General features: G+C 33.9%; 51 protein-coding genes (2 of these 51 only partly in view). 32 read left to right on the top strand and 19 right to left on the bottom strand.

Annotation, left to right across the window (positions count from 1 at the left end; translation table 11 throughout):
- The 3 genes from GQR94_RS18265 to GQR94_RS18255 all read right to left on the bottom strand — a co-directional run.
- Window positions 1–1,497: the 5' portion of an ATP-binding protein gene (locus tag GQR94_RS18265; protein WP_158977938.1), read on the bottom strand. It extends 999 nt beyond the left edge of the window; 1,497 of the gene's 2,496 nt are visible here — the first part of the coding sequence; its start codon is at window positions 1,495–1,497; its stop codon lies off the left edge, out of view.
- A gap of 559 nt (window positions 1,498–2,056) precedes the next feature.
- Window positions 2,057–3,238, bottom strand: a complete 1,182-nt coding sequence (locus GQR94_RS18260) for an ATP-binding protein (RefSeq protein WP_158977936.1) — start codon at window positions 3,236–3,238, stop codon at window positions 2,057–2,059.
- 18 nt (window positions 3,239–3,256) lie between these two features.
- Window positions 3,257–4,051 (bottom strand): alpha/beta fold hydrolase, encoded by a 795-nt coding sequence (locus GQR94_RS18255; protein ID WP_158977934.1) that lies wholly within the window; start codon window positions 4,049–4,051, stop codon window positions 3,257–3,259.
- A 554-nt stretch (window positions 4,052–4,605) separates the two neighbouring features.
- Here GQR94_RS18255 and GQR94_RS18250 point away from each other — a divergent pair.
- The 7 genes from GQR94_RS18250 (at window position 4,606) to GQR94_RS18220 (ending at window position 11,186) form a co-directional block, all read left to right on the top strand.
- A complete protein-coding gene (locus tag GQR94_RS18250; RefSeq protein WP_233268425.1) occupies window positions 4,606–5,133 on the top strand; it encodes a TlpA disulfide reductase family protein in 528 nt (175 codons plus the stop codon).
- A 1-nt stretch (window position 5,134) separates the two neighbouring features.
- On the top strand, window positions 5,135–5,836 hold the full coding sequence (locus GQR94_RS18245) for a thioredoxin family protein (RefSeq protein ID WP_233268423.1): 702 nt from the start codon (window positions 5,135–5,137) through the stop codon (window positions 5,834–5,836).
- A gap of 148 nt (window positions 5,837–5,984) precedes the next feature.
- Complete coding sequence (locus GQR94_RS18240) at window positions 5,985–7,001, top strand: hypothetical protein (protein WP_158977932.1); 1,017 nt, start codon at window positions 5,985–5,987, stop codon at window positions 6,999–7,001.
- 1 nt (window position 7,002) lies between these two features.
- The gene (locus tag GQR94_RS18235) at window positions 7,003–7,623 is read left to right on the top strand and encodes a YbhB/YbcL family Raf kinase inhibitor-like protein (protein ID WP_158977930.1); all 621 of its coding nucleotides are present in this window, start codon (window positions 7,003–7,005) and stop codon (window positions 7,621–7,623) included.
- A gap of 7 nt (window positions 7,624–7,630) precedes the next feature.
- Window positions 7,631–8,935 carry a YHYH protein gene (locus GQR94_RS18230; RefSeq protein WP_158977928.1) on the top strand — a complete coding sequence of 435 codons (1,305 nt, stop codon included), beginning with the start codon at window positions 7,631–7,633 and terminating at the stop codon, window positions 8,933–8,935.
- Window positions 8,936–9,308: 373 nt separating this feature from the next.
- On the top strand, window positions 9,309–9,758 hold the full coding sequence (locus GQR94_RS18225) for a hypothetical protein (protein WP_158977926.1): 450 nt from the start codon (window positions 9,309–9,311) through the stop codon (window positions 9,756–9,758).
- Window positions 9,759–9,896: 138 nt separating this feature from the next.
- Window positions 9,897–11,186 (top strand): alginate export family protein, encoded by a 1,290-nt coding sequence (locus GQR94_RS18220; RefSeq protein WP_158977924.1) that lies wholly within the window; start codon window positions 9,897–9,899, stop codon window positions 11,184–11,186.
- A gap of 96 nt (window positions 11,187–11,282) precedes the next feature.
- Here GQR94_RS18220 and GQR94_RS18215 read toward each other — a convergent pair whose 3' ends face one another.
- From GQR94_RS18215 to glp, 3 genes are read right to left on the bottom strand one after another with little or no spacing between them, the layout of a single operon-like run.
- Window positions 11,283–11,723, bottom strand: coding sequence for a molybdenum cofactor biosynthesis protein MoaE (locus GQR94_RS18215; protein WP_158977922.1), 441 nt, complete (start codon window positions 11,721–11,723; stop codon window positions 11,283–11,285).
- A 3-nt stretch (window positions 11,724–11,726) separates the two neighbouring features.
- On the bottom strand, window positions 11,727–12,068 hold the full coding sequence (locus GQR94_RS18210; protein WP_158977920.1) for a winged helix-turn-helix domain-containing protein: 342 nt from the start codon (window positions 12,066–12,068) through the stop codon (window positions 11,727–11,729).
- A 10-nt stretch (window positions 12,069–12,078) separates the two neighbouring features.
- Entirely contained in the window at window positions 12,079–13,278 is a 1,200-nt protein-coding gene (gene glp / locus GQR94_RS18205) for a gephyrin-like molybdotransferase Glp (protein WP_158977918.1), read from the bottom strand.
- A gap of 177 nt (window positions 13,279–13,455) precedes the next feature.
- Here glp and GQR94_RS18200 point away from each other — a divergent pair, with 177 nt between their 5' ends.
- From GQR94_RS18200 to GQR94_RS18160, 9 genes are all read left to right on the top strand, one after another.
- Complete coding sequence (locus GQR94_RS18200; protein WP_158977916.1) at window positions 13,456–13,689, top strand: hypothetical protein; 234 nt, start codon at window positions 13,456–13,458, stop codon at window positions 13,687–13,689.
- A gap of 11 nt (window positions 13,690–13,700) precedes the next feature.
- Window positions 13,701–16,028, top strand: coding sequence for a molybdopterin-dependent oxidoreductase (locus GQR94_RS18195; RefSeq protein WP_158977914.1), 2,328 nt, complete (start codon window positions 13,701–13,703; stop codon window positions 16,026–16,028).
- Window positions 16,029–16,030: 2 nt separating this feature from the next.
- A complete protein-coding gene (locus GQR94_RS18190) occupies window positions 16,031–16,747 on the top strand; it encodes a cytochrome C (RefSeq protein ID WP_158977912.1) in 717 nt (238 codons plus the stop codon).
- The gene (locus GQR94_RS18185) at window positions 16,737–17,375 is read left to right on the top strand and encodes a cytochrome c3 family protein (RefSeq protein ID WP_158977910.1); all 639 of its coding nucleotides are present in this window, start codon (window positions 16,737–16,739) and stop codon (window positions 17,373–17,375) included. The genes GQR94_RS18190 and GQR94_RS18185 overlap by 11 nt, the downstream gene beginning before the upstream one ends.
- Before the next feature lie 10 nt (window positions 17,376–17,385).
- Window positions 17,386–18,513 carry a 4Fe-4S dicluster domain-containing protein gene (locus GQR94_RS18180; RefSeq protein WP_158977908.1) on the top strand — a complete coding sequence of 376 codons (1,128 nt, stop codon included), beginning with the start codon at window positions 17,386–17,388 and terminating at the stop codon, window positions 18,511–18,513.
- Between the two features lie 93 nt (window positions 18,514–18,606).
- Window positions 18,607–19,842 (top strand): sulfate reduction electron transfer complex DsrMKJOP subunit DsrP, encoded by a 1,236-nt coding sequence (dsrP, locus tag GQR94_RS18175; RefSeq protein ID WP_158977906.1) that lies wholly within the window; start codon window positions 18,607–18,609, stop codon window positions 19,840–19,842.
- 174 nt (window positions 19,843–20,016) lie between these two features.
- Entirely contained in the window at window positions 20,017–25,008 is a 4,992-nt protein-coding gene (locus GQR94_RS18170) for a translocation/assembly module TamB (protein ID WP_158977904.1), read from the top strand.
- 40 nt (window positions 25,009–25,048) lie between these two features.
- Window positions 25,049–27,358, top strand: coding sequence for a BamA/TamA family outer membrane protein (locus tag GQR94_RS18165; protein WP_158977902.1), 2,310 nt, complete (start codon window positions 25,049–25,051; stop codon window positions 27,356–27,358).
- A 62-nt stretch (window positions 27,359–27,420) separates the two neighbouring features.
- Window positions 27,421–27,912 carry a CIA30 family protein gene (locus GQR94_RS18160; RefSeq protein ID WP_158977900.1) on the top strand — a complete coding sequence of 164 codons (492 nt, stop codon included), beginning with the start codon at window positions 27,421–27,423 and terminating at the stop codon, window positions 27,910–27,912.
- Window positions 27,913–27,918: 6 nt separating this feature from the next.
- Here GQR94_RS18160 and GQR94_RS18155 read toward each other — a convergent pair whose 3' ends face one another.
- Window positions 27,919–28,344 (bottom strand): hypothetical protein, encoded by a 426-nt coding sequence (locus tag GQR94_RS18155; protein WP_158977898.1) that lies wholly within the window; start codon window positions 28,342–28,344, stop codon window positions 27,919–27,921.
- Complete coding sequence (locus GQR94_RS18150) at window positions 28,344–28,868, bottom strand: glutathione peroxidase (protein ID WP_158977896.1); 525 nt, start codon at window positions 28,866–28,868, stop codon at window positions 28,344–28,346. Before GQR94_RS18150 ends, GQR94_RS18155 begins: the two co-directional genes overlap by 1 nt.
- Window positions 28,869–29,142: 274 nt before the next feature.
- Here GQR94_RS18150 and GQR94_RS18145 point away from each other — a divergent pair, with 274 nt between their 5' ends.
- Entirely contained in the window at window positions 29,143–30,399 is a 1,257-nt protein-coding gene (locus GQR94_RS18145) for an NAD(P)/FAD-dependent oxidoreductase (protein ID WP_158977894.1), read from the top strand.
- A 62-nt stretch (window positions 30,400–30,461) separates the two neighbouring features.
- On the opposite strand, the gene GQR94_RS22980 is transcribed toward GQR94_RS18145, so the two are convergent.
- The 3 genes from GQR94_RS22980 to GQR94_RS18130 all read right to left on the bottom strand — a co-directional run bounded on the left by GQR94_RS22980 (window position 30,462) and on the right by GQR94_RS18130 (window position 32,906).
- Complete coding sequence (locus tag GQR94_RS22980; RefSeq protein ID WP_370458300.1) at window positions 30,462–30,572, bottom strand: DUF2237 family protein; 111 nt, start codon at window positions 30,570–30,572, stop codon at window positions 30,462–30,464.
- A gap of 210 nt (window positions 30,573–30,782) precedes the next feature.
- Window positions 30,783–31,010, bottom strand: a complete 228-nt coding sequence (locus GQR94_RS18135) for a hypothetical protein (protein ID WP_158977892.1) — start codon at window positions 31,008–31,010, stop codon at window positions 30,783–30,785.
- Between the two features lie 102 nt (window positions 31,011–31,112).
- A complete protein-coding gene (locus GQR94_RS18130) occupies window positions 31,113–32,906 on the bottom strand; it encodes a hypothetical protein (protein WP_158977890.1) in 1,794 nt (597 codons plus the stop codon).
- Between the two features lie 385 nt (window positions 32,907–33,291).
- Between GQR94_RS18130 and GQR94_RS18125 the strand changes: the two genes are divergently transcribed.
- The 8 genes from GQR94_RS18125 (at window position 33,292) to GQR94_RS18090 (ending at window position 43,140) form a co-directional block, all read left to right on the top strand.
- Window positions 33,292–36,150, top strand: coding sequence for a VIT domain-containing protein (locus GQR94_RS18125; protein WP_158977889.1), 2,859 nt, complete (start codon window positions 33,292–33,294; stop codon window positions 36,148–36,150).
- Between the two features lie 77 nt (window positions 36,151–36,227).
- Window positions 36,228–36,761: a hypothetical protein gene (locus GQR94_RS18120; protein WP_158977887.1), complete on the top strand. Its 534-nt coding sequence runs from the start codon at window positions 36,228–36,230 to the stop codon at window positions 36,759–36,761.
- A gap of 15 nt (window positions 36,762–36,776) precedes the next feature.
- Entirely contained in the window at window positions 36,777–37,154 is a 378-nt protein-coding gene (locus tag GQR94_RS18115) for a hypothetical protein (RefSeq protein ID WP_158977885.1), read from the top strand.
- A gap of 555 nt (window positions 37,155–37,709) precedes the next feature.
- The gene (locus GQR94_RS18110) at window positions 37,710–38,267 is read left to right on the top strand and encodes an AraC family transcriptional regulator (RefSeq protein ID WP_158977883.1); all 558 of its coding nucleotides are present in this window, start codon (window positions 37,710–37,712) and stop codon (window positions 38,265–38,267) included.
- Window positions 38,268–38,336: 69 nt separating this feature from the next.
- Window positions 38,337–40,838 carry a heavy metal translocating P-type ATPase gene (locus GQR94_RS18105; protein ID WP_158977881.1) on the top strand — a complete coding sequence of 834 codons (2,502 nt, stop codon included), beginning with the start codon at window positions 38,337–38,339 and terminating at the stop codon, window positions 40,836–40,838.
- 638 nt (window positions 40,839–41,476) lie between these two features.
- A complete protein-coding gene (locus tag GQR94_RS18100) occupies window positions 41,477–41,953 on the top strand; it encodes a DUF305 domain-containing protein (protein WP_158977879.1) in 477 nt (158 codons plus the stop codon).
- 30 nt (window positions 41,954–41,983) lie between these two features.
- Window positions 41,984–42,685, top strand: a complete 702-nt coding sequence (gene rpiA / locus GQR94_RS18095; protein WP_158977877.1) for a ribose-5-phosphate isomerase RpiA — start codon at window positions 41,984–41,986, stop codon at window positions 42,683–42,685.
- A 101-nt stretch (window positions 42,686–42,786) separates the two neighbouring features.
- Entirely contained in the window at window positions 42,787–43,140 is a 354-nt protein-coding gene (locus tag GQR94_RS18090) for a pyruvate kinase (protein ID WP_158977875.1), read from the top strand.
- Window positions 43,141–43,194: 54 nt separating this feature from the next.
- Here the strand turns inward: GQR94_RS18090 and GQR94_RS18085 are convergent, their stop codons facing one another.
- The 4 genes from GQR94_RS18085 to GQR94_RS18070 are packed head-to-tail and all read right to left on the bottom strand — an operon-like array spanning window position 43,195 to window position 46,139.
- On the bottom strand, window positions 43,195–43,563 hold the full coding sequence (locus tag GQR94_RS18085; RefSeq protein ID WP_158977873.1) for a hypothetical protein: 369 nt from the start codon (window positions 43,561–43,563) through the stop codon (window positions 43,195–43,197).
- A complete protein-coding gene (locus tag GQR94_RS18080) occupies window positions 43,544–44,104 on the bottom strand; it encodes a LemA family protein (protein ID WP_158977871.1) in 561 nt (186 codons plus the stop codon). Before GQR94_RS18080 ends, GQR94_RS18085 begins: the two co-directional genes overlap by 20 nt.
- A 9-nt stretch (window positions 44,105–44,113) precedes the next feature.
- A complete protein-coding gene (locus GQR94_RS18075; protein ID WP_158977869.1) occupies window positions 44,114–45,343 on the bottom strand; it encodes a hypothetical protein in 1,230 nt (409 codons plus the stop codon).
- Complete coding sequence (locus tag GQR94_RS18070; RefSeq protein WP_158977867.1) at window positions 45,336–46,139, bottom strand: hypothetical protein; 804 nt, start codon at window positions 46,137–46,139, stop codon at window positions 45,336–45,338. Before GQR94_RS18070 ends, GQR94_RS18075 begins: the two co-directional genes overlap by 8 nt.
- A gap of 231 nt (window positions 46,140–46,370) precedes the next feature.
- Here GQR94_RS18070 and GQR94_RS18065 point away from each other — a divergent pair, with 231 nt between their 5' ends.
- Entirely contained in the window at window positions 46,371–46,784 is a 414-nt protein-coding gene (locus GQR94_RS18065) for a DoxX family protein (protein ID WP_158977865.1), read from the top strand.
- Between the two features lie 52 nt (window positions 46,785–46,836).
- Here GQR94_RS18065 and msrA (GQR94_RS18060) read toward each other — a convergent pair whose 3' ends face one another.
- From msrA (GQR94_RS18060) to msrB, 3 genes are read right to left on the bottom strand one after another with little or no spacing between them, the layout of a single operon-like run.
- Window positions 46,837–47,328 (bottom strand): peptide-methionine (S)-S-oxide reductase MsrA, encoded by a 492-nt coding sequence (gene msrA, locus GQR94_RS18060; protein ID WP_158977863.1) that lies wholly within the window; start codon window positions 47,326–47,328, stop codon window positions 46,837–46,839.
- A gap of 12 nt (window positions 47,329–47,340) precedes the next feature.
- Entirely contained in the window at window positions 47,341–47,868 is a 528-nt protein-coding gene (gene msrA, locus GQR94_RS18055; RefSeq protein ID WP_158977861.1) for a peptide-methionine (S)-S-oxide reductase MsrA, read from the bottom strand.
- A gap of 12 nt (window positions 47,869–47,880) precedes the next feature.
- Complete coding sequence (msrB, locus tag GQR94_RS18050) at window positions 47,881–48,336, bottom strand: peptide-methionine (R)-S-oxide reductase MsrB (RefSeq protein WP_158977859.1); 456 nt, start codon at window positions 48,334–48,336, stop codon at window positions 47,881–47,883.
- Window positions 48,337–48,565: 229 nt separating this feature from the next.
- On the opposite strand from msrB, the gene GQR94_RS18045 reads away from it, so the two are divergent.
- The 6 genes from GQR94_RS18045 (at window position 48,566) to GQR94_RS18020 (ending at window position 57,171) form a co-directional block, all read left to right on the top strand.
- Complete coding sequence (locus tag GQR94_RS18045) at window positions 48,566–50,023, top strand: NAD(P)/FAD-dependent oxidoreductase (protein WP_158977857.1); 1,458 nt, start codon at window positions 48,566–48,568, stop codon at window positions 50,021–50,023.
- A 714-nt stretch (window positions 50,024–50,737) separates the two neighbouring features.
- Complete coding sequence (locus GQR94_RS18040; protein ID WP_158977855.1) at window positions 50,738–52,045, top strand: TolC family protein; 1,308 nt, start codon at window positions 50,738–50,740, stop codon at window positions 52,043–52,045.
- 106 nt (window positions 52,046–52,151) lie between these two features.
- Complete coding sequence (locus GQR94_RS18035; RefSeq protein ID WP_158977853.1) at window positions 52,152–53,270, top strand: efflux RND transporter periplasmic adaptor subunit; 1,119 nt, start codon at window positions 52,152–52,154, stop codon at window positions 53,268–53,270.
- Between the two features lie 127 nt (window positions 53,271–53,397).
- A complete protein-coding gene (locus GQR94_RS18030; RefSeq protein WP_158977851.1) occupies window positions 53,398–56,592 on the top strand; it encodes an efflux RND transporter permease subunit in 3,195 nt (1,064 codons plus the stop codon).
- Between the two features lie 69 nt (window positions 56,593–56,661).
- Window positions 56,662–56,967, top strand: a complete 306-nt coding sequence (locus GQR94_RS18025) for a hypothetical protein (protein ID WP_158977849.1) — start codon at window positions 56,662–56,664, stop codon at window positions 56,965–56,967.
- Window positions 56,968–56,985: 18 nt separating this feature from the next.
- Window positions 56,986–57,171, top strand: a complete 186-nt coding sequence (locus GQR94_RS18020) for a DUF2892 domain-containing protein (RefSeq protein ID WP_013552222.1) — start codon at window positions 56,986–56,988, stop codon at window positions 57,169–57,171.
- A gap of 297 nt (window positions 57,172–57,468) precedes the next feature.
- Here the strand turns inward: GQR94_RS18020 and GQR94_RS18015 are convergent, their stop codons facing one another.
- Window positions 57,469–57,671, bottom strand: partial view of a DUF3570 domain-containing protein gene (locus GQR94_RS18015; protein ID WP_158979677.1) — the final stretch only. The gene runs 1,090 nt beyond the window's last position; the window shows 203 of its 1,293 coding nt (coding positions 1,091–1,293); its start codon lies off the right edge, out of view; it ends in the stop codon at window positions 57,469–57,471.

The raw sequence follows: 57,671 nt of genomic DNA, 5'->3' as shown, positions 1-57,671 counted from the left end.
ACCATGAATAATCTCTGGATATTTAGATGCTATAAGATTAGGAAACACATCTAGCATCCCTTTTCCTTCTACCTCATGCCTTTGCTTGCGCCATATTAGTTGAAGTAAACTATCATTTGCCATTTCAATTTTCATATCAGCTCCCCTGAGGATACCCATGGGTATAGGAGATTGCATCACAAAATTTTTAAACTGTCGTTCCGATTCTTCCAACTCAAATCTAGCTTTCACCGCAACGGTAACTTCAAAAGCTACCAACATAATTTCCGTAACTTCTCCTTTATTTAGTATAGGTTCAAAAATAAAATTGAAATATCCAGTTTCTTTCGCGCCATTACGCTCCAGAATAAACGGATATTCGTTACCATACTGAGGTTTTTTTGTTGCTATAAGTTCTTCAAAAATCGGAATTATACCTTCCTTAATTTCAGTTAACACACTAAACAACGGCTTGTTATGAGATTCGGCTAAGCTTTTTTGCCAGATTAGTAAAGCCATGTCGTTCACCACATTTATGATGTAATTATCTACACTTAAAATACAGATCCCTACAGGAATTTCTTTTACGAGACGCCTAAAACGACTTTCATTAATTCTTAATTGCTCTAAGCTTTTTTGTTGATCTGTAATATCTTGTAAAGTACCATTAAAGCGGTACGCCACTTTGTCTTCATTAAACCATGCTCTCCCTAGCGCTCTAACATATCTTTCTTGTCCATTTTGTTTGTTCCTAATAGAATAACTTATATCATATTTACCTCCTGAATTAAAGTCAAAAACTTCGAGAATAGCATCATTAACTCTTTGACGGTCTTCTTCTAGGATAGCATTTGTAGCTTGGTAAAGCTCAATTTCTTCTTTAGTATCTAAGCCAAACCAAGCTTTTATTCGTTCATTAGTTTTCAATTTATCGGTTAGAGGATTATAATCCCATGTCCCTAAATCTGTAGCATCGATAGCAAATTTAAGATCATCTTCGCTTTTTTCTAACTTCTTAAGAGCTTGAACATTATCTGTAGTTTCCGTACATATGGTTAGCACTCCTGAGATTATATTAGCTTCATTTTTAATAGCACTATACCCAAAGGTCCAATAAGCATCTTCTAGTGTTCCGTTTCTATCAATAGGTAAAAACATATTTTCACGCCAAGTTGGCTTTCCATCAGCTAAAACACCTTTTAATAAAGGTCCCAAAGTATTCCACATTTCACTCCAAGCCTCCTGCCCATTCATACCCAAGATTCGAGGATGTTTTCCTTTACTACCCAAGCTAATTTTAAAGGCATCATTATAAAAACAATAAAAGTTTGGTCCCCAATATAATAGCATGGGATATTGCGAATTTAAGAGCAATGACAAAGTGCTTTTTAAACTTTGAGGCCAGGTATGAGCAGCCCCTAAAACGGTATCACTCCAAGGATAATCACGCATGATTTTTCCCATTTGACCTCCTTCATCTAAGAAAGCTATTTTTTCGTGGTGTATTTTGTCATTCATACGTAAGGGGCTACAAAACTGTTAGGGTATTTTAAAAATTATATTTATAATGCGTTGTATGGTGTTCTCATTAATTTAAACATGCTTTCTATAAATAAGTCACTTTAGGACACTTCTTCTATATGGAAAAAGGGCCAATAGAATAATTTTTAAAGGAACCAAAACCCATAGGTACCTATAAACGTTTCATTCATGAATGACCTATTCAAATCTAAAAATAAAATCGAATATTTTTCTAAAAAAAATACAAAAACACTTTTATAATTTTACCTCGAAATTCACTTTATTAAAATCAATAACCACCTGAAATTCTTTAGAATTCGCTTACAAAAACTACGTTTAAACAACTAAAAAACAGCAACCTAAACCTTATCATGTAACCTTTTAAAAGCGTAACAAAACACAACAAGCAAAGATACTTAGCAATCCTTTTATTTTTTACTTCAATCCATGTAATTATTTGACTTAAAAAATAAAAAAGAGCTAATTTATAAAATCAATTTTATAGGGAAGAATGCGTATGATTATATCTAATTTGGGTAATACTAAGTTTATGCTATTATGCTTCTAAAGGAAAAAGCATTGTTAATGTTGTTCCTTCATTTTCTATAGATTTTAGTGTAACTGTGCCTCTGTGTAAGCTCATAATCCTTTTTACAAGTGTAAGGCCAAACCCTAAGCCCTTATCCAAATGTAATTTTGAAAACAACTCAAAAACAGTTTCCGCATATGTATTTTCAAAACCAGAACCATTATCGGAGTATATAACACGTACATATTTTCCATATTGAAATTTATCCTCTGTCTCAATAAATGTATTTTGCATAAAATGATCCGTAGTAACCTTTATAACTAAAGGGGTTTCTTTTCTTTTATACTTTAGGGAGTTATCTAACAGTTCTGAAAACAAATTAACCAATTGGTTATGATCTGCAGGAAATATAAGAGAATCTATATGTGTAATTTGCAGTAAGCTATCATTAATTTCAAGCTTCTTTTTTACTTTTTCAATAATGTCTTTTAGATTAACATTGCTAAGGTTTAGACTTGCATTTTCAATAGCGTGCAAGCGCTGCATACGGTTCAAAAGTTTACGTATACGTTCTGATGATGTGAGAATTTTTGAAATATTTTTATCTATTTCAGGATCTATATTTTCTATAAGGCTTGCAAAAACACTTATTTTTCTAATAGGTTCTTGAAGATCATGAGAAAGTACTTTATCTATTTGTTTATGCTGCTCTGAATAGTTAGCAATTTTCTGCAGCTGTTCTTCTATTAGATGCTGACTGTACTCTAGTTCTTTTTTTAAACGAATATGCTCTGAGTTTTCTAAAAGTGCTTTTTCTGCAACATCTCGAGCATGAAGTATTTCTTTTTCATAGTTGTTGCGTTGGGAAATATTAATACCTGTAAAATGAATCATAGAGGTTTCTCCTTCTAATAGCCGAATAGCATTTAAAAGTACCGGTACCGTATTCCCTGTTTTAGTTTTAAAGGACAAGAAAACTTCATCTGCCTTATGTTGCAAATCTATCATTGGTTGAAGATGAACTTGAAAAAAAATGACACTTCCTGGGGTAAGTATATCGTTTATTTTTAAAGGCTCCGCTAGATCATAGTCTAGGCATTCTCTGAATTTTTGATTGATAAACAGCACATCACCAGATTCTGATAACGTGAAATTAAATCCAGGGGAAGTATGATAAAACTCTTTATGATTTTCCACATTAATACTCATACATTAAGCTTTTAGTAGTTACTGTTCTAAAAATTCTTTAATGCAACCAATTGTTTCTTCCGGATGACTCATATGTGGACAATGACCTTTAGCTTTCATTTTTACTAACCTACTCCCTGTAATTTGTTGGTGTATATATGCACCCACATTGCTAGGAGCAATAGCATCATCCGTACATTGAAGAATTAACGTAGGTATCTTTATTTTTTTTAAATCCTCACGATTGTCCGAGAAAAAAGTAACCTTAGCGAACTGTCTTGTAATGAATGGATCTGAAGTACAAAAACTATTTTCAAGTTCTTTGGTTAAACTAGGTCTTTCTGGATTTTGCATTACCATAGGTGCCAACAGGTTGGCCCAACCTGTATAATTATTAGACATGACTTCTAGCAGTCCCTCTAAATCTTCTTTTGAAAAACCACCGTTATAATTCATATCATTAATATACCGTGGCGATGGTGACACAAAGATTAATCGTTCAAAGATATCTGGAGATTGCAAAGAGGCTAATGTACCAATGATTGAACTAACAGAATGCCCAACAAACACAACATTATGAAGGTTTAACTCATGACAAATATCTATTACATCCTGCGCATAACCATATAAAGAATCATATTTTTGAATGTTATACGCACTTAAATCTGAATTTCCAGAGCCTACATAATCAAATAGAATTATTTTATAGTTGTCCGTAAAAGAAGGGGTTATAAAATGCCACATATTTTGATCACAGCCAAAACCATGTGCAAACATGATAACCTTAGAGCCGTTCCCGAGGACTTTAACGTTGTTTCTTTTGACTATATCCATGGATGAAACTTAAAAGTTTCAAAGATAATAAAACATGACTAATTGCAAAACGGATCTTGGTAGGGTAATCCTTTCGTAGTTCAAGCACTTCATCTTACTAAAAGTAAGGTTGACATTACGGTAATTAGAAGTAAAGGCAAGTTGAAATATTCATAATTTCAAAATGTAAAAGTAATTCCTCGTTAAATTATTCCACATCTAGAGTGCAGTAAATGTTTGGCATTATCAGCCACCTTTAACCCACCTGAGTTTGGTAACAACAACTACATGAAAAATAAATTTCTACTAAATATTTTATTCATCTTTTTTATGTTTTAGGTTTTCCCCAAAAGCAAGAGGCAACTTACGCCCTTTTTAGAGCCACTTTTTAAACTATTAGAACATTAAAAAAACAGAAAAAAAAAGGCGTAATTACATTAAAAAATAATGAGTTTAAAAAATAAAAAAATCTCGTCGATAAAATCCCCTTTTTTATATAGGTAATGCATCTAAACATCTATTTGCTTTCTTTAGTACGATATACAAGTGCATCTTTAAATTTCAAAAGAGGAATTATGAAACTACGAATTTTGATTGGCTGTTTAATGCTAGCTTTATTTTCTAATGCGCAGTCAACTGCTAACAAAACTGCTGCGAAAAAGAAAACTTCAGAGCGTAGCAAAACTATTGCCATCCTTAACTTTAATTCCTTAGAACCCTTATTACATACCAAATCTGACAAAACCTATATTGTCAATTTTTGGGCAATGTGGTGCGCTCCTTGTATTAAAGAGCTACCCGTATTTGAAGAATATGAAAAAAACAATCCAAATGTTGAAGTGCTGTTGGTTAGTCTTGATTTTCCAGAAGATATAGCGACCAAACTAAAGCCTTTTTTGAAAAAAAGAGGAATTACCTCTAAGGTTATTCTATTAGATGATCCAGATGCTAATTCATGGATAGATAAAGTGTATCCAAAATGGTCTGGCGCTATACCCTTTACCATTATTTTCAATGCTAAAAACCGTTCCTATCATGAACGCCCTTTCAACAATATTCAAGACCTAGAAAACGAAGTTAATAACACCCTAAAAAACAAATAACATGAAAAAAAGTAATCTATTTTTAATGGCCGCACTTCTAATAGTTAGCCTAATGATAAGTGTTGGTCTAAATGCACAAGATAGGAAAGGTCCTCCAGAAAATGGGGAACGCAAAGGACCTCCGGGTGGCGGACACAGCCCCGAACAAGCGGAGACATTGAGTGAAATGAAAGGATACAAAATTGGTGACAAAGCCACTGATTTTGAACTTAAGAATGTTGATGGCACCCTATTTTCTCTTTCTGATATTAAAAATGCAAAAGGATATATTGTTGTTTTTACCTGTAACGAATGTCCGTTTGCCAAAATGTATGAAGACCGTTTAATTTCATTACATAAAAAATATGCTCCTAAAGGATATGCTGTAGTAGCCATTAACCCTAATGTTAGCGCCACTAATGAACGAGAAAGCTTTGAAGCCATGCAAAAAAGAGCTAAAGAAAAAAACTTCCCATTTGTCTATTTAGCAGATACGGATCAAAAAATAGTTCCACAATATGGAGCCTTAAGAACACCTCATGTGTTTTTATTGGATGCAGAACTAAAAGTACAATATATTGGTACTATTGATGATAATGCTAGAAGTGCTAAGGATGTTAAAGTAACCTATGTTGAAAATGCTATTCACGCATTAGAACATGGAGAAAAACCTAATCCAAATTTCACTAAATCTATTGGTTGTCCTGTAAAGACTAGTAAATAGTATAGACCTACCATCTTAGTGATTAATTGCTTATCTTAAACGTTGAATTATAGCTACTATAAATCAAGGTTTTGATTTAAGGCTGAGCGAAATATAACAAATGCTTAGTACGCTAGGTAGCTATTATGAGTAATAAAAAAAATAAACAATGAAACATACATTTCCTTTATTGATGAGTATTGCATTAATCATGAGTTGTGCAGACAGTAAAACGAAATCAAAATCCGCCGAAAATACCGTAAATTCAAAAGCTATTGAATATACAGGAACAGCGAGTATTACCCAAGGAATCGCCAAAACAACCCATGAAGATTTATACAGTTGTAAGCGAGGTAGAAAAACAGATATCGGTGAAATTACTTCTACAGACGGGAAAAAATGGGTAGTACCTTCTGCAACAAATTATACTGATGCAAATTTTCCGTTTGCACCTGATTTATTTAATTCATGCGAGGGAAAAGAATATTCTACTGCACAAGAAGCCCTGTCTAATACTAGCGATGCTAACATCATTGAAATTGACAAGGACGGTGCACTCTATACTGCCTATATTTTTGCTGATAATTATTTTGAAATGTATGTGAATGGTGTGCCTGTAGGAAAAGATAAGGTTCCTTTTACAGAATTTAATTCTAGCGTAGTTACTTTTAGAGCTCAGAAACCATTTACAATAGCCATGAAGTTGGTAGATTGGGAAGAACATCTTGGTGTAGGTTGTGAAGCGAATAGAGGGAAAGATTTTCATGCTGGAGATGGAGGAATGGTTGCTGTCATTAAAGATTCAGAAAATAACATTATCGCTACAACCAACGAAAATTGGAAAGCACAGACGTATTATACAGCACCTATTGTAGATTTAAGCTGTGTATCTGAAGATGGCGCCTACAGGTATTCTGAGAATTGTGATACAAGTGGTGGCCAAGATGGATCAGAATTTTATGCGTTACATTGGGAGTTACCAAATGATTGGATGAAAGCTGATTTTGATGATGCTAGTTGGCCCAATGCATCTACCTATACTAATAATACCATTGGCGTAGATAATAAACCTGCATACACTAATTTTACAGCTATTTTTGATGATGCCAATGATGATGCACAATTTATTTGGTCTACCAATGTGGTATTAGACAATGAAGTCTTAGTGCGCTATACTATTGATTAATATGAAAAAAACAAGCGCTAAAAGGAGTGTTCTTCTATTGATTACCACTGTTGTAATTTTATTGAATTCTTGTAAGAATCCTGCTAAGGTTTCCACTTTTGAAAACTATGATGATTTTGAAACCATACACCCTGATTTTAAAGTATATAGCCAAGCTGTCGAAAATGGTAGGTTGTTGGAGGGCTATAAATGTGAAGAAAAAATAAATGATATAGAAAACTCCATCCCATTATCTTGGTCTAATGTTCCTGAAGGCACAAATTCTCTAGCCATTATCATGTATCATTATCCTAAAAAAGATAACAAAACAGAAGTAAATTCCTATTTGCTGCTATGGGGCATAGATCCTTCTGTTACTAATATTCCATATAAAATGGCCAATAATCCAAATTGGTATATGGGCGCTAATAAAGATGGTACCGCTGTTTCTTATACTTCGCCATGTTCTAAAGGGCCAGGGGAACATAGCTATACCATTGCACTATTTGCATTAAAAGACGTACCCAAATCGCTTCCTAAAGCGAACGCCATAAGTGTAGACTACACTACATTTATGGAAGCTATTTCTGAAGTTACTGTCCTCGATAGAACAAGCTTAACATTTGTAGATTCTCATGAATAATATAACAATGAAAAAACTTATTTTCTTACTACTGCTACAACTCGTAGGTCTTCAAGGTTTCGCCCATGAGGGTGGGCATGGTGCGCCAACTAAGGTTTGGGAATTAGCAAATGGAAATACGACTATTACTGCCGATTTTATAAAAAAAGTAGGTGAAATAGTCTATTTAACTAACGAAAACCATGAAATATTGGTGTATGACATCACAGATTTCAAAGCCGAAGAGCAGCACTATATCCTAGACAAATCCAAGTGGATTAATCAAAAGAATTCTGTTCAAGAAAAACAATCATTTTTTAGATTAAATACTACTGCTTTATTTATTTTTTTAGGGATACTAGTATTGTTATTTTCAGCTTATCGTTTTAAGAAAAAAGCTAAGGGTTTCTTCTGGGCGTATAGTTTACTAGCACTACTATTAATAACTATTGGTTGCAAAACCAAAACAGCTACAAATAGTTTTAAAATGGCTGCAAATAATGTTTCATTTTTAGAGTCTATTTTTGGAGTTTTTGATAAAGTAAATACGAGACATGATGCTGAGTATTTTTATATAGAATCAGATGGCATACCTGAGCATGAAATGATGACGGGCATTACCAGTTGGCAGCAACAAGTTCCTATTAATCATGACTATACAGGAGCTAATGCTTGGGCTATTCCTTTACAACCAGAATTGGCCGAAAATCCGCTATCTACAAAAGATAATTTCATGAAAGGTGCCATTGCTATAGCTGCAAATGGTATTCCAATTTTTAATCCTTTAAACAACCGTGGAGAAGACGCAAATGTTATTGGAGAATTAGATAAATGGGGTGGACATTGTGGAAGGGCTGATGATTATCATTATCATTTACCTCCCATACACTTGCAATCTAAAGTTGGTGCCACTCAACCTATTGCATATGCCTTAGATGGCTTCCCTGTTTACGGTGAAACCAAGCAACAATTGGATGAAAATTTAGGTCGTTTTACTTCAGATAGCACCTATCAATACCATGCTGTACAAGAATATCCCTATTTAATAGCGGCTATGAAAGGTAAGGTGACTCTAAACCCACGTACACAAGCACCGGAAAACGAAATAATGCCACAAGCCAAAACAAAAGGTGTTCGACCAGATTTAAGGCCCCTACGTGGGGCAGAAATTATCGGTTTTAAAAATACCGCACCCAATAAATACCGTTTAACCTATAAAATAGATACGCTAACCCATATTATAAATTATGGCTGGGATGCTAACGGCTATTACGATTATGAGTTTGTAAATCCCGACGGTACATCAACAAAATCAAGGTATGAAAGAAAGTGATTTTTTGCATCACATATTTAATCAAACCTTTTTTAGAACGAACATAAAACCTAATATAAAAACCGTAATATTCATCCCTTAAAAAAGATGGTTAATAATTCTAAGTATTGCATCAAATAAAAATTCATAATTACAAAATAGTATCCTTATGATAATGTGGTTGCTTCATAATAAAATAGAGCATTAGGTGTATTTATAATGCAAAAGAAACGCTAAAAAATAAACTCCGTCAAAACATACCAGAAAATAAACTCTGAAAAGGATGTGAATTAAAAGCAGCATCTCTTTCAAAATAGGTCACAAATTAGCTTTAATCCTAGAAGAAATGATTCTGACCCCTTACTATTCTTAAAAAAATAATACCTTGCAACCTATGGGATTATTTGATTTTAGAGATATCAGTAAAAGAAAGCGTGACCATGGTAGTGTTACTATTGTATGTACACCAGATCAAATTAAGATAAACGAGGTTCACATTACTTTCCCGACCAACTATACAACTCTAAAAAAAATATTAGGAGAAGCCAGCCGTATTGAACCCATAAAGCAGACCAAAAACAACGTGTACCTCTGGGATGATCTTGGCATTTATTGCTCTAGTGCCGATCCAGAAAAAATGCTTATGTTATTATTAGTAGAAGATAATAGATATGGTCTTGGTCATCAGCCCTTAACTAACTTTACAGGAAATGTTCTGATAGACGGAGAAACTATTGAGAAAAGTATTGGAAATGTAGACATGGACAGACCTTATATGATCCGTTCTATTATAAAAGAAGATAAACAAGTTGCCATTGCCCTTGGCTGGAACCCTGGTGCTTAAACACTTTCCTTCTGCCGCTTCATTGTACTTAAAAAGCACTTTACAATAAGACTTAATATTTTTATTTAGATGATAAAAGTCATCTTTGTTTGCAACTAAATACACAATCTTTGTGCCTCAATATTTAAATTCTATATTATGGGCAACCAAAAAACCGCATACATATTCCTATTCTTTTTTGTTTTAACAACACTTCATTTAACTGCACAAACACTTGATGTAGCTGCAGATGTACGGTCTCGTTTTGAATACCGCCACGGGTATAGCACCCTCTTTTCTGATGATGCGGACCCTGCTGCTTTTGTAAAGCAACGAACACGATTAAATATTGGTTACGAGGCCGATAAATTACAAGTATTCATAGCCTTACAAGATGTGAGTACTTGGGGCGATACCCGACAATTACTTGATGTAGACGGTAATGATTCTTTTTCATTATTCCAAGCTTGGGCGCAGCTACAAATCAATCAAAATTGGTCTACAAAACTAGGAAGACAAGTTATTTCATATGACGACCAACGTATTTTTGGAGGCGTAGATTGGGCCATGCAAGGACGTTTTCATGATGCCGCAATTCTTAAGTACAAAAAGGATAATTTTATGCTTGATTTAGGAGGAGCATTTAGTCAAGAACAAGAAGCTAACGAAGGCAATGCCTATACCATTCAAGGATTCTTCACCTATAAAACCATGCAATATGCTTATCTTAAAAAGTCATGGGAGAACAGTGCAGTGAGTTTATTATTTTTAAATGCAGGTTTTCAAGATTTCACAGGGGAAGCGAATGATGTTGCAGATGGAGTTTCCTATAGACAAACCCTAGGTTCTTATTTTAAATTTCCCATAGAAAAAGTAAATATCGCTGGTAGCGCATATTATCAGTTTGGAAAAGCAAATGCTTCAACAGATTTAGCAGCTTACCAAGTTTCACTAGAAGGTACTTATGCTACTAATAAAGTAAATTATGGTTTAGGTATTGAATTACTTAGCGGTACGGATCAAGAGGGTGCATCTAAAAATAAATCCTTTTTCCCTTTATACGGTACAAATCACAAGTTTAATGGATTTATGGATTATTTCTATGTGGGGAATCATGCCAATAACGTAGGGCTTAATGATGTATATGCAAAAGCTGTAATTACCACAGGAGAAAAATCTAACTTGCTTATAAAGGGACATTATTTTACTGCAAATGCAGATTTAATTGATGATGCAGCTAAATATTTGGGTACGGAAATAGATGTGGTGTACACACAAAAATTGATGCCTTTTGTTAAGTTAAACATAGGCTACTCGCAAATGTTTGCTTCAGAAAGTATGAGTATTGTAAAAGGTGGACGCCCTAATGATAATACAAATAATTGGGGTTGGGTACAACTTACTATTAACCCTACGCTGTTTAAAACAAATTTGACTAAAAACGAGTAAGAAATAGCAAACAGTAATTTATTCTAAAGGGTGTTGATATTTAAAGTCGCACCCTTTTTTTATTCACATATACCATCGTATTGTTGCTCTTAGCCACTAACTATTTACTTTCCATTGGTAGGAATCATCTTCAAAAATTTCCTTACCAAAAACGGGTACCTCGGCTTTAATTTTTTCCACAACATACTCCAAAGCTTCAAAGACCACTTTCCGCCTTGGCGAAGAAACAAATACAAATAGGCATATTTCCCCCGTTTTTACAGCACCAAGACTATGATAGATATGCATACAGCTTAATTCAAATTTTTCAAAAGTAGCTTCCCGGACTTCGTGGAATTTCTTATTTGCCATATCTTCATAAGCAGAATAATCTATGGCTGCAACTACTTTCCCATCTATGGTATCTGCCCTAACCTGTCCTAGGAATATGTTATGAGCTCCTATTCCAGTTTTAGATTGATGTTTGGCAATAGACTTAGCTATAAATTCTGATGAAATAGGGCCTTGACTAAAAACGTTTTTATAGATTGCTGACATACTTTATAATTGATTTAATTCTTTCATTTGTTGGTCTAAAAATTCCCAACAGTTTTTATTTATTTTTTCAAAAGCTTGCACAAGCTTTTGTCCGTAAGGGGTAAGAACGGTACCGCCACCTTTTGTACCGCCTACGGTTTTGGTAACAACGGCTTCTTTGGCAGACTTGTTAACAGCATCTACAAGCGTCCAAGCTTTCTTGTACGACATCCCTATAGATTTTGCTGCTTTCGCTAAGGAACCTTCTTGCTGAATAGCTTTAAGCAGCTTTACTCTTCCTTCTCCAATAAGCACATTATCGCCCACTTCAATCCAAATTCTACTCCTAATTTTTTTATCATTCATAGACATGGCTTTATTTCGTAGGTAAAAGAATTGTTTTAACGGGAGTACCTTTTTTTATACTATTTGTGTTTTCAGGGATAAAAACCAAAGCATTTGCGGTATCAAATGCTTGTAGCATTGCAGAACTTTGACCTCCTAAAACATGAACGCTATCTGCTATAATTTGTGCCTTTAAAAATTGAGCCCGATCTCCTTTCACCTCATAATCTGATGCTATTGGCATTAAAAAACTTAACAACTGAGTATCGGTACCGCCTTCATATTTCTTTAATAAAGGGTATACATAAATATAAAAACAACTTAAAGCAGCGGCAGGGTTCCCGGGAAGTCCAAATATAGATACCGTTCCCTTCTTTCCAAAAAATAAAGGCTTTCCTGGTTTTTGTTTTACTTTATAAAAAATTTCTTCTACTCCAATATCCTTCAATGCTTTTCCGACAAAATCATAGTCTCCCACAGAGACACCACCTGTAACCACTACGACATCATGTGCTTCAATAGCTTTTCTTAAAGTGTTTTTTGTTTGATCATACGCATCTGGCACTGTAATTATAGAAGTTTTTAAATATCCTAACTCGCGTAATACTGCAGAAAGCATGGTGCCGTTAGACTCATAAATTTCGCCATGCTCCAAAGGAATACCCGGAGCTTTAAGCTCATTTCCCGTAACGACAATTGCAATTGAAGGTTTAGCATACACCGTCACTTTTGTAATGCCTATACTGGCTAAAAAACCAATATGCACGCCTTTAAGCTTCGTGCCCTTTGCTAAAGCTAATCCCCCTCTTTTAATTTGAGATCCTTGTGGTCTTATGTTCATTTCGGTAACCAAAGGCATTTGAATACTTATTTCATTCCCATGAACGGTCACTTTCTCTTGCATGATTACAGCATTTGCTGTGTCAGGTACCGCTGCACCTGTAAATATCCGTACAGCTTGCCCAGGTTTTAATATTGGGTTCGCATTATCGCCTGCTTTTACCTCTCCACGTACAGCATAGCGTATTGCGCTATGCATATTTAAAGCATATCCATCCATGGCTGATTGGCGAAAAGGTGGCATATCAACTTCTGAAATAACATCTTTAGCAAGAACAAAATCCAACGCATCATTGAGATTCATATCGAGAATCGCTGAAGAAACGGTACTGTATTTTAGCACTAGACCTTGCGCTGTTTGTATGCTGATTAAAGTAGAATCACTCTCCATTGAAATTATTTTATAAAACTACGAATGCGTTATTTCCGTTCAAATATAGCGCTCCTATTTTAAAAAAAGCTATGATAATTATCATCTTTTTATTGCAATAGTTTATGGATTTTTGCTAAATTGTTAGAGATATGTTAAAAACCTATCTCCTTTCTTACTGAAAATAAAATATTTTGTATGCCTATTAAAAGTTATTTAGCTCACCCAATGACCGGTAAAAAAGAAGAATTATTGACCGCATTGCAAGGTTTTGATCAGTGCGAAGTACTTCCTGCTGAGAACCAAGATATTTTAGCCTTGGTTACTGATACACAAGACGAACAAGAAGATGAAATTTTAAAAGAAAAAATAGAAGCCCTAAACAGCCTAAAATTATTGGCTTTAGTTTCTGGTTTTAACACCCCTCAATAATTAATATAGCTATGTACGATTCTGTAACAAATAGAAGGAGTTTTATAAAAAAAATGGCAATGTTGTCTGCAATCACCGCAGCAGCATCTATGTTCCCTGGAATTATATTTGCGAGTGAACAAGAAAAAGGAATTCCTGAAGGCGCCAACCTAGATTGGAAAAAAGGACCTTGTAGATTTTGCGGTGTAGGTTGTGGCATTCTTGTTGGAACTGAAAACGGAAAAGCGGTAGCTGTTAAGGGTGATCCCAATTCTTCTGTAAATAAAGGTTTATTGTGTGTAAAAGGATATCATCAGATTATGTGTATTCAATCTAAAGACCGACTTACACATGCTTTGGTAAAGAAAAATGGAAAATATGTTCAAACACCTATAAGTGAAGCGTTAGATCTTGTCGCTTCCAAAATGAAAGAAACTATTGCAACTCATGGTAAGGATGCTGTTGCCATGTATACATCGGGCCAGTCTACCATACCAGAAGGATATATTGCCTCTAAATTAATGAAAGGAGCTATTGGAACTAACAATCTAGATTGTAATGCTAGATTATGTATGGCCAGTGCCGTTACAGGGTTCTTAACCTCTTTTGGAGCAGATGAACCTATGGGCTGCTACGAAGATATAGATCACGCAGATTATTTTATTACTTGGGGAAACAATATGGCAGAAATGCATCCTGTATTATTCTCAAGAATGTTAGAACAAAAAGCCACTCGTGGTGCCAAAATTATTGATTTTGCCACACGGACAACACGTTCTAGTACCGCTTCTGACAGATCTATTTTATTTGAACCTCAAACAGATTTAGCTGTAGCGAATGCCATTTGTTACGAGATTATAAAAAATGGCTGGGTGAACAAATCTTTTGTAGAGAAACATTGTAGCTTTAGTAAAGGTCTTACAAATATTGGATATGGCTTAGAAGACAATTTTACGTTTACCGATAAGCCCGAAAAAATAGACTTTGAAGCATACAAAGAATTTCTAAAAGAGTATAGTCCAGAGAAGGTTTCTAAATATTCTAAAGTATCTGTAAAAGATATTAAGTATTTGGCTTCTATTTATGGAGATCCGAATAAAAAAGTGGTTTCTTATTGGTGTATGGGAATGAACCAACATACCCGAGGAACATGGATTAATAACCTTGTTTACAATATTCATTTACTTACTGGTAAAATTTCGCAGCCAGGAAACGGCCCTTTCTCATTAACAGGTCAGCCTTCTGCTTGTGGTACCGCTCGTGAGGTAGGAACTTTTACGCATAAACTTCCACACGGCGTAGTAACCAATAAGAAAGATAGAGAAATGGCTGCTAAAATATGGAAAGTTCCTGTAGAACGTATTCCATCTAAACCTACCTATCATGCTACCGAAATGTTTAGAGCTGTAGATCGCGGCGATATTAATTTTATATGGATACAGGCGACGAATCCGTTAGTCTCGCTCCCTAAAACCAGCCGGTACCGTCCTGCAATGCAAAAAAAATCATGCTTTGTTGTGGTTTCAGACGTTTTTCCTACTCCTACTTCTGATGTAGCTGATGTAATTCTTCCTGCTTCATGGCATATTGAAAAAGGTGGACTGTACGGTAATTCTGAACGTAGAACACAGTATTGGCAAAAAATGATTGAAGGTCCTGGAGATACAACCGCAGATACTTGGATGTTTATTGAAGTAGCAAAACGAATGGGGTTTGCAGACCTGTTCCCGTATAGCAAAGAAAATCACGTAGAAGAAATATATAACGAATACCGACAATTTCACGAGGGTTCAAAACATGGAATGGCGCCTCTAGAAGTTCTTCAAAAAGAGTCTGGAGTAATCTGGCCGTATGTAGATGGGAAGTCCACACAATGGCGCTACAATGCTAAATATGACCCTGCTTGTTCCAATGGTGAAGACTTTCATTTTTATGGAAAACCAGATGGAAAAGCGGTGATCTGGCAGCGTCCTTTTGAAGAGGCTCCAGAAAAACCAGACCAAGAATATCCGTTCTGGCTAAACACTGGTCGCGTTGTAGAACATTGGCATACAGGATCTATGACACGTAGAATTCCAGTATTACATCAAGCAATGCCAAATGCTTATGTAGAGTTTCATCCAGATGATGCAAAGTCTCTAGGAATTAGAAATGGAGAAAAGATTAAAGTCACCTCGCGTCGTGGTTCTTGTACATTACCGGCGTCCATCAACGAAAGAGGATTACCAACCAAAGGACAAGTATTTGTACCTTTCTTTGATGAAAGTATGCTCATCAATGATGTCACCTTGGACTCCTTCTGCCCTATTTCTAAAGAACCAGATTATAAAAAATGTGCGGTTAAAGTTGAAAGAGTATAACTATGAAAAAGAGACTCGGGATCATATCGTTTTTTGTAGTCATCTTCATAGCGTTTATCGTTGTGTGGAACTACAGCTATCAGCAAGGATTAGAAGAAGCCTATACGCCTATTATTGAAACGCCTACAGGAAACTTTATCCCTGCAGAAAGTGGTGTTTTCAGACGGTTTGACGATGCAGGTTTAGACTATTTAAATATGCCTGTAGATGAAGATCACCAACGCTCATTAGATAGTTATTACGACAACAGAGCTTATCCGGGAGCTCCACCTAGTATTCCGCACCCCGTAGCGAAAGAACGTAGCTTTGGAGGAAACACGTGTATCCAATGTCATAAGAATGGTGGCTTTGTAGCCAAATTTGGTGCCTATGCTCCTGTTACTCCACATCCAGAGATGATTAACTGTCGGCAATGCCATGTCACAAAAAACACAAACACAACGTTTAAGGCCTTTGCTTTTTCTAAACCAGAACCGCCTAAAGTAGGTGTAGGCGCAAATAATGCCTTGTTGGGAAGTCCGCCTATGATTCCGCATCAATTACAAATGCGCGAAAGTTGTATTTCTTGTCATGGAGGACCAAGTGCTCCAAAAGAAATAAGAGTGTCACATCCTGAACGTATAAATTGCAGACAATGTCATTTACCAAAAAGCAATAAACAACCCAATGTTGATACTAGTACATCTCTAAGACAATTCGATAAACTAAATGAAAAATAGAACGCTAATATATTACGTAGTATTACTTCTAGGAGTATCCCTATTTTCTTGTAAAGAAAAAGATGGATATCATTCAATATCTGATAAAATAGAAGGAGAAAGCAAACCTTATCACGGTCCCCTCACTTCTGAGGAGTTACTAGCGGATACGGAATTAATTCAAATTACTGAAGGGGAGTTTACATTCCTAATCCCAGAACGAAAAGGACAGATAAAATCTTTTGCGTGCATAGAATGTCATAGCAAACCTGTTTCACAAATGAAAGGAATTGATATTCAAAAAGCACATTGGAATATTAAGTTAAATCACGCCAGTGGTGATGCCATGAATTGCGCTACATGCCATAATGGAGCCGATATGAATAACTTAAATACCCTTACAGGCAAAAATATAGATTTCAATCTAAGTTACAAACTCTGTGCACAATGTCACTCAAGCCAATTTGAGGATTGGAAAGGTGGCGCGCATGGTAAAAAAGTAGCAGGATGGGCTCCTCCAAGAGCATCAAATACATGTGTTAATTGTCACAATCCACACAGTCCTAGTTTTGAAAAAAGATGGCCCGTACAATTTAATACACAAACGGCTATAGAACGTAAAGAAGGTTTAGAAGATTTAGATCACTAAAAATAAAGCTATGAGCGAAAATAAAAAATGGTACTCTCTAGATCTAGGTCTAAACAACAAAAAAGAAGCTTCTGGTTCTTGTGGTTGCGGTAAATCTGAAGGAAGCTGTTCTAGTGCTCCTAAAGAAGAAGAATTAAGCGCCGATGAATTTTACGAGGCAGCAATCAATGCTTCTATAGGTGAAGAAAGACATAAAGATGGTTTTGATCAAGTTTTTGATGTAAAAATGGATAGAAGAAGTGCTTTTAGAAAATTAACGGCTAGCCTTCTTATTGGTGCAGGAGCCGTCAGTACTTCGTGTAGTGTAACTACGGGAGATGAAAGTAAAGAAAAAGCACAGATTGATTGGGAAGAACAGTTTAAAGGAAACTATAAACTAATGACCGATGATGAAAAAAAAGGAACTATAGACAGACTCATGCGTTCTTATGAATTGAGAACCGATAAGCGTATAAGTATGACCGCAGAAAATGCGGCTGAAGATGTACTTTTTGGTTATGCCTTCAACATCTCAAAGTGCCAAGGGTATATGAATTGTGTAAGTGCTTGTGTAGAAGAGAATAACCAAGATAGGAACTCCGAAATGCAATACATCCGAATTCACGAAATGAAAGATGGCGAGGGATTCAAATTTGATAAAGCAGATGATAACTACTATCATGAGGTGCCTGCAGAAGGTCACTTCTATATGGGCACGCAGTGTTTTCATTGTGATAATCCACCCTGTGTAGAGGTTTGCCCGGTACAAGCAACTTGGAAAGAAGAAGATGGTCTTGTCGTTATAGATTATGATTGGTGTGTTGGTTGTCGCTATTGTATGGCTGCATGCCCATACGATGGAAGACGCTTTAACTGGAGTAAACCTGAAGTACCAGAAAATGAAGTAAATAAGAACCAACACTACTTAGGGAACAGAATGCGTAAAAAAGGGGTCATGGAAAAATGTACCTTCTGTGTGCAACGTACCCGTAAAGGAAAAAACCCTGCCTGTGTAGAAGCGTGCCCAACTGGAGCTAGGATTTTCGGAAACTTATTAGATCCCAACAGCACCATACGATGGGTGTTAGAAAATAAAAAAGTGTTTAGACTAAAAGAAGATTTAGGTACAGAACCTAAGTTCTGGTACTTCATGGACTAACAATAGAGATAGTTTTTTTAAAAAGAAAGCATATAAATCGCAACGCTTAGCATACCAAATGTTTCTCAGCAAGTTGATTTAAAATAATATATAATGGGAGGATTTAAAGTATTTAAAAGTTTAGTAATCGATAGTTTAGATACAATAACTAAAGGGTCTAAAAAGTATCATCTTTGGATGGGATTCTTAACCCTAGTAATGCTTATAGGCATGTATTGTTATTCCATTCAATTAGAAGAGGGACTTAGCGCTACAGGCATGTCTGATCGTGTTAGTTGGGGACTCTACATTTCTAATTTTACCTTTTTAGTAGGTGTGGCCGCTGCCGCAGTTATGCTTGTAATGCCCACCTATGTTTTAAAGGACATTGATTTTAAGCAAGCAGTTTTAATTGGCGAAGGGCTTGCCGTTGCTGCCTTGATTATGTGCTTAGCTTTTGTGGTTGCAGATATGGGCGGACCTTCTGTTCTATGGCATATGATTCCCGGAATAGGGGTTTTTAACTTCCCTAACTCCATGTTAACTTGGGATGTTATTGTGCTAAATGGTTATCTTTTTATAAATATCAGTATCCCTTTTTACATCCTCTTTAAACATTACCAAAACAAAGAAGCTAAGAAAAGTGTATACGTACCTGGAGCCATTCTGTCGGTGTTTTGGGCTGTGGGTATCCACTTAGTCACCGCTTTCTTATATCAAGGGCTACAAGCACGCCCTTTCTGGAATAACGCCCTCTTAGGTCCTCGCTTCTTAGCATCGGCTTTTGCTGCAGGACCAGCGCTTATTATTTTAGTATTAGCGGTTATTCGCACTTTCACAGCATTTAAAATAGAAGATAAAACAATCAAAAAAATAGCCATGATTGTAACTGTGGCGGCTCAGATAAATTTAATTATGCTGGTCTCAGAATTATTTAAAGAATTTTATGCGCCCACACATCATAGTGAAAGCGCTTATTACCTATTTTTTGGTTTACACGGTAAAACGGCACTACTACCTTGGATATGGACCGCTATTCCTTTAAATGTGCTTGCTACCATTATGCTAACGTTCAATAAATTAAGAAACAACCTTAAAGTATTGTATCTATGTTGTGCAATGCTATTTGTTGCAATATGGATAGAAAAAGGCTTTGGTTTAATCGTTCCTGGCTTCATTCCTGGACCTTATGGTAAAATAGTAGAATACCTACCATCGGGTATTGAAATTGGTGTCACCATAGGTATTTGGGCTTTAGGGGCATTTGTTTTTACCATTCTTGCAAAAACGGCTATAGGCATTGAATTAGGAGAATTAAGGTATAAGGATAAAAATGCTGAAAACGTTTAATTAAAACACAATTTTACTACGAAAACAGCAACTACAAGCATTATTAACTACAGACTTAAACTCAGCCAAAGAACAGGCATATATCTTTCTGCTCACAAACTATGCTATTGCGTTAATCTAATGAGGAGTAAAGCACATGTCTTAAATTAAAATAACAGATATTTGCGGCTTCAAATGGGAAAGAAACAAAAAGGAATCCTTAAGCGAATACTGAAAGTTTTTGCTATACTGTTACTGCTTTTTATAAGTATCATACTATTTATAAGAAGCCAGTGGGGTCAAGATATTATCGTCACCAAAGTAGTGGATTACGTTTCTAGTAAAACCAATACTAAAATAGGTATAGACCGTCTTTTTGTAACTTTTTCTGGAAATATTTTTTTAGAGGGACTTTATTTGGAAGACACAAAGGGTGATACCTTACTCTACTCTAAAGCTTTAGAAGCTAACCTACCGTTATCGCCTATTATTCTTGGTAATGGCATAACATTAAAATCCTTAGAATGGGAAGGTGTAAAAGCTAATATCATCAGAAAAGATAGCACTGAAGAATTCAATTTTAATTTTTTAATACAGGCTTTCGCATCACAAGATTCTGTACAGACCACTGATGAAATTCAGCCTCTAGCCATTACCATTGGAGCTGTTTCACTTTCCGATTTTGATATTAAATATAACGATGCATTTTTAGGCATAGAAAGTGCTATTCGTTTAGGAAAACTTCAGTTGGATATCGATGAGTTTGATTTGGAAACTTTACATTTTGACGTTGATAATTTCGTATTAAAGAATACAACTATCAACTACAATCAGACCAAGCTATTTCCGGTTACAGAAGAAACAACAGACACACCACTTCCTTATCTATCCGTCGAAAATTTCAAGCTTGAAAACGTAAAAACAAATTATAATTCTATTCCAGATAAGCTAATTGCTAAGGCTGTAATTGGCGATTTTAAGCTTGAATTACAGAAGGCTGATTTATCAAGTAATACAATTGACGTCAATTACTTATCCTTAAACAACTCAACAATATATTTAAATCAAGAAGAAGATCAAATAAGTACCACAAACACAGAACAAATCACAAACAAAACTACCGATTTTAAGTGGCCCGAATATTTGGTTCGGGTAAATGAAATTGATTTTAAAAAGAACAACATCACGTATATTTCTGGCAAGCAAGAACCCCTTGCAGGAACATTTAATCCTTCTGCATTAGCTATTTCTAACCTAGGCTTAAAAGCTAATGATCTATTTTATGAAAATGGAAAAACAAAGCTATCCTTAGAAGCTTTTTCTTTCCAAGAAAAAAGCGGATTTGAATTAAAAAATTTGAGTTTTGATGCTAAATTATATGATACTTCGGCAGTCATTTCTAAATTAGAATTACAAACAAATCGAAGTGCAATTTTTGGTGCTGCTGCACTTAAATTTTCATCCATTCAGAATCTGATGGACACTCCTGAAAACGCTAGTTTAAACCTTACACTTCCCAAACTTACTTTAGACCTTAGAGATGCTTTTATTTTTCAACCAGAACTAGCAACTAACGAATACTTTAAAAAATTAGCGGTCAAACCTTTTACAGGGAACGTAACTGCATCAGGGACACTAAAAGCTATAGACATTCCTAGCCTAAAGCTAAACTGGGGAGAAAACACACAACTCATTGCACAGGGAAAGCTTTACGATGGTATGCAACCTGACGTATTATCCTTTGATTTCAACACCATTCAAGCCATTTCAAGCAGAAAAGATATACTTACTTTTGTTTCCGAAAGCGAGCTCGGTATTTCGGTTCCTAAAACAATAAAATTAAACGCAGTCGCTAGCGGAAGTCCTGACGAAATTAAAGGATATATAGCGCTAAAAATACCAGAAGGTGCTGCGAAAATTACTGGCAATTATAGCGCGAAAGACCAAATAGCATTTGAAGGAAAATTAAAAGTTGACAATTTACGCTTGGATAAACTCCTTAAAAACGAGCAATTGGGTGCAATTTCAATGACCATGAACCTTTCGGGCAACGGAAACAGCATCAATAGTTTGAATGCCAATTTAGAAACTGACTTTACGCAATTAGAATTAAAAGATTATGATTTCTCAAATCTTAAGCTCGATGGCAAAATTGTAAATGGGAATGGAGATATCAACCTAAATTTTAAGGATGATAATTTAAATCTTCAAGCAAATACCAAAGTAAACTTAGACACGCTAACATCTGCTGTAAAACTAAATTTAAATATTATCGGTGCAGATTTGTATGCATTAGGTATTACCAATGAAAACATTAAAATCGCGACTAAGATAAATTCAGAATTTGAAGGCACTATAGCTAATTTTAATCTAAACACCACCATCAATGAGACCATTGCTGTATTCAATGATGAACCTTATAGAATGGATGATTTATTGGTAAAGACTCAAATTGATTCCTTAAATACGAATGTAGTAGTTACTAGTAATTTTTTAAATGGAAGTTTAAAAGCAAACAGCTCAATAGATAAGGTGAATTCTGCTTTACAAGAACAGATTACCAGTTACTTTTCTGATAGTTTGGCTGTCAATGCAAAGCTAAATCCTATTGTTTTAAACATGGATCTTAAACTTAGCCCTACCCCTATTCTTACTGATGTTTTTTTTAAGGATATTGAAAAATTAGATACTATTTCAATGAAGGCTAATTTTAATGCTGCTACAAAAAAGTTGTATGCATCACTGTTGGTTCCTTCTGCCGTTTATAGCGGTAGTTCCATAGACAGCTTAAATATTTTGGTACAAGGCGATGAGAAAGATTTAAATTTTACAGCTGGCTTTAGCGAACTATCATCAGATCCTATATTTATAAAGAAAACCCTATTTGAAGGTGAATTAAAAAACAGTGCTATGCAATTGGATTTTACCTCTTATGATGAAAACCAAAAGCTCTTACATATTGGCTCAGAAGTTTCTCTTTCAAAGGATGTTACCACACTTAAAATTCTTCCTTCAGAATTAATTTTCAATAAAAAGCAATGGACAATTCCGGAAGATAACAGCATTAAATTTGGTGAAAATGTTTTAGAATTCAACAATGTAAAGCTAACAAAAGACGCACAAGAGCTAAGCATTACCAATACTAAAAAAGGCACTCAAAAAGAGCATATTGGTATTGCATTTAATGATTTTAAGCTTCAAACTTTTCTGAGCCTCTTAAACCCTGATGAAGCTTTGGCTTCTGGTCTTGTTAATGGTAGTCTAATTATTGAAGATCCGTTTGGAGCAACAGGTATTATTGCTGATTTTAAAATAAATCAACTAAAAGCACTTCAAAGCCCTTTAGGAAACCTAGTTTTAAAAGCTAACTCTACCGGAAATGCTCAGTATAATTTTGACATGGCCTTGAAAGATGGAGGAATAGATTTAGATTTAACAGGAGACTATACTGCCGCTAAAACGGGTGCTAAACTTAATTTAGATGTAGATTTAAACAAGTTGGAATTAAAAGTAATCGAAGATTTTTCAGACGGTGCTTTCACCAACACCTCTGGCACTATTTCAGGAAACGTAAAAGTTAATGGAACAACCACAAGTCCTATATACGCAGGAGAATTTTCATTTAACAAAACAGAATTTAAAGTAGCGCAATTAAATGCAATATTTAAAATAGACAACGAAAAGCTTAAAATAAACAACGCTGGCTTTTACTTAAACAATTTTGCAATCCAGGATAACAACGGCAATTCATTTGCTGTAAATGGCGCTATAAAAACTTCGGAACTTACAAACCCTACATTTGATTTACAGCTTAAAGCAGACGCTTTTCAAGTAATGAATTCCACAAAAGAAGATAATGAACTTTTTTACGGAAAGGCAACCATGAACGCTGATGTTACGGTAAAGGGAGACTTAAATCTACCTATAGTCTCTGGAGTATTTAAAGTAGATAAAGGCACAGCTATAACCTACATAGTTCCAGAATCACAATTGGATATTGAAGAAAGAGATGGTGTTGTCATTTTTGTAAACCAAGAAAACCCTAATGCTATACTAACCCGAAAAGATGAAGAAGAACCATCATCTATATTAAGAGGGTATAAAGTAAATACCATAATTGAAATTGATAAAGATGCCGTTTTCAATGTTATCATTGATGAAAAAACAGGTGATAATCTTCAAATTTCCGGAGAAGCTAATTTAAATTTTGGTATGAACGCTACGGGTGCGATGAGTTTATCTGGTAGGTATGAATTAAAGGACGGACATTATGAAACAATTTTGTACAATGTCGTAAAACGAAAATTCACGATTAAACCGGGAAGCACGATTACTTGGACGGGCAGTCCAACGGATGCTAATCTCGATATTACAGCAATATACACTGTTGATGCCTCTGCGAGTCCTTTAATGGCAAGCCTCACCTCTAGTGAAGATTCTAGCGTTTCTAGTAAATACCAACAGGTACTTTCGTTTCTGGTATACTTGAATGTAGATGGAGAAATTTTAGCCCCAGAGATTTCTTTTGAATTAGACATGCCTGAAGAAGACCAAAGTTCACTCAGTGGTGCTGTTTATGAACAAGTGCAACAATTAAATGAACAAGAGTCCGAATTGAATAAACAAGTATTCTCATTACTTACTTTAAATCGTTTTTTCCCTAGTTCAGGTAGTGATGGTAGTAGTGGTGGTACCGCAACAATAGCTAGAAATAACGTTAGCAAAGTACTTTCTGATCAGTTAAATACATTTTCAGATAAGCTGCTGGGTAAGTCAGGTTTTGAATTGGGTTTTGACTTTGATAGTTATACAGATTACCAAGGTGATAGTCCTGAAGATAGGACCCAATTAAACATCAATGCTCAGAAAAAACTATTCAATGATCGGCTAATTGTTAGTGCGGGTAGTACCGTAGATGTAGAAGGTAGTGCGCAAACAGATGAAGAAGAAACTCCTATAATTGGCAATGTAAGTCTAGAATATTTATTATCAGAAGATGGTAGATATCGTTTAAAAGGCTTCCGTAAAAATGAATATGAAAACGTCATTGATGGACAGCTAATTATCACGGGCGTAGCATTAATTTTCAATAGAGAATTTAATAGTTTTAGCGAATTATTCAATCCTATTAAAAAGGAGGATAAAGACAAGAAGGACCGTAAAGAAAAAGCCAAAATAGAAAACTAGTTTTAACGAGATTAAAATTAAAAAATACAACGCATAGAATTTGAAAAATTATTTTAAATACAGCTATATTATTGGTCTGGCAATTGTACTCTTTAGTTACTCCTGCGGTGTTTCTAAATATATGCCAGAGGGAGAGGTGTTATATACAGGCTCAGAGGTAAACTTGCAAGCGCAAGAAGATACATTGAATACTAAAAAAATAAAAGAAGAGCTATTAACGCTATTGCCATCTACCCCTAATTCTAAAGTTTTAGGAATGAGATTGGGTCTATACTATCATTTTAAAGCACAAAAAGATAAGCCTGGTTTTATAAACAAATGGTTGAATAAAAAATTTGGAGAAGAACCTGTTTATTTATCTGATCTAAACACGCACCGCGTAGAAGAACTCATGCGCAACCGTTTAGATAATAGAGGTTTTTTTTATAACACGGTAAGTTCAGAAGTAAAAACAACACCCAAGTTTGGAAGTGTTACGTATTCTGCGAATTTACCCCAACCGTATCGCTTAGAAAAATTTGATCTTCAGAAGGACTCGCTTCCAATTTATAATGAAATACAAGAAATACTTACTGAGACTCCAATTAAAGCGGGTACTAGGTTTGATTTAGCAGTGTTAAAATATGAACGAGAACGTATAGATCATCAATTAAAACAACGCGGGTATTACAACTTTAATTCTGATTTTTTAATTTTTGAGGCGGATACAAACCATTACAAAACTCCTAAGTTTGACCTTCTTCTGCGTCTAAAGAAAAATACCCCACCAAAATCTATTATTCCCTACACCATTGACTCTATTACTGTTTATCCTAAATATTCTATTGAAGACACCACTACTATAAAAGAGACAACACTTGTAGATGGTATAAAATTTATTCAAGAGGATGAATTTTTTAAAACAAAGCGACTTGAACCGTATATTCTATTTAAAAAGGGACAAAAATACAATGCAAATACTGCAAAACTAACTAGCAATAGACTATCATCAATAGGAAGTTATAAATATGTAAATATTCAATTTAAAGAAAAGGATACCACCACAAATACAGAGGATGCTGGATCATTGGATATGGATATTTATCTATCGCCATTAACAAAAAGATCGGCTCGGATTGAGCTTCAAGGTTTAACAAAATCAAATGGATTTACAGGCCCAGGAATAGCCATATCCCATAGCAATAGAAATGTTTTTAAAGGCGGTGAAACATTAAGTATTACAGGAAATTTCTCTTACGAAATGCAACTCTCTGGGAGTGACAACAATAGTAGTATTGGGGGTGGTTTAACTGCTGATCTAATCATACCAAGGTTGGTACCCTTTTCCCCTAGCCTATTTAAAGACAATGTACCAAAAACAAAAATTAGCCTAGGCGTAGAATTTTTAAACCGGACTGATTTGTACACATTAACATCATTCACGAGTTCCTTTGGTTATTTATGGAATGAAAACAAATATGTATATCACGAGTTAACACCTATAAGCATTAACTATGTGAATTTAGCAAATACCACAGAGGAGTTTGAAGAAATTTTAGATGAAAATCCGTATTTAGAAAGTAGCTTTGAACAACAATTTATTGCAGGTCTCAATTACAAATTTACCTATAACGAATTGGTCAATGAGGAAAAAACAAATCCGATATTTTTAGAAACTAACTTTGATATCGCAGGTAATACCTTAAACCTCTTAAGCGGAGGAAAAGAAACTGTATTTGGACTAGATTATGCACAATATGCAAAAATGGATGCTGATCTTCGCTATTACCACCGCTGGAAGAATGAAAATACATTTATAGCTAGAGCTTATGCAGGTCTTGGAGTACCCTACGGAAATTCAACTACCCTACCCTACGCAAAACAGTTTTTCTCAGGAGGAGCATATAGTGTTAGAGCATTTCAAATTCGTTCACTAGGTCCAGGAACGTTCTATTCTGAAGACGATGATACAACGTCTTATTATGACCAGTCTGGTAATTTAAAGCTTGAAGCAAATCTCGAATATAGATTTCCAATTTTTTCTTATGTAAAAGGGGCCATTTTTGCTGATGCCGGTAACGTTTGGTTGACTTATGAGGTTGACACATCAGATGATGATAGCGAAGACGATATAGCCTTTATTGAAGAACTAAACAGTAAAGGTAAATTTAGTAATAATTGGATAAAAGAATTAGGTGTAGGTGTGGGTTTTGGATTAAGAGTAGATATCCAAAGTTTTGTTATTCGATTAGACTTAGCTTCTCCAATACGTGTACCTTATTATGACGAAGGAGAACGCACAAGAACTCCTTTTTTTGGTGGTGGTGATGATAACTTGATGTTTAATTTTGCGATTGGATATCCTTTTTAATCATTATATTAATTGCAAATGCGAGACACTAATTTGCGCTAACCCTTAAATATACCTTGAATATGAGATTTTTACCTATTTTTAAATTTGACAAAAAAACGGATATATCCCAGTGGTCCATAATAGATGATGTGGTTATGGGTGGGAAATCATCAGGGGAATTTTGCCTAAATGAAAAAGGGAATGGAGTTTTTCAAGGTCGTGTTTCCTTAGAAAATAATGGCGGTTTTTCTTCGTTAAGGTATCGTTTTAGTGCCCTTAACAGTACTGCTTATTCCAAGATTATAATAACAATTAAAGGCGATGGAAAAAGCTATAAGCTGAGATTTAAAACAAAACAATCTGATAGCCATTCGTATATAACCCACTTCAATACCTCAAAGAATTGGGAAACCTTAGCGTTCTCTATGGCAGAAATGGAACCCATATTCAGAGGTAGAAAATTAGACCTTCCTAATTATAAAGACACCACTATAGAAGAAATTGCTTTTATAATTGGCAATAAGGAAGAAGAACACTTTAAGTTAGAAATAGATGAAATTCTTTTGGAGTAACACACACTAGCGTACTTCAAAACTTAAATAAAAATACAAATGGTGTAGAAAGAGGAATGTCCATACAAAGGTTCTAATCCAGTTTTTATGAACTAAAGAATCAAGTAGTTGGTCATTGACTATTCCAATAGAAATTTTTATATGCATAGGAACAAATTGAAAAAAAGTAGAACACCAGACAGCAACGATAAGCATCAAACGTAAAACAGTAAAAAAATTAGTCCCCAATGCCACTTCATAAATAGAAAGACTAAGCTGACTTACTAGTAACGGAACAACGATAAAACTAAAACGAGCAGTATACTTTTTATGCCAAACAATAAGGTTTTCTTGAGTGTAATAGCCAAAACTTGGATACACAACACATTGTATCATCCAAATTAAAACAACCAAACCAAAATCTATCAAAAGTCCTATAATCGCTATAGCCATTATAAGTGTTTGGTTATTTTAGTGCTTAGTGGTTTCGTTATCGAGAAATAATAATCTATAAATTGCCCCTTATCATCTACAAGGTATTTCTGAAAATTCCACTTTACACTAGAACTCTTTTTACCATTTAATGATTTATTGGTAAGCCATTCATAAAGTGGGTGCTGCTTGGGGCCTTTCACAGCTAATTTTTCTGTAAGCAAAAACGTAACTCCAAAATTCAACGAACAAAATTCCTGAATTTGTGAGGCTTCACCAGGCTCTTGTTGACCAAATTGATTACAAGGTGAACCAATTACAACAAGTTTATCTCCATACGTATCACTTAAAGTTTGTAGCTCTTTATATTGTTTTGTAAATCCGCATTCTGAAGCCACATTAACAAAAAGTAGTTTTTTGCCTTTAAAGGTATTTAGAGCTATTGGTGTTCCATCTATAGTATTTATTGCGACATCATAGATAGATGGGTTTTGTAATTCGTGGGAACTACTCGGAGCTACTTTTGCTTTATTCGTTAATTTCATATGATGCTTTTAAAAATTTACACACAACAACAGTTTATAATATGATGATGGTACTATTCCTTTAGTGCTACAAAATAGATATAATATTTAATTCTGATCGTGCTATAATAACCTGAGTTATATACGTCCTTACGCTCTAAACTTGTTCCTTACACCCCACCCTTTCTCTTTATATATTTTAAACCTAGAGAAAAATAGAAAATGATGCGTATTCCTATTTCAAAAATACTAATTTTGTTTATTAATAATTTTAAATAATTAAACAAAATTAAAAATGGAGCGACAGGAACCTAAGATATATATAATAGGTGCAGGAATTAGCGGTTTAATTGCAGCTACCGTACTTGAACAAAGTGGGTTTTCTCCTGTTATTCTTGAAGCTTCAGATCGTGTTGGTGGAAGGGTTAAAACAGATATTGTCCAAGGATATCAATTAGACCATGGTTTTCAAGTAGTATTAACGGCCTACCCAGCAGCACAAAAATACCTTGATTTTAAAGCTTTAGAATTACAAAAATTCTTACCTGGTGCGGCTATTTTTAAAAATGGCAATCAAAAGGTCCTTGGCGACCCTTTGCGAGATATGACCTTACTATTCCCTACCCTATTTTCAGGAATAGGAACCTTTTCTGACAAACTATTAACATTAAAATTAAATCGTGAATTAAATAAAAAATCACTCCTAGCTCTATTTTCAGAAGAAGAACAGACCACCTTATCGTATTTAAAAGGTTTAGGCTTTTCTAAAGAAATGATTGCCGATTTCTTCATGCCATTTTTCAGTGGTATCTTTTTGGAAAACAAATTAGATACTCCGAGTAGCATGTTTAAATTTGTTTATAAAATGTTTGGAGAAGGCTATGCTGCTTTACCAAAAGCCGGAATTGGAGCGATACCGCAACAGCTCTCAGAAAAATTAACACGCACTACATTTAAATTCAATACAAAAGTAAAAGCTATTAAAGATACCCAAATTGAACTTGGTGATGGCGCACAATTAGAAAGTGATTTTACGATTGTGGCCACAGAAGCAAGTCCATTAATTTCTAGATTGAGAAATCAAAAAACATTATGGAAATCATGCTACACGCTATATTTTGAAGTTGAGAAAAGAGTTATTCATAAGGCATTAATCGGACTTATTCCAAATCAAGGTTCAGTAATAAACAATATCTTTTACCATACCAGTCTAAAAACAAATACAACATCAAATAAAGAATTGCTTTCTGTAAGCGTTATCGATAATCAAAACCTAACAGATAAAGCTCTTATTGAAAAAGTAGAATTGGAATTGAAAGAATATTGTAACATAGAAGACACTAGCTTCCTAAAATTATACCACATACCAGCAGCATTACCAAATTTAGACCATTTACGTTATGAAATGACTCCATCAGAAACACGCTTAACTTCTAGTATTTTTTTGGCAGGGGACACACAACTTAATGGTTCTTTAAATGCCGCTATGATCTCTGGAGAAAGAGCTGCTTTGGCGGTTATAGAAACTATTTCTGGAACGATATTATCTTAAGTTAAGATTTCAAAAAATAACCTAATCCCTTACTTAACATAAAGTGCATTCATCTAAAATAGCTAGCTACTGAAAGTTTTAAATACAACAAATGGTGCTTTGCTTTTCCGTTTGGCTTCTGACCATCTAGAAATACATAAGCACCATTTGAATTTAGGTTTTAAACCTAAAATTTTAAATGAAGAATCGGTGTATAAAAAACATTTCTTCGAGATTTAATAAAGTGTAAATCTCTTGTTTTGCTAATGGTAATTAAAAATGTGGAGACCACGATTCTTTTCAATCACCTAGCAAAATCTAGATAGAAAACTGCTAAAACAATTTTTAAACAGCCTTACAAAATAGATATTAATGCATTTCATGTACTACGACCCAACATAACATCAGATTCCTGAGTCAGGTTTTCCTTTTAATCTAATTTCAATCTTTTTCTTCTTAACAGTTAACCTTTTCATAACTTCCATTAAATCCTCATCTTTGGTTTCTTTATATTGCTCGTTAATCGCTAAAATGAGTCGTTTTGCTTCTCTTGAAGCTACCACTCTATCACTCGTTGACATATGACTCATTTTGGCTTTTTCAAAGATTGTCGCTTCTTCTAAAATATCCATAGTTCTTTTTTGTTTAGACAAAAATAAATATAATTAAACAAAGGGAAATAAACAACTAAAATTGAATGATTCTGCTTTTTTAAGATATATTTAGTAAATTTTTCAGGCTTTTTCTATTTTCTGCTTTAATTGGTTCAATAAATTTTCATTAAAATCTAATTCAACTAAAACATGAGCATAGGAGTTTTCAAACTCTTTTTCGCAAGTATTGAATACATTTTTATAATATATGATGCCATCATTTAAATTTTTAACAAACAGCGCTAAATATTTTTTCTGCTTGTCATCTATTAAAGCACCAGCTTCTTCAAACTTATTTTTCAGGTAATCGATGTAAATAGTAAGCTCTTTTATAAAAATATTAGGTCGATCAGTCCGTTTTATAACATTGGATTCCCCATAAATATGACCGATAATTTCCTTCAAATCCATAATCTTTGAAAAATATGCTAAGTTAGGTCCAGGACAAACGGAAACTCCCTCTCCTTCTGTTTTTGTATCTAAGTTATATTTTAGCAAAGCAGAAGTTCCTAACCCAACGCAAGTACATGACTTTTCTGTAATTTTTTCATATTCTTTTTGATACATTTCAGGGGTAAGATTTTCTTTCTCTAAATCTTTAATCCTCAAATGCTGATATTGCCGAGAAGCGGTACAAATACCTTTTTCTGTAAACTCTTTATTCAATGCTACAAACTTTTTGGGGCAAGAACTCCCTGGTCTATCTTTAGCGATTAAAGCCCTTTTTTCTTCATCTTTCGTGTTGCTTTTAAGGCTATGAAAAGGTATTCCTAATGGAGAAATATTACTTAAATACAGGTCATTTTCTTTGGCTTTCACCATTTTTTTTAAGGTCTCATCATCTACCGTTGTTGCATTTGGAACCAGCAAAAAAGGAGTCCCCCATCCAATAGAATCTATTTTATAATGCTGTAATAAAAAATTGTGTTCTTCTGCAGTCCCTACGCCGCCTTGAGCCGTAAATTTAACGGGTAAAGGCACTTCTGAAACGTGACGTTTTTTAAGCGTTAATGCTTTTTTAAAGATAGCATTGGTTTCACTTATAAACTCTTCTCTTTGATCTCTAAATTGTGCCAATATGGGCCCTAAGAGATACCCATCAGTTGCAAAAGCATGTCCACCGCAATTAAGTCCGGATTCTATTCTATATTCCGATACCCATAATCCTTTTTTAGCTAAAAATTTTCCTTGGATTAATGCCGATCTGTAATCGCTTACCTTTAAAACTATTTTCTTTTTTATAACTCCTTCTTTATCGGGATAAAAGTCTTCAAACTCTTCTAAATAACTATAGAGTCTTGGGTTCATACCTGCAGAAAATATTACAGAAGACATCAAATCACTGTTGGCATACCCTCTAAGTGCGGCATGTGCGTCGTTATAAATTGATGGTAATTTTTCTTTTTTATGGAAATTTTCTTTATCCACTTTCGTCATAATATTAACATCAATACTCCCCATTCGTAAAGTATCTTCTAAGAAATCTTTCAATTCAGCGATCGTGTAATGCTTTGAAATAAAGTCATTAAACTGCTGTTTAAAAACAGATGTTTCGGGTAAAAAATCAAAATACTCCTTTAAACTATCATTAACTCCATCTGTTATATTCTTAAGTTCCTTAAATTTTTTCTCAGCAATACTTTTGACCAAATTTAAATAGGAAGTGATTCGTTTAGCTCTGAAATCTTCAAAATCTTCTGTAATTTCAGTATAGGCTTGGTTAAATATATTGGAATACATTTTCCTCAATTTTTCTACCAAAATATCGTCTACCAATGAAACAGCAGAATCAATACCAAGATGTGAAACTTTTAAGGGTGTGTCAATGGTAAAACCTATTCCCATCACAGGAATATGAAAAGAATGTGCCTTCATAATAATGTATTTAATAAATTCTTACTAGGTAATTTAGATCAAAACTGATACAATTAATTGCCATAGAATATGATAATTATCATTTTTTAACATGTTGAAATGGCAGTGTTTAACTGCAGGCAACCTTCGTAAAGTCACCGAACCTAACTTGCTGTTAATTTTACCAAGAAACACGTATTAAAATAGCTGTTTTACTATTGAAGAGCTAGCAATCGTAAGAATACACTGTCCTATCTTTTTTAAACGATATAAAAAACAGGTAATCATCTAAAAAATAAACCTACCTATAAATAGGTATTAAATCCTATATTTATACAATAGCTGAATATATGTTCGTTATAAAGAATAACAGGCCACGCTTAGAATCTATTGGAAATATTAAACTATGAAAAAATATCCTATTCTTATTTTAATCTTACTATTCTCAAGAATTGCCTCTGCGCAAGGAATTCCTATCATTAAGACAACAGACAATACGAGTAAACCTATCCTATTAAATGATCTCGATATTGATGTTTTTATCATAGATAATGTTGCAACCACTACTCTAGAAATGCGTTTTTACAATGCTAATGACCGAGTGATGGAAGGTGAGTTAAATTTCCCTTTAGGTAATGGCGTTACAATTTCTCGTTTTGCTTTAGATGTAAATGGAGAAATGCGAGAAGGGGTCATTGTAGACAAAGAAATTGCTACCCAAGCTTTTGAGGCTGTAACACGTAGAAATGTTGACCCAGGCCTTGCGGAAATCACCAAGGGAAATAATTTTAAAGCTCGAGTGTATCCCATTCCTGCGAAAGGATATAAAAAAGCAATTATAGCCTTTGAGCAAGAAATAAGTGGTGATGCAGCTAATTATATTTATCAACTCCCCTTACAAATAAAAAACGTATTAAAAACCTTTTCTGTAAAGGTTGAAGTTGTATTAAATAAACCAAAAGTTTTAAAGAGCGATCATCCGCAAATCAATTTAGAATTTACAGCAGCTCGAAACTCCTACATTAGTGATTATAGGGAAGAAAATAAAACAATGGATAGCAATTTAACCTTTGCCATTCCAAAGCCTAAAAAAATATCAAAAGTAGTAACATATAAAGGCGCGGTTACTTCAGACAATTATTTTTATACCCATCTTGATATAAAACCTGAGCAACGCAAAAAGGACACTCCTAATAAGATAACACTCCTTTGGGATGTATCTTCCTCCGCAAAAAGTAGAGATTTAGAGAAAGAAATTGCCATCCTTGAGGGTTATTTAAACTGGATGAAAATAGGTCAAGTACAGGTTGTAACATTTTCCAATGCCATTCATAGTTCCAATACATATGAATTAAATTCTGGAAAAAATGAAAAGCTTATTAGCGCTTTAAAAGCGGAAAAGCATGATGGTGGTACTTCTATAAATAGTATAGATTTCTCGAAATTCAAAACCGATGAAATACTCTTATTCTCAGATGGTATATCTAATTTCGGAGAAAAAAACAAAACTAATTTCGAAGCTCCTATTATAGCTATTAACACCTCTAATATTGCGAACCACAGTTTATTAGAATATTTCGCCATTTGTTCAAATGGCATCTATATCAACGCGTTTGAAACCTCTGAAAACCAAGCGATTGATAAGGTTACCCATGAACAAAAACAGTTTATAAAGGCGGAGTTTGATGCTAACAAAATAAAAGAAATATTCCCAAATAGTAGAGAAAAAATAGGAAACAAATTCAGCATGTCTGGTAAAATTGAAGGTGATAAAGCGGAGTTAACACTGCATTTTGGATTTGGAGGTGAAATAACGGAAACAAAGCGTATACTTATTGATAATACTGAAGCATTAGATCATAATTTAGGAGAGCGCATTTGGGCGCAGAAAAAGTTAAAAACATTATTGGTTTCCCAAAATACAGCTGAAATAAAAGCGCACGGAAAAAAATATAGCCTTGTAACTCCAAATACCTCTTTAATTGTATTAGACGATGTAGCAGATTACGTGCAGTACAAAATTGTTCCCCCAGCTTCACTACAAGAAGAATATTTCAAGCGTATTTCGATGCAAAATCAGCAAAAAAAAGACCTAAAAAAAGAAAGAATTTCAAACTTATGTCGAACATTTAGTGAAGATTATAATTGGTGGGAAAATCCACCAATTCAAAAAGCTATAAGTATGAGTCGAGACGGAAATGATGTAAATATTGAACCAGTAGAACTGATTTCAAGAGATCAAATTTCAGAAGCTCCACAAGCTATTATGGAAATGGAGATGGATGAAGTTGCTTCTGAAAGTAAGTCAAGTGAAAGTAGCTCTAAAAAGAAGAAAAGCAAGCCTACAATAACAATTGCAACATGGGACAGTAAAGCACCTTATATAAATACCTTGAAATCTGTTGCAAAAGAAAATGTTTATGATAAATATTTAGAATTAAAGGATGAAAATGGCACAAACCCTTCTTTCTATTTTGATGTAGCCACCTATATGTTTCAAAACAACCAAAAAGAAGACGGTTTACGTGTAATTTCCAATCTTGCAGAATTAGAATTAGAAAATACAGAATTACTGCGCACCTTAGGTAGAAAGCTTTACGAATTTAAGTTTTTTAAAGAAGCTTTAGCAGTATTTAAAGAAGTCCTTGAAACAAGATCCTTCGAACCACATTCGTACATCGATTTAGGACTAACCTATGCGGAATTAGGAAAAAATCAGGAAGCAATTAATAGCTTATACCATGTCATAGATAAAAATTGGGATGCAGGTATTATCTCTCGTTTTAATGGTATAGAATTAATCACCCTTCATGACATCAACAATATTATATATAAGCATAAGAATAAATTAGATGTCTCTTTTATAAACCCATGTTTTCTAAAACATATGCCTGTAGATGTTAGAATTGTTATTGACTGGGATGCTAATGAAACAGATATTGATTTATGGATTACAGATCCTAATAAAGAAAAGTGTAGTTATAGCAACAAGAATACGCGCTTAGGCGGAAGAATTTCCAATGACATTACACAAGGATATGGCCCTGAAGAGTTTAGACTTAAGCATGCTATAGATGGCGCATATGGTATAGATGTTAATTTTTATGGTACAAGAAAACAAACTGCATTGGGCAATGTCACCGTAAGAGCCTTAGTATATACAAACTTTGGAACAAAAGAAGAGCAAAAAGAAGTCTTGACCCTTCAACTAGAACCTACTAAAAGTGGCGATTTTAAGATTGGAACTATTAAATTTACGAAGTAAGACGAATGTTCGTAAACTATAAAAGAGTAAACAACCATTCATTATAAACACATATATAATCATCAAACATAAATAATATGAGCAATCAAGATGTAGCAAAAAAAATATTAGATAAGTCCTTTTTCAAGAAAACAACGGGGGCAGGAAAAGGACTTTTAGGATTTATTGATCCTTCATTCAAAAGATATACTACATCAAAAAACCACAAAGTTGTGCCTCAAGTGTTATTAAAATATTACAAACCTGAGTCGGAAGGTACTGATTCTGGATTTGGAGAATATGGAGTATTTGCTTGTATATTAAATGAACAAGGCGAACAAGAATTAGAAAACATAAAAGCACAACTTCAAGAAAAAGGCTTATTAGACGATATTAGTAACATAAGATACGAAAGTCAAGACCTTCGCGGATGTTGTTTGGTAGATGGTTTTAATCGTGATACCATTGAAGAAGGAGAATTATTAATAAGACAACATTCTACTGATAATGTGTATGTCTATGTTTTAACGAATGATACTGGTAAAAAGTTAGAGAAAATTAGTCAGGCAGTAGCTTGTAAGCATCCAGAATTGGCTCGTAATGTGTATTCTATAAACGATACTGTTAACTAATTTTTAAAATATAAAATGGGGAAAATAATAATTAACAATAACTCCGGAATTGCGAAAATTCATATAGACGGACAGGAGGTTGGAATCATTAAGAAAGAGACCAAAGAATATGAAGTAGCAACGGGATCTCATACAGTTTTGGCCAAAGCCGCTTGGTGTGGCAGTCAAACACTGGAATTAAATATCTCTGATGATCAAGAGCTTGTTCTAGAGTTAAATTCTTTTAAATATGAAAGTATTTTCAAAGTAGTCATGTTCGGGCTTGTCCTAATTTTCTTCTTGACAAAAAGCATGGTATTTTTAATCCTTGCTATCATAGTCTTAATATATCCCATGTATTATGTGACTTTTGGAAAGGACAGCTACTTAGAATTAACACAAAAAGATATTTAAATTATTAGAAATAACAGCTATACAATAACCGCTTATTTAGAGCGGGTATTCCTAAATTGATAAGAGTTTCCTTATGATTTATAAAATAAGCCTATACATGTTAATGAAGAATATTATGGTGAATCCTTTCTATATGATATAGCGTACTATAATGAATAACTCCAGTTGGTATCTTAATCAATATACGTGTTAATAGAACACTCTAATTTACAATCTCTAACCAGCATTTTTTTAAAACCCACAGCTTGATCATAATTCTCAAAAATTAGAGCTTCAGTGATACTCGTACTCAACACCAATTGCCTCAAGAGATACTCCACAACATATTTGTTATCGGCTGTAAAAAGAACATATTTGCAAGTGTCCAATAGGGTGCTTTAGATTAGGTGTTAATTATCAAATGTATAAAATCGATTGTAAATATAGTCTAGTAAGAATTAGCAGGTTTACATTCTTTAAAAAACTAGTCAAAAAACACTATTTTTAGTCGTAAGTTGTATTCATTTAAATGGACTAATTTTTTAATACCACAACAAGAAAATATCCCGTGAAGCCATGAGTTCTACTTTCTACATAAAAAATATGGTTTGCAACAGATGTATTGCAGCTGTTTTAGATATTTTTAGCACCAATAATTATGAAGTTTCTGCTATTGAATTAGGAAAAGTGTCCGCTATTCCAAGTGCTCAAAACCAAAGAGAAAATCTTGCCCTTCAATTAAAAAAACTAGGTTTTGAATTGATACTAAACGAAGAAGAGTCTATCGTTGAGCAATTAAAAGTAAAACTAATTCAAAAAATACACGAGGAAAATACAATAAACCTATTTACAATAATTGCTAATGAAATGGGGAAAACAGAACCTTATTTGAGTAAATTGTTTAGCAAATTAGAGGGACTTACTTTAGAGAAATACATCATCAATCTAAAAATTGAAAAAGTAAAAGAATACATACAATTAGGGCAATTAAATTTTTCTGAAATCGCTTACACTTTAAATTATAAATCGAGTAGCCACTTATCGCGACAATTTAAAACGATTACAGGGATGTCTATGAGTGCGTATAAAAATTTAGAACATTGGAATAGAAAGAAACTAGACCAAATTGTATAAATAAGAATCCGAATTATGTAAAGCTTTCTCATGGCTTCTGTTTAATTTTACACAATAAAATTGAAGCAAATGGAACATACCTATCATATTCACGGAATGAGCTGTAATGGCTGTAGAACACATGTTGAAGAAACGCTTTCTAAAGTTGATGGAGTTCACAGCGTTGCAGTAGATTTAGAAAAGGCTGAAGCTACTATTTCAATGGATTCTCACATCTCCTTAAAAACTTTTCAAGAAGCATTAGCTGCTGATGGTGGAGGTTATAGTATTCACATGCCAGGAGATCACCAGCATACAAAAGAAAAAATAGAAAAAAAACCAATAACTCAAGGTACCGGTACATTTTATTGCCCTATGCATTGCGAAGGAGATAAAACCTATGACAAACCTGGGGATTGTCCCGTGTGCGGAATGGACTTAGTGGAAGAACAAAATTTAAATGTCCCTAGTGCCGAACAATGGACTTGCCCCATGCATCCTGAAATTATTCGCGATGAACCTGGTAGTTGTCCTATTTGCGGAATGGATTTAGTTCCGATGCAACCAGATACTTCTGCCGAGGAAAAAACGTATAAAAAACTTTTGAAGAAATTCTGGACAGCTTTTGGTTTTACACTTCCAATTTTCATCATCGCAATGAGTGAAATGATACCAAATAACCCATTGTACACATTTATGGAGCAAAAATGGTGGAACTGGGTACAATTCATTCTTTCAATCCCAGTAGTTTTTTATGCCACTTGGATATTTTTCCAAAGAGCCTATAGAAGTGTAATAACTTGGAACCTAAATATGTTTACGCTAATCGGTATTGGTGCAGGTGTTGCTTGGATTTTTAGTTTTTTCGGAATGTTATTTCCAGACTTTTTCCCTGCACAGTTTAAAACGGAGACAGGAGCTGTACATGTGTATTTTGAAGCTGCAACGGTAATTCTTACTTTAGTTTTAATGGGACAAGTGCTAGAAGCTAGAGCACACAGCAGAACAAACACTGCGGTAAAAGAACTTCTAAAATTAGCCCCTAATAAAGCAGTCTTAGTTGTCGATGGTCAGGAAAAGGAAGTTTCTATTGATATAATTAAAAAGGGAGATATTCTAAGAGTAAAACCCGGAGAGAAAATTCCTGTTGATGGTGCTATTACGGAAGGTCATACTACTGTTGATGAGTCCATGATTTCTGGTGAACCATTACCCGTAAGCAAAACAGTAGCGGATAAGGTAAATAGCGGAACCATAAATGGAAACCAATCCTTCTTAATGGAAGCTGAAAAAGTAGGGAATGAAACCCTTTTATCACAAATCGTAAAAATGGTAAATGATGCGAGTCGTAGCCGCGCTCCCATTCAGAATTTGGCAGATAAGGTTTCTGGGTATTTTGTGCCTGTTGTGGTTTTTATTTCAATCATAACTTTTATTGTTTGGGCAATTTGGGGACCAGATCCGGCCTATGTTTTTGCTTTAGTAAATGCTATTTCGGTATTAATAATTGCTTGTCCTTGTGCTTTGGGCTTAGCAACGCCTATGTCTATTATGGTGGGTGTAGGTAGTGGTGCTAAGAATGGCGTTTTGATAAAAAATGCTGAAGCTTTAGAAATCATGGATAAAGTAGATACTTTAATTGTAGATAAAACAGGAACTATTACAGAAGGGAAACCTACTGTTGAAAAAATTGGTGTAGTGAGTGATTTATCTGAGAAGGAGGTATTAAAATTTATTGTTGCATTAAATAATCAGAGTGAACATCCGCTTGCTGCAGCGACCCTGAAGTACGGTAAAGAGCAAAAGACGGAAGTCTTAACCATAGAAAAATTCAATGCAGTAACCGGTAAAGGGGTTGAAGGAGAAATTAAGGGTGAAAAAATCTGCTTAGGAAATGAAAAAATGATGGCGCATGCTGATGCAAAAATTTTTCAGAATGTCGCAGATGAGGTACTATCCTATCAAAAAGAAGGAAAAACGGTATCCTATCTTTCCGTAGGCACTACAGTTGTTGGTTATGTGGTTATTGGCGATAAAATAAAAGCTACCAGTGCAAAAGCTATCAAGGCTTTACAAGAGAAAGGCATTGCCGTAATCATGCTTACTGGAGACAATCATGAAACGGCTGCCGCTGTTGCTAAGCAATTAAATTTAGCTGATTTTAAAGCAGGAATGTTGCCTGAAAACAAATTAAATGAAGTAAAAAAATTACAAGATGAAGGGCATATTGTGGCTATGGCCGGTGACGGAATAAATGATGCTCCTGCCCTAGCACAAAGTAATGTAGGCATCGCTATGGGTACCGGTACCGATGTTGCTATTGAAAGTGCTATGATTACTTTAGTAAAAGGAGATTTACACGGCATTGTAAAAGCAAGAAGCCTGAGTGAAGCGGTCATGAAAAATATAAAACAGAATTTATTTTTCGCCCTAATTTACAATACGATTGGTATCCCTATTGCTGCTGGAGTATTGTTTCCGTTTTTCGGGATGTTGTTATCTCCTATGATAGCAGCTTTAGCCATGAGTTTTAGTTCTGTATCTGTTATAACCAACGCATTACGTTTAAAAAGTGTGAAAATAGATTCATAACTGGTTAAAATAAAAAAAGCCTTAGGTATGCTAAAAACATTGTACTTAAGGCTTTTCTTATGCGTTCACTTTCTGATATGGAGCATCAATGGTCTGTAATTAAGTGGCATGGATTGAAATGAAATTCACGATAATCATTTCCTTTGAGAACAAGGTAAACTTTTTTTTGATAATTTAAGGCATTCAAATTCACTTCAGAACGAATCAAAAATATATTCTTTAGAATTAAAACAAATTGCCAATGCGTTTTATTTTTGAGTAAATAACGAATACTTAATTCACACTAAAATTGGAATTCTAAAATTATGTTTTCGTTTTAATTAAACGTATAACTAAGGTTGATAAACATAGTGATTATAAAGATGTATTTATACTTCGCTATAAATCTCTTGAGAATCAGCAGAGAACATTAAGGGCTATGTTTTTTAAAAGAATGGAACGTTGCAAAATGTTTGTCTTAGAAATTAATTTTGTTTTTTTTTCTTTGGATGATGCATACGAATTCTAAAAGTAGCGTTAACTTCAATACTGAAATTTTAGGAGTATTTCTCTTGTAGGTTTAGTACCGGTGTTAGATGGAATTTTACTTTAGTTTACAAGTTTTCGGGAGATTAAAATAACAATCTAAACAATCCACTATGAATACTACTGATCACATGAAAAGCAAAACGTATACTAAATTTGTTTTGATGCTTGTAGCATCTTTTGTTTGTATGTACATTACCATGTACTTAAACACTTATGAAATAGATCATATTTATTTTAGCTTAACACGTTTTTATATGAGCTGTTTGGGTATTTCTACTATGGCTATTATTATGTTTGTAGCGATGCGCTCTATGTATAAAAACAAGAAAAAAAATATAGCGATTGTTTTAACAAGCATTTTATTATTTATGACTGCGTTAATCTTAGTAAGAAAACAAGGACCTATCATAGGAGATGTTTTATGGTTGAAAGCAATGATACCACATCATTCCATAGCTATTTTAACCAGTGAACGGGCTGATATACAAGATCCCGAAGTAAAAAAGCTTTCCAAAGAAATAATTGAAGCGCAGAAAAAAGAGATCATAGAAATGAAAGCTATGATAAAACGTTTGGAGAATGATTAATTTATAGTGAACTTATTCAATACAACCATAATGACTAAAATTTCTGAAAAAGAATTAGCTGCAATAGCTGCTGTTAAATTGATTAAAAATCATATGACCATAGGTCTAGGAACAGGTTCTACTGCTGCCTATATGATTGCCCATTTAGGCAAAAGAATTAAGAACGAAGGACTAAACATCAATGGTGTACCCACATCAGAGGCTACAGAGAAATTAGCTCAAGAAAACGGTATAAAAATTATTTCACTAGAGGAGGCTAAAAAAATCGATATCACCATTGATGGTGCCGATGAATTTGATTCCTATCTTCAATTAATTAAAGGTGGGGGCGGTGCATTATTACGCGAAAAAATAATCGCATCAAGCTCTGAATTCAACATTATAATTACCGATTCAGCTAAACAAGTACATCGTTTGGGAGCATTTAGACTTCCGATTGAAACCATCCCTTTTGCAACCAAAAAAATAGCAGCTCTATTACAGGAAAAGGGCTTAGACCCCATCCTCAGAAAAAAAGATAATAGTGTATCTATTACAGATGAAAATAATTATATTTTAGATTTAAACATCATGCCTTTCTATAATTTAGAACATCTCAATCAGGAATTGGTTGCTATTCCTGGAATAGTAGAAACGGGCTTATTTTTAACTACAACTGACTTAATACTAATGGGAAAGGGGTCCAAAGTAATTCATTTTAAAAAAAATAAACCAAATAAAAAAAACTCGTAAAACACTGACTAATAGCGTGCTAATTATTTGTTAATAAGTAATAAACCACTACCCTAGTCTAAAAACGATGTTCGGCTTATTTTTGCAAACTTTAGATAAGCATGGATAGATTAAAGGTTGGAGATAAAGTATACAATACAAAACAAGATGGTTTTGATGATTTCATCAGATATTCATTTTCTGAAGTAGAAAAATTAACGAAGACTTTAGCTATCTTGAAAAATGGCACGCGCTTATACAATGAGCCAAAAATCTCGTTCATCACAGAAGATATTGGATACTCTGTTGCGCGACAAAGAGGCACGCATTGGCATTTAGTTTCCTTACAAGCCATACGCAATGCTCAAATAGAAAACGAAAAAATAGCCGCCTACGATTGGTTTGAACAAAAGAAATTCTCTTTAAGAGAAAAACAATGGATATACTCAAAGTTTAAAGAAAATAACCAACAGTAATAATTTAGTTATCTGCTATTACCACTACTTCTTTTAGTATAATTCTATCGCTATTTATGATTTGGTCTTCCCTATCGTATTCAAATATTTTACGATCATTTGATAATTTGTAATTGCAAATATGATAAATGTAAATAGCATTAAAATCCAAATAATAAACATTTTGGATCCTGGAACGTCAGTGAATAGAAGTATCATTTGAGTGATAAACCCTACCAACCATGTCAATACAATTATAACACCCACTACTCCCATTATCTTATCAAGTTTAAACATTACCCCCATTTTTCTTAGAATCATGGATGGAATTAATAAAATAAAAGACGAAAAAATATATCCGAAAGCTGCCCACATAACCATTAGCATTGGGGTTTTCTCAAATAAAAGCAATAAATCAATAAATTTAAAACTGAATTCCGTCATATTTTTTTTCTAAAGCGGTGATCTGTAATAAGGCCTTTTCTTTATACCCTAATAATTTTGCTAAAATAACGGGAGGGAATTCTGCAATTCCAATATTATACATATTAATGCTTTCATTATAAAATTCTCTGCGATCGGCAATAGCATCTTCTATTCCAGAAACCCTTTGCTGTAGCATGGTAAAATTTTTATTTGCCTTTAAGTCAGGATAATTCTCTGAGATCACAAAAATGGAATTTACCAATGCATCCATTTGATTTGATAACCCTATCTTTTCTTCTTGCTTGTTGGAGCTAAAATAAGAAGTTCTAAGTTCTGTAAGTTTTGTAAGCGTAGCTTCTTCATAATGCATGCTTTCTTTAACAACTTTAATCAGATTTGGAATCTCATCTGCACGCTGTTTTAAAAGCACATCAATATTGAAAAATGCTTTATCTACATTGTTTTTTAGCATTATTAACTTGTTATAAGCAGAAATAATTACACTAATTATACCTACGATTAATAAAGCAATAATGGAATACGAAATTAATGGACTCATTTTTTTTATTTAGTTAGTTGGTTCAGAATCTTGATATGGTGAATTATAAGAATTATTTGCTTTTTGTGGATTAAAGTCTTCATTTTCTTCATAGGAACCGTCAGTTTCCGTAGCGCTATCATATTCAATTTCATAGATGGATTCCGTTTGATTTGAATCGAAAAATTGTGGTTCGCTAATACTTATTTTATGTTTTGTAATATCTATAGGTGTCACTAATACTACCGCTACTAAAAAACCAAAGAATGAGCAAAAAAGTGTAAGCGAATTTAACAATGGTTTAAACGTATTATAATGTTTTACATTTTCTGAAGGAGCAATTGCAAATACTTTTTTTATATTTTCATACTCAAATATTAATTCATTATCGGACTGTATACTTGCCTTTCCTATAAGTAACACACTATCATTTTCTTGCAATAAATATTGGGTATATCGTTTACCTGACCCTATATATGAATCATATTCTGATACGTATACAAATTCTATTTTATCTGGTATTACCTTAATAATTCCTGTCTCGTCTAAGACATAAAATGTATTACATTTAATCTCATCAAAAATACTACTGTAGCTTTTGTCTCCATCTTTATCCGTACTAATATTTTCTATTTTATACCTATACCCAATACATGGTATGGAACCTATGGGCGATTCTAAATGCTCAATGGTTCTTAATTTTCCTTCAATTTCCGCTAAGCCCATTGCCACAGATCTAATTTTAGAGGTAGGCAGCGTACTTTGGTATTTTAAGAATCTACTTTTAGTATTGGGTAGTATAAATTTTAGAAATGGAATGGCAAAAAGCAAAAAGAAAATGGCATAAAAGCCAACGTAATATAAAGCAATTATAACTACTAAAACAGCTAGGTAACCTAGAAGTTTCTTCCAGATAGGTGTTGCCTCAATATCATATTTTTTATTAATTTTATCTTGTTCTATACGAGCCTTCTTTACGCCTGATATTCCGGAATATATTATTCCTATAAAGGCTAGAATAAATACAGAAATAAAGAGTAGGCCAAACATTACATAAGTAATGGGCTTATAAATTAAACTAGAAAGTAATACAAGTAGTGGGTTGATAACAAAAAATAACCATCCATTAAATTTGGCTTTAAAAAGTCCTGAAAAAATAACGGTATGAAATAGAGCTACGAAGCAACTAAAAATCATCAAAAAAATAATTCCTGCTGTTGTTGCCTCATTTTTTGTCAATAATTCTAAAGTTTCATTCATCTACTTTAATGACTAACAAATATTCATAATCGTTTTCTTCAACCTCATATTTTCCATTTAATTCATCAAAATTACTATTAAAAAGCAATAAATCATCCTTAAAATTCCATTCCCCTGTAGTCGTTAAAGTATCATTAGCTTTACGAATAGTACTTTTTCCTGTTTTATCTCCATATTGGATAATTTTAGTAGCTGCGAAACTATGTGTAGTAGATAAGTCTAGTTCTATTGTTTTTTGAACAATGCTATCGGGTAAGTTTTTAGATTTATTATAATAGGTATTGTTACTGTACTTGGAATATTCGTCATAAATTCTAGAACAATTCTGTAATTTACAAAGCTCTAGAAAATTAGATTTTATAATGTAAAGGCTATCTAAATTTTTGGTGGCAGCGACTTTCCATTTTTGACTTAAAAAAGTAGTATCAATTTTGAAGTTCTCTTTTTTTAAATAGAGTGTATCCAATTTCCAGTGGGCTCCTTTTAATCCTCCTCCTCCACGACTATGAAAATTTTGAAATACGGTTGTGGTGTAATTTGTTTTTGAAATTTGTTCACTCACGAATAATGGAGGTGCTTCCATGACGAAAAGTTCTGTAATGAAAAAATAATTTTTTCTAATTTCCTTTAAATAAAAAGTCCCATTATGATCTGTTACTGTTTCACCAACCAAACAACTATCTATTGGGTTTCCATTAAAATCTACAATAGTTCCTGATAAGGCAGGTCGCACTAATCTTGAAATACAAGAACTGCATACTACTAAAACGCTAATGAAGATTATTATTTTTTTCATAAAAATAGATATGCCTCGTAATAATACACAAATATAAAAAACGGAGCATCTATTTTTTTAGTATTTAAACAAGCACAAACTATCGCTAAATTCCTCAGAATATCCTGTAAATTAATATTCCTAACGATAAATAGATACCAAACGCCTATAGATAAGAACATTTCATACTATTTAATGAGCTTCCAAATTTAATTAGGACTAGTTTAAAGCTAATAATTAAAACTTAACCCCATGAAAAATCTAAAAACCTACTATGTTATTTCTTTACTATTTTTTTCTTTAGCCATCCTGGGAGCGGTAGGCAATAGTATTATTAATTACGATGTTATAGTCCTTAAAATTATTAAATTAGGGTATCCTACCTATCTATTACAAGTCATCGGAGCGGCACAAGTTATAGGGATTGCTATTCTAATCCTAAATAAAACCAATTGGATTCGTGAATGGGCTTATGCAGGATTCTTTATGAACTTATTCTTTGGAATACTAGCTCACTTATTGGCTAAAGATGGTAATGGTGCTACTGCTGTAGCTTGTCTAATTGCACTCTTAGTAAATTATGTCGTCTATAAAAAAATGAAGGAAACAAAAAAGCTTCAAAAAAAACAACAAAAACAACAAACTGTTTTAAAAAAAGTAGTTTAAATCTAGACCTACTAAAAGTAAAAGCCGACATTAAACTTGTCGGCTTTATAAATTATAAAAATGTAGCAAAGCGCTCAAAATGGCATGTATATCCATTAGGCCTTTTCAACAAAAAATCTTGGTGTTCTGGTTCTGCCAACCAAAAGGTGGTATAAGGTTCTAAGGTGGTTACAGCATCTGCTCCCCATCTGTTAGACTTATTGACTAAAGCAATTACTTCTTCGGCTATTGCTTTCTCTTCTTCATTCTGAAAAAAGATAGTAGATCGGTAACTAGAGCCTCTATCATTTCCTTGTTGGTCTAATGTTGTAGGGTTATGAATTCTAAAGAAATAATCTAAAATCTCTTTAAACGAAGTTTCTGAAGGATCGTAGGTAAGCTCTACCCCTTCTGCATGGCTAGAATGGTTGTGATAGGTAGGATTTTCATTATCTCCACCAATGTAACCTACCTCCGTATCTTTAATTCCTGGACGTACGCGAAATAGATCTTCCATTCCCCAAAAACATCCACCTGCGATATATGCTTTTTTAAATGCACTCATAAATTTAAGGTTCTATTTTTTATATAATTCCTTGTTTAATTTTTCTAATTTCGGCGTGATTATCCGACTACAATAGGCAGCTTCCTTATTTTTGGTAAAATAATCCTGATGGTATTCTTCTGCTTGGTAAAACTGTTTTAATTCTATTACTTCTGTAAGTATCTTTTTAGTACCCTTTTCATGCTGTAAATAAATTATTTCTTGGGCTATTTTTTGATGTGCCTTCGATTCATACAAAATTATAGAGCGGTATTGTGAACCATACGTACCATTAATGTTTGTTTTTAAGGTAGGGTTATGATTGTTCATAAAGATATTTAAAAGATCTTTATAACGAATAATACCACGATCAAATTCAACCCTAATCACTTCTGCGTGTCCCGTCTTACCAGAACACACTTCTCTGTAGGTTGGTGTACCAGGGCAATTACCGCCTGCATATCCCGAAACTACATCCGTAACACCTTCAATCTGTCTAAAAATAGCTTCTAAACACCAGAAGCAACCACCACCAAAAGTAGCCGTTTCATTTTGTGACATTTCAACTTAATTTTAATTTACCTCTGAAGAATCTAACACCATAGATTCCGAATTTATGCAATATCGAAGTCCACTTGGTTCTGGTCCATCAGGAAAAATGTGTCCTAAATGCGCATCACAAGTATTACACAATACTTCTACCCGAACCATCCCAAAAGAAGAATCTTTAAAATACTTAATTGCATTTTCTTTTATAGGTTGCGTAAAACTAGGCCAACCTGTTCCAGATTCAAATTTTATGGTCGAATCAAAAAGAGGAGTATTGCAACAAGCACAATTATATTGACCTGATTCGTAACTAGTACAAAGCGCTCCGGTATGTGGTGCTTCTGTACCTTTTTTACGCATAACTCTATATTGCTCAGGAGTTAATTGCGCTTTCCATTCTTCTTCAGTTTTCTCTACTCGTTTATCAGGCTCAGGATTTCCTGTTGTGGCAAACGAAATAATGTTTTTCCATGTTAACATAACAATTTTCCTTTTTTTAAAATGATTCAATTTTTGGTCTAAATATACTTCAAAAGCTTAAGGGGCACGTGCTTTATTACTAGAAAAATTAGTCGGTTAATCTACCTTAAACATACAACTCTAATTTAAATGTAAAGTGACCTCTTGTTACGATAGAATTTTTAACAGTGTAACCAATGTTACTGTAGAAAGGTGGTAAACTCATTAATTTTATCTAAAACTAAACAAAATGTCTAAAATTGTTATTTTAGGAGCAGGTATTTCTGGCCATGTAGCAGCTTCACATCTACGAAGAAAGCTGTCTAAAAACCATGAAATTATTGTGGTATCTCCTAACAGTAATTACCAATGGGTTCCTTCTAATATTTGGGTAGGAATTGGCAGAATGAATTCTGACAAAATCCATTTTCCCTTAGCACCTTTATATAAGAAAAAAGGTATTGGCTACAAGCAAGCAAAAGCAATAGCCTTTTTTCCGGAAGGCGATAAAAATGAAGAAAAGCCTTATGTTTTATCTGAATATGTAGCAGGGGAAAATAAAGGCCAGCAAGAAAAAGTAACCTACGATTATTTGATCAATGCCACTGGTCCTAAATTGAATTTTGAAGCGACTGAAGGTTTAATTCCAGGACAGAATAAAACGTATTCCGTTTGTACCTATGCACATTCAGATCATGCCTGGGAAGGATTAAATAACGTAATTCAAGAAATGAAATCTGGTAAGAAGGTTAAAATTCTAATTGGTACTGGCCATGCAAAATCTACCTGTCAAGGTGCTGCTTTTGAGTATATTTTAAATGTAGAACAAGAATTACGCGAGCATAATGTACGTGATATGGCTGAAGTTACTTGGATTTCTAATGAATATCAATTAGGTGATTTTGGAATGGATGGTATGTTATTAAGTTACGGAAGCATGACCATGAAATCTCATGAAATGGTTGAAATGATTTTTGAAGATCGCGATATAAAATGGATTCTTGGAGCTGGAGTTAACAAGATTGAAGATGGAATTGCACATTACGAAAATTTAGATGGAGAATATAAAACAGAAGCTTATGATTTCGCCATGTTAATACCTTCATTTTCTGGTCATGGTTTTAAAGCCTATGATAAAAATGAAAACGACATTACAGAAAAACTTTTTAAAGGGTTTATGTTAGTTGATGCTGATTACACACCAAAACCTTACGAAGAATGGTCCGTTAAAGATTGGCCAGAAACCTATCAAAACCCAAGTTATAAAAATATTTTCGCCCCAGGAATTGCCTTTGCTCCTCCACATGCTATTTCTAAACCTAGAATGAGCAAAAACGGTACAGCTATTTCCCCTGCACCACCACGTACTGGAATGCCATCTGGTATGACCGCAAAATTGGTGGCCGACAATATTATAGATTCTATAAAAGGCGGAAAAGAATCCTTGAATCACAAAGGGAGTTTAGGTAATATGGGAGCCGCTTGTATTGCTTCTGCGGGTTATGGTATCACTAAAGGAAGTGGTGTAAGCATCACTACATTTCCAATTGTTCCAGATTATGAAAAATACCCGAAAACTCAAGGAAGACAATTAGGAAAAACATTTGGAGAAATTGGTTTAGCAGGGCATTGGCTGAAATTGGCGTTGCACTATGCCTTTATTTATAAAGCTAAAATGCGACCATTTTGGTGGTTAATTCCTGAATAGGAATAAAACTTTTTAAAAGAGATTCCTGAATAAACAAAGTATTCAGTATCCGTATTTAGCAAATGAAAATATAAAATAACATGACACAAAGAATATCAAAATATCAAAAATTTAAAATGATGAACCCCATCATTCAGTTTTTTAAATTTATTTATTTAAGTATAAAAATAATGCTTGTAGTTGCAGGCGGACATGGAGGCACTAGAAAAGTTAATTGATGTTGCTATCTGTTTTTTAGTTGATAATTGAAAAGGCATTTATAAGAAATTATGGATGCTTTTTTTTTTTAAATAAAAGCTACTAACAGCCTAAAAAAGAGCTGAATGACTTAGGTCATTTTATTTACGACTGTCTTGCTTTACATTTATAGTACTAGCTAAAAAAAGTAATATAAAACTCAATTTTATGGAGATTGAATTGCGTTTTTCTAATTGGTCGGTACATTAACCGAAAGCATTTTCATTTAATATAAACCTAGTTTTACTTCTTAACGCAGCCGAGTTAATTATTGAAAATATTTTAGTTAAAGAAGATATAGAAACAAGGGATTAATTTGAGGTTAGGAGTTAGCGGTATGTTTTGAAAAAGATTAAATTTTTAACAGTTAAATAATTAGCATTCTTTAATTAAAAAAAGGGCACTTTTTGTTAAGTAACCTTTGTTACTGACTTCGGTTATTTACTAATGTATTTTTGTCTCAGAAAATTATATAGCATGAAAAAAACAACATACTTACCAATGCTCATTTTATGTTTTGGCTCTCTATTTTTGCATGCACAAGAATTAGTGCCAATTACTAAAACTGAAGTCCAGACTAAAGTGTCTGACCATAATACAGCTATTAAAATTTCAGAAGAAGAATTCACTCAAGCTCAAGCAGATTATAGACAAACCAATGCTGTGTTTTTACCCAACATTACAGCAAGTCACACTGCAATGGCAACCACAAATCCTTTAATGGCTTTTGGATCTAAATTAAATCAGGAAATTTTAACAGCAAATGATTTTAGTCCAGCATTATTAAATGATCCTTCCCAAATTGAAAATTACGCTACAAAATTTGAAATTCAGCAACCATTAATAAATTTCGACGGACTTTATCAGCGTAAAGCTGCTAAATCTAAAATGGACGCTATGTCTTTAAAGACAGAACGTACACAAGATTATTTAGTATTTGAAGTCGATAAAGCATACATGCAATTACAATTAGCTTACAAAGCAGTGGAGGTTTTAGAAAAAGCCTTAGACGCTGCAAATGCTAATAAAAAATTAGCAGATGATAGTTTTAAACAAGGGTATTTACAACGTGCAGATGTATTGAATGTTGAAGTACGTGTTACCGAAATTCAAAATCAATTACAAACCGCTAAGAGTAATGTTCAAAATGCATCTAATTATTTATCATTTTTAATGAATGATAAAACCTATGTAGTATACATACCTGCTGATGAATTAACCGTTTCTACGTTGACTATTGAAGATAAGACAATTTCTGAAAACCGTTCAGATATTAAAGCGATGCAATTAGCGTCAAATGCTTATGAAGCCATGAATAAAGCAGATAAAATGGCCTTTCTGCCACGATTAAATGCCTTTGGTAGTTATGAATTGTATGACGATCAAATTTTTCAAGGCGATGCCAATGGATACCTATTTGGTGCACAATTAAGCTGGGATATTTTTCAAGGGGCGAAACGTTTTGGCAAAGTGCAAAAAAGTAAGTCCGAATTCGAAAAATCTAAATTAGAATACAATCAATATGTATCACAAAGTAATTTAGAATTAAATAAAGCAAAACGTTCTTTTTTAGATTCCAAAAATAAATTAAAACTGAGTGCATTAGCCATGGAACAATCAGAAGAATCATTGCGTATTAGAACCAATAGGTTTAAGGAAGGTTTAGAAAAAACATCAGATTTATTACTCGCCGATACCCAATATGCTCAAAAACAATTGGAATATTACCAAACTATTTTTGAATACAATTACGCACAAGCTTATTTACAATTTTTAACGAAATAAATTATTGCCTTAATCTTTCGAAGGGGAAGGTACCAATACTTAAAACATACGAGTTCCTTTTGCTTTGAAGAGCGTTAGGGAAAGAAAAAATAAAATAAAATATAAAATGAAAAAAACATATACCATCGTAGCATTTTCTTTCGCATTGTTAGTTGCTAGTTGTGGCAGTGAAGACAAGAAGCCTGTTGCAGATAATTCACCCGCAATTCATGTAGAAGTGAGTCAAGTAGAAACGAATGGCACTAGTCCTTTTTTAAGTGTAAGCGGAAAAATCCAAGCCACTAATAGTGCAGATTTAAGCACTAGAATGATGGGGTACGTAAATAAAGTACACATAAACGTTGGAGATAAAGTACGTAAAGGGCAATTGTTAGTTTCTATTAACAATAGCGATTTACAGGCCAAGAGAGCGCAAGTAAATGCAGGAATTACAGAAGCTACTGCTGCTTTTAATAATGCTCAAAAAGACTACAATCGTTTTAAAAATTTATTTTCAGAAAATAGTGCTTCTCAAAAAGAGATGGACGATATGACGGCAAATTATGAAATGGCAAAGGCACGTTTAGAAGCTGCCAACCAAATGAAAAATGAAGTAAATGCACAATTTGCTTACAGTAATATTACGGCTCCTTTTGATGGAACCGTAACCAGCAAAAATGTGGAAGCAGGAAATATGGCAAATCCTGGCGCACCATTAATAAGCATAGAAACACCAGGTCATTTTGAGGTGATGGCTATGGTTCCTGAATCTGAAATTTCTGAAATTGAAAAAGGAAGCACTGTCGCTGTATTGGTAAAATCTATTAATAAAACCATAAAAGGAAAAGTTACAGAAGTAAGTACATCTGCTAAAAACACAGGCGGACAATACTTAGTAAAAATAGCTTTAGATAAAACAGATGCTCACATTTTATCAGGAATGTTTACAACGGTGCAATTTCCTGTAGAACGAAAAGCAAAATCGGCCATGGTGTTAATCCCTACCGATGTAATTATAACTAACGGACAATTATCTGGGGTGTATACCGTAAGTCAGAGTAACACTGCAATGCTACGATGGTTGCGCTTAGGAAGAACTTTTGGCAATCAAGTAGAGGTATTATCTGGTTTAAATTCAGACGAAGCGTATATCGTTTCTGCTGATGGTAAATTGTTTAATGGAGCCAAAATTATCCCATCCTCCATCCTTCCCAAAGGGAAGGAAGCCAGTATGGAAACTAAGTGATATATACGCTATAAGTACTCGTTGTTGTCAGTTTGAAGAGGCATCTTTAAACTCTGAAAAAATAAATATTAACTAAAAATAACCCATAACATTTCTCTTTCCTTTGGAAAGGGTTAGGGACAGGAATATGAAAGAAGGAATCGCAGGTAAAATTGCCAAAGTCTTTATGCAATCGAAGCTTACAGTGCTTTTGATGATTGTATTTATGGTAGTTGGTGTGTATAGTTCGTTTTTAATTCCACGTGAAGAAGAGCCACAAATTGATGTGCCCATGGCAGACATTTTTGTGGGCTATCCGGGTGCGAGCCCAACGGAGGTAGAATCACGTGTAATTAAGCCATTAGAACAGTTAATTTCAAACATCAAAGGGGTAGAATATGTGTATTCTACTTCCATGAAAGAGCAAGGAATGGTGATTGTTCAGTTTTATGTGGGCGAAGATATTGAGCGCTCCTTTGTAAAACTATACAATGAAATTAACAAACACATGGACGAGATGCCAGCTGGTGTGACGTTTCCATTGGTAAAAACGCGTGCTATAGACGATGTACCAATGTTAGGCTTAACCTTGTGGAGTGAAAATTATGACGATTACCAATTAAGCCAAATGGCACAAGAATTGGAAGCCGAAATAAAAAAAGTAAATGACGTTTCGTCTACGCATCAAATTGGAGGTAGAAACCGTCAACTACGTGTCGTATTAGATAAAGACAAATTAGCATCTAGTGGGTTAGACTTCTTAACGGTTTCTGAAATGATTACGGCTAACAACAGTCAATTAAGTGCAGGAAGCTTTGATAAAAATGACACAGAATTTCTAGTAAATACTGGAAACTTTCTAGCCTCTGTTACAGATGTTGAGAATTTAGTAGTTGGTGTACAACAAAATCAACCTATCTATTTAAAGCAAGTAGCTAAAATTATTGATGGTCCAGAAGTACCTCAAAATTACGTGAGTTTAGGATATGGAAAAGGGAGTGTAAAATCTTCGGAATATAAATCAGAATACCCTGCAGTTACTATTTCTGTTGCAAAACGAAAAGGTGCAGATGCCATGAAAATTGCAGAAGTAATTATTAATAAAACAGATCATTTACGAAGCAATTTAATTCCTGATGATGTTCATGTAGAGATTACCAGAAATTACGGAGAAACAGCTTCACATAAAGTATCAGAATTGTTGTGGCACCTTATTGGTTCTATCTTCGCCGTTACTATTGTAGTGATGTTAGCCATGGGATGGCGTGGTGGATTGGTGGTGTTTTTATCCGTTCCAATTACGTTTGCCTTAACCTTATTGAGCTATTATATGATGGATTACACGCTAAACCGTATTACTTTATTCGCTTTAGTGTTTGTTACAGGAATTGTCGTCGATGACTCCATTATTATTGCCGAAAATATGCACCGGCATTTTAAGATGAAACGCTTACCGTTTAAAGATGCTGCTTTGTATGCAATTAACGAGGTTGGGAACCCAACCATTTTAGCAACATTTACAGTTATAGCATCTGTTTTACCTATGGCTTTTGTCTCTGGATTAATGGGTCCATATATGGCACCAATGCCTATAGGGGCGTCTATAGCAATGATTTTATCCTTATTTGTAGCTTTGACGATCACGCCTTACTTAGGGTATATTTTCTTAAGAGAAAAAGAGAAAAAAGGTGTAGAAGAAAAACAAGAAAAGCCTATTGAAGAGACGTTAATTTATAGAATTTACAACAAATTTGAACGTCCATTATTAGAAAACAAAGCAAAACGTTGGTTGTTTTTAGGAGGAACATTTTTATTATTAATGATAACCATGGTGTTATTTTTCACCAAATCGGTTGCAGTGAAAATGTTGCCTTTTGATAATAAGAATGAATTTCAGATTGTAATTGATATGCCGGAAGGAACCACCTTAGAACGCACTGGAGTGGTCACACAAGAAATTTCACAATACCTAGCGACAAGACCTGAAGTAGTCAACTTTCAAAACTATGTGGGTACCTCTGCTCCAATAACCTTTAACGGTTTGGTGCGTCATTATGATTTACGTGGAGGAAGTAATATGGCAGATATTCAAGTAAATTTAATTGATAAAGAAGAACGTACTGCACAAAGTCATGATATTGCAAAATTACTGCGCCCGGACATTCAAAAAATTGCGTCTAAATATAATGCAAATGTAAAATTGGTTGAAGTGCCACCAGGACCTCCAGTACTATCCACAATTGTTGCTGAAGTTTATGGCCCAGATTATAGTGAGCAAATTAAAATAGCAAACAGTGTTCAGGATATCTTAAAAAACACAGATGATGTGGTGGATATTGATTGGATGGTGGAAGCAGACCAAACCGAATATCAATTTGACATTAATAAAGAAAAAGCCATGTTGTATGGAGTGGCACCACAGCAAATAGCATATACCATGAATATGGCATTGTCTAACAGGCCCATCACGAATTTGTATGATGAAGATGCTGTTAACCAAATTGGTTTAGTATTGGCTTTAGATGAAAAGGAAAAATCTACAGTTACAGATATTTCTCAATTGAAAGTAAAATCGAAACAGGGCAATATGGTTCCTATTGCAGATTTAGTAACGATTACAGCAAGAATAGCTGCAAAAAGTATTTACCATAAAAACCAAAAACGTGTTGTTTATGTAATGGCAGATATGGCTGGAGAATTAGAAAGTCCTGCCTACGCTATTCTAGGAATGGAAGAAAAACTAAAAGAAATTTCGCTACCAAAAGGCTATGAATTAAACGAAATGTATTTAGGTCAGCCCGAGTTTGAAGACAATTATACTGTAAAATGGGATGGAGAATGGCAAATTACTTTAGAAGTATTTAGAGATTTAGGAATTGCTTTCTTAGGCGCTATTATCTTGATTTATATTTTAATTGTAGGTTGGTTCCAAAACTTTAAAGCTCCCATTGTAATGATGGTTGCAATTCCGCTCTCTTTAATCGGAATTATTTTAGGACACTGGATTATGGGAGCATTCTTTACCGCAACATCATTTATTGGGATGATTGCTTTAGCGGGAATTATGGTACGAAATTCTGTTTTATTAATTGATTTTATCAATATAAGAACGGCAGAAGGCGTACCCTTAAAACAAGCAGCTATTGAAGCAGGAGCTGTGCGTACTACTCCTATTCTATTAACTGCTGGAACCGTTGTTATTGGAGCTTTTGTAATCTTATTTGATCCTATTTTTCAAGGTTTAGCCATCTCTTTAATGGGAGGAACTATTGTTTCTACGGTGCTTACCTTATTAGTGGTTCCTTTAGTATATTATATGATAGAAAAGAAAAATTATAAATAATTAAATTCTGAGTTGTCAACTCCCCCATTCGGTTTGACAATTCAGAATAATAACTAAAAAACCAACACTATGAAATTAGTTATCGTTACCGCAGTTGAAGAATACCAAAAAGACGTCTTAACCCTTTTTAAAAATGCAAATATTGAGAAATTTAGTAGTTCTGATATTGATGGGCACAAAAGTGATTCCGCAATTTTAATGGCTTCTAATTGGTTTTCTTCAGGAAAAGGAGGAAGTCAATCGAGTATGTTTTTCTCTTTTACCGAAGATGAAAATATTGATACTTTATTCCATTTAATAAAAGAATTTAATAAAAGTATAGAAACTAATAACCCCTTAAAAGCGGTGGTAGTTCCTATTGAAAAATCTATATAAACTTAAAATTAATTAGAAATGATGAATACCTATTTTAGAGTAATTGTTGGTATCATGGTATTATTGAGTGTTGTACTCACTGTATATGTAAGTGTTAACTGGTTATGGTTTACCGTGTTCATTGGGGTTAATTTAATACAGTCTGCTTTTACCAAATGGTGTCTATTAGAAACTATTTTGGTGAAGTTAGGTGTTAAAAAATAATACGCTTTCTTATCATGAAAAAAGCATGTATACTTAGACTATCACCTAATAATCATTGCCAATGTTCTTGATAACACATTTTTAAACAAAAAAAAGTCTGTACCCTTATGTACAGACTTTTTTTTCGACTTTAGAATCCCAAATGGGTTCAATTATTCCTTGTTGAGCATGAGCTCAAAAACCAATAAATACGAGTAGAAGTAAAATGGTTTTTTAATATCTCAGTACATAACATAAGCGCTAAGATTTTGAATATTCTTAGCGCTTATCAATTTTGTTAAAACATAGTTCTTATGCTTAGTCCATGACAAACTTGAAGCCCGCCGTAATGATACTAGAACTAAAAGTGGTATCTCTATCGTATTGATAAAACTTTAAGTCAATACTTTTAAGGCCAAATTGCCAGAGATGAGCTTTCGCGAAAATATCTGTATAGGATACTCCAAAACCAAATTGGTTCGCTGAGTATTCAGAAAGGTCATAATCTGACGTATAAAACT

Origin of the sequence: Cellulophaga sp. L1A9, from assembly GCF_009797025.1 — a bacterium.
Classification (GTDB): domain Bacteria; phylum Bacteroidota; class Bacteroidia; order Flavobacteriales; family Flavobacteriaceae; genus Cellulophaga.
The sequence above is the reverse complement of the archived record's forward strand: the minus strand, read 5'-3'. Positions and strand labels throughout refer to the sequence as shown.

Bases quoted from the DNA above. Each gene is read 5' to 3' on its own strand.
- GQR94_RS18160 (WP_158977900.1), top strand. From the start codon at position 27,421: ATGAGATTTTTACCTATTTTTAAATTTGACAAAAAAACGGATATATCC.
- GQR94_RS18255 (WP_158977934.1), bottom strand. From the start codon at position 4,051: ATGGATATAGTCAAAAGAAACAACGTTAAAGTCCTCGGGAACGGCTCT.
- GQR94_RS18185 (WP_158977910.1), top strand. From the start codon at position 16,737: ATGAAAAATAGAACGCTAATATATTACGTAGTATTACTTCTAGGAGTA.
- GQR94_RS18080 (WP_158977871.1), bottom strand. From the start codon at position 44,104: ATGAGTCCATTAATTTCGTATTCCATTATTGCTTTATTAATCGTAGGT.
- GQR94_RS18230 (WP_158977928.1), top strand. From the start codon at position 7,631: ATGAAAAAACTTATTTTCTTACTACTGCTACAACTCGTAGGTCTTCAA.
- GQR94_RS18155 (WP_158977898.1), bottom strand. From the start codon at position 28,344: ATGGCTATAGCGATTATAGGACTTTTGATAGATTTTGGTTTGGTTGTT.
- GQR94_RS18020 (WP_013552222.1), top strand. From the start codon at position 56,986: ATGATGAATACCTATTTTAGAGTAATTGTTGGTATCATGGTATTATTG.
- GQR94_RS18130 (WP_158977890.1), bottom strand. From the start codon at position 32,906: ATGAAGGCACATTCTTTTCATATTCCTGTGATGGGAATAGGTTTTACC.
- GQR94_RS18240 (WP_158977932.1), top strand. From the start codon at position 5,985: ATGAAACATACATTTCCTTTATTGATGAGTATTGCATTAATCATGAGT.
- GQR94_RS18125 (WP_158977889.1), top strand. From the start codon at position 33,292: ATGAAAAAATATCCTATTCTTATTTTAATCTTACTATTCTCAAGAATT.
- GQR94_RS18150 (WP_158977896.1), bottom strand. From the start codon at position 28,868: ATGAAATTAACGAATAAAGCAAAAGTAGCTCCGAGTAGTTCCCACGAA.
- GQR94_RS18190 (WP_158977912.1), top strand. From the start codon at position 16,031: ATGAAAAAGAGACTCGGGATCATATCGTTTTTTGTAGTCATCTTCATA.
- GQR94_RS18115 (WP_158977885.1), top strand. From the start codon at position 36,777: ATGGGGAAAATAATAATTAACAATAACTCCGGAATTGCGAAAATTCAT.
- GQR94_RS18200 (WP_158977916.1), top strand. From the start codon at position 13,456: ATGCCTATTAAAAGTTATTTAGCTCACCCAATGACCGGTAAAAAAGAA.
- msrA (WP_158977861.1), bottom strand. From the start codon at position 47,868: ATGTCACAAAATGAAACGGCTACTTTTGGTGGTGGTTGCTTCTGGTGT.
- GQR94_RS18085 (WP_158977873.1), bottom strand. From the start codon at position 43,563: ATGACGGAATTCAGTTTTAAATTTATTGATTTATTGCTTTTATTTGAG.
- GQR94_RS18090 (WP_158977875.1), top strand. From the start codon at position 42,787: ATGGATAGATTAAAGGTTGGAGATAAAGTATACAATACAAAACAAGAT.
- GQR94_RS18065 (WP_158977865.1), top strand. From the start codon at position 46,371: ATGAAAAATCTAAAAACCTACTATGTTATTTCTTTACTATTTTTTTCT.
- dsrP (WP_158977906.1), top strand. From the start codon at position 18,607: ATGGGAGGATTTAAAGTATTTAAAAGTTTAGTAATCGATAGTTTAGAT.
- GQR94_RS18030 (WP_158977851.1), top strand. From the start codon at position 53,398: ATGAAAGAAGGAATCGCAGGTAAAATTGCCAAAGTCTTTATGCAATCG.
- GQR94_RS18195 (WP_158977914.1), top strand. From the start codon at position 13,701: ATGTACGATTCTGTAACAAATAGAAGGAGTTTTATAAAAAAAATGGCA.
- GQR94_RS18045 (WP_158977857.1), top strand. From the start codon at position 48,566: ATGTCTAAAATTGTTATTTTAGGAGCAGGTATTTCTGGCCATGTAGCA.
- GQR94_RS18245 (WP_233268423.1), top strand. From the start codon at position 5,135: ATGAAAAAAAGTAATCTATTTTTAATGGCCGCACTTCTAATAGTTAGC.
- GQR94_RS18040 (WP_158977855.1), top strand. From the start codon at position 50,738: ATGAAAAAAACAACATACTTACCAATGCTCATTTTATGTTTTGGCTCT.
- GQR94_RS18135 (WP_158977892.1), bottom strand. From the start codon at position 31,010: ATGGATATTTTAGAAGAAGCGACAATCTTTGAAAAAGCCAAAATGAGT.
- GQR94_RS18110 (WP_158977883.1), top strand. From the start codon at position 37,710: ATGAGTTCTACTTTCTACATAAAAAATATGGTTTGCAACAGATGTATT.
- GQR94_RS18220 (WP_158977924.1), top strand. From the start codon at position 9,897: ATGGGCAACCAAAAAACCGCATACATATTCCTATTCTTTTTTGTTTTA.
- GQR94_RS18100 (WP_158977879.1), top strand. From the start codon at position 41,477: ATGAATACTACTGATCACATGAAAAGCAAAACGTATACTAAATTTGTT.
- msrB (WP_158977859.1), bottom strand. From the start codon at position 48,336: ATGTTAACATGGAAAAACATTATTTCGTTTGCCACAACAGGAAATCCT.
- GQR94_RS18120 (WP_158977887.1), top strand. From the start codon at position 36,228: ATGAGCAATCAAGATGTAGCAAAAAAAATATTAGATAAGTCCTTTTTC.
- glp (WP_158977918.1), bottom strand. From the start codon at position 13,278: ATGGAGAGTGATTCTACTTTAATCAGCATACAAACAGCGCAAGGTCTA.
- GQR94_RS18260 (WP_158977936.1), bottom strand. From the start codon at position 3,238: ATGAGTATTAATGTGGAAAATCATAAAGAGTTTTATCATACTTCCCCT.
- rpiA (WP_158977877.1), top strand. From the start codon at position 41,984: ATGACTAAAATTTCTGAAAAAGAATTAGCTGCAATAGCTGCTGTTAAA.
- GQR94_RS18035 (WP_158977853.1), top strand. From the start codon at position 52,152: ATGAAAAAAACATATACCATCGTAGCATTTTCTTTCGCATTGTTAGTT.
- GQR94_RS18070 (WP_158977867.1), bottom strand. From the start codon at position 46,139: ATGAAAAAAATAATAATCTTCATTAGCGTTTTAGTAGTATGCAGTTCT.
- GQR94_RS18210 (WP_158977920.1), bottom strand. From the start codon at position 12,068: ATGAATGATAAAAAAATTAGGAGTAGAATTTGGATTGAAGTGGGCGAT.
- GQR94_RS18250 (WP_233268425.1), top strand. From the start codon at position 4,606: ATGAAACTACGAATTTTGATTGGCTGTTTAATGCTAGCTTTATTTTCT.
- GQR94_RS18170 (WP_158977904.1), top strand. From the start codon at position 20,017: ATGGGAAAGAAACAAAAAGGAATCCTTAAGCGAATACTGAAAGTTTTT.
- GQR94_RS18215 (WP_158977922.1), bottom strand. From the start codon at position 11,723: ATGTCAGCAATCTATAAAAACGTTTTTAGTCAAGGCCCTATTTCATCA.
- GQR94_RS18025 (WP_158977849.1), top strand. From the start codon at position 56,662: ATGAAATTAGTTATCGTTACCGCAGTTGAAGAATACCAAAAAGACGTC.
- GQR94_RS18225 (WP_158977926.1), top strand. From the start codon at position 9,309: ATGGGATTATTTGATTTTAGAGATATCAGTAAAAGAAAGCGTGACCAT.
- GQR94_RS18180 (WP_158977908.1), top strand. From the start codon at position 17,386: ATGAGCGAAAATAAAAAATGGTACTCTCTAGATCTAGGTCTAAACAAC.
- GQR94_RS18145 (WP_158977894.1), top strand. From the start codon at position 29,143: ATGGAGCGACAGGAACCTAAGATATATATAATAGGTGCAGGAATTAGC.
- GQR94_RS18105 (WP_158977881.1), top strand. From the start codon at position 38,337: ATGGAACATACCTATCATATTCACGGAATGAGCTGTAATGGCTGTAGA.
- GQR94_RS18075 (WP_158977869.1), bottom strand. From the start codon at position 45,343: ATGAATGAAACTTTAGAATTATTGACAAAAAATGAGGCAACAACAGCA.
- GQR94_RS18235 (WP_158977930.1), top strand. From the start codon at position 7,003: ATGAAAAAAACAAGCGCTAAAAGGAGTGTTCTTCTATTGATTACCACT.
- msrA (WP_158977863.1), bottom strand. From the start codon at position 47,328: ATGAGTGCATTTAAAAAAGCATATATCGCAGGTGGATGTTTTTGGGGA.